The organism is Escherichia sp. E2661 (genome assembly GCF_004745185.1).
Taxonomy (GTDB): domain Bacteria; phylum Pseudomonadota; class Gammaproteobacteria; order Enterobacterales; family Enterobacteriaceae; genus Escherichia.
This window is the reverse complement of the sequence record NZ_PDIG01000019.1, coordinates 344991-390103: the sequence shown is the minus strand read 5'-3', so window position 1 is coordinate 390103 and position 45113 is coordinate 344991. Positions and strand designations below refer to the sequence as shown.

At 49.9% G+C, this 45113-nt stretch carries 33 protein-coding genes, 2 rRNA genes and 10 pseudogenes (1 of these 45 only partly in view); 29 read left to right on the top strand and 16 right to left on the bottom strand.

The genetic code is table 11. From position 1 onward, the window contains the following. Window positions 1–127 (top strand): 23S ribosomal RNA (locus CRI63_RS11465); the annotation flags it as partial. A 96-nt stretch (window positions 128–223) separates the two neighbouring features. Continuing rightward, window positions 224–339 (top strand): 5S ribosomal RNA (rrf, locus tag CRI63_RS11460). 103 nt (window positions 340–442) lie between these two features. Here rrf and mobB read toward each other — a convergent pair. Both mobB and mobA read right to left on the bottom strand, forming a co-directional pair. Further along, window positions 443–970 carry a molybdopterin-guanine dinucleotide biosynthesis protein MobB gene (mobB, locus tag CRI63_RS11455; RefSeq protein WP_135519590.1) on the bottom strand — a complete coding sequence of 176 codons (528 nt, stop codon included), beginning with the start codon at window positions 968–970 and terminating at the stop codon, window positions 443–445. Continuing rightward, the gene (gene mobA / locus CRI63_RS11450; protein WP_135486870.1) at window positions 952–1536 is read right to left on the bottom strand and encodes a molybdenum cofactor guanylyltransferase MobA; all 585 of its coding nucleotides are present in this window, start codon (window positions 1534–1536) and stop codon (window positions 952–954) included. The genes mobB and mobA overlap by 19 nt, the downstream gene beginning before the upstream one ends. A gap of 69 nt (window positions 1537–1605) precedes the next feature. Between mobA and CRI63_RS11445 the strand changes: the two genes are divergently transcribed. The 4 genes and pseudogenes from CRI63_RS11445 to CRI63_RS11430 all read left to right on the top strand — a co-directional run bounded on the left by CRI63_RS11445 (window position 1606) and on the right by CRI63_RS11430 (window position 5168). Then, on the top strand, window positions 1606–1875 hold the full coding sequence (locus tag CRI63_RS11445) for a YihD family protein (protein ID WP_001295263.1): 270 nt from the start codon (window positions 1606–1608) through the stop codon (window positions 1873–1875). Window positions 1876–1951: 76 nt separating this feature from the next. Then, entirely contained in the window at window positions 1952–2938 is a 987-nt protein-coding gene (srkA, locus tag CRI63_RS11440) for a stress response kinase SrkA (protein ID WP_135519588.1), read from the top strand. A gap of 16 nt (window positions 2939–2954) precedes the next feature. Beyond that, window positions 2955–3582, top strand: a pseudogene (gene dsbA / locus CRI63_RS11435) (thiol:disulfide interchange protein DsbA). Window positions 3583–3737: 155 nt separating this feature from the next. Continuing rightward, entirely contained in the window at window positions 3738–5168 is a 1431-nt protein-coding gene (locus tag CRI63_RS11430) for a DUF945 family protein (protein ID WP_135519586.1), read from the top strand. A 40-nt stretch (window positions 5169–5208) separates the two neighbouring features. Here the strand turns inward: CRI63_RS11430 and CRI63_RS11425 are convergent, their stop codons facing one another. Continuing rightward, window positions 5209–6141 carry an acyltransferase gene (locus CRI63_RS11425; protein ID WP_130216165.1) on the bottom strand — a complete coding sequence of 311 codons (933 nt, stop codon included), beginning with the start codon at window positions 6139–6141 and terminating at the stop codon, window positions 5209–5211. Window positions 6142–6504: 363 nt separating this feature from the next. Here CRI63_RS11425 and polA point away from each other — a divergent pair, with 363 nt between their 5' ends. Beyond that, the gene (gene polA / locus CRI63_RS11415; RefSeq protein WP_130209966.1) at window positions 6505–9291 is read left to right on the top strand and encodes a DNA polymerase I; all 2787 of its coding nucleotides are present in this window, start codon (window positions 6505–6507) and stop codon (window positions 9289–9291) included. A 393-nt stretch (window positions 9292–9684) separates the two neighbouring features. Here polA and yihA read toward each other — a convergent pair whose 3' ends face one another. Continuing rightward, a complete protein-coding gene (yihA, locus tag CRI63_RS11410; RefSeq protein WP_130258776.1) occupies window positions 9685–10317 on the bottom strand; it encodes a ribosome biogenesis GTP-binding protein YihA/YsxC in 633 nt (210 codons plus the stop codon). Window positions 10318–10613: 296 nt separating this feature from the next. On the opposite strand from yihA, the pseudogene CRI63_RS11405 reads away from it, so the two are divergent. The 3 genes and pseudogenes from CRI63_RS11405 to hemN all read left to right on the top strand — a co-directional run bounded on the left by CRI63_RS11405 (window position 10614) and on the right by hemN (window position 12971). Continuing rightward, window positions 10614–10780, top strand: a pseudogene (locus tag CRI63_RS11405) (hypothetical protein). A 118-nt stretch (window positions 10781–10898) separates the two neighbouring features. Further along, window positions 10899–11409: pseudogene (gene yihI / locus CRI63_RS11395) on the top strand (Der GTPase-activating protein YihI). A gap of 188 nt (window positions 11410–11597) precedes the next feature. Continuing rightward, on the top strand, window positions 11598–12971 hold the full coding sequence (gene hemN, locus CRI63_RS11390; RefSeq protein ID WP_135519582.1) for an oxygen-independent coproporphyrinogen III oxidase: 1374 nt from the start codon (window positions 11598–11600) through the stop codon (window positions 12969–12971). 178 nt (window positions 12972–13149) lie between these two features. Here the strand turns inward: hemN and CRI63_RS11385 are convergent, their stop codons facing one another. The 4 genes and pseudogenes from CRI63_RS11385 to glnA form a co-directional block, all read right to left on the bottom strand. After that, window positions 13150–13260 (bottom strand): YshB family small membrane protein, encoded by a 111-nt coding sequence (locus tag CRI63_RS11385; protein WP_064527982.1) that lies wholly within the window; start codon window positions 13258–13260, stop codon window positions 13150–13152. Between the two features lie 113 nt (window positions 13261–13373). Further along, window positions 13374–14783 (bottom strand): nitrogen regulation protein NR(I), encoded by a 1410-nt coding sequence (gene glnG / locus CRI63_RS11380; protein WP_088563506.1) that lies wholly within the window; start codon window positions 14781–14783, stop codon window positions 13374–13376. Window positions 14784–14794: 11 nt separating this feature from the next. Next, the gene (glnL, locus tag CRI63_RS11375) at window positions 14795–15844 is read right to left on the bottom strand and encodes a nitrogen regulation protein NR(II) (protein ID WP_000190577.1); all 1050 of its coding nucleotides are present in this window, start codon (window positions 15842–15844) and stop codon (window positions 14795–14797) included. A 173-nt stretch (window positions 15845–16017) separates the two neighbouring features. Then, window positions 16018–17428 (bottom strand): annotated as a pseudogene (gene glnA / locus CRI63_RS11370) (glutamate--ammonia ligase). 385 nt (window positions 17429–17813) lie between these two features. Between glnA and typA the strand changes: the two are divergent. The 4 genes from typA (at window position 17814) to CRI63_RS11350 (ending at window position 22907) form a co-directional block, all read left to right on the top strand. Continuing rightward, window positions 17814–19625, top strand: coding sequence for a ribosome-dependent GTPase TypA (gene typA / locus CRI63_RS11365; RefSeq protein WP_135386915.1), 1812 nt, complete (start codon window positions 17814–17816; stop codon window positions 19623–19625). Between the two features lie 216 nt (window positions 19626–19841). Further along, window positions 19842–20552: a GntR family transcriptional regulator gene (locus CRI63_RS11360; protein ID WP_000147434.1), complete on the top strand. Its 711-nt coding sequence runs from the start codon at window positions 19842–19844 to the stop codon at window positions 20550–20552. Window positions 20553–20559: 7 nt separating this feature from the next. Beyond that, a complete protein-coding gene (locus CRI63_RS11355; protein WP_135519580.1) occupies window positions 20560–21540 on the top strand; it encodes a TIM barrel protein in 981 nt (326 codons plus the stop codon). Window positions 21541–21641: 101 nt separating this feature from the next. Further along, window positions 21642–22907, top strand: a complete 1266-nt coding sequence (locus CRI63_RS11350) for an MFS transporter (protein ID WP_000956318.1) — start codon at window positions 21642–21644, stop codon at window positions 22905–22907. Between the two features lie 110 nt (window positions 22908–23017). Here CRI63_RS11350 and CRI63_RS11345 read toward each other — a convergent pair whose 3' ends face one another. Both CRI63_RS11345 and CRI63_RS11340 read right to left on the bottom strand, forming a co-directional pair. Further along, the gene (locus CRI63_RS11345; protein WP_000022286.1) at window positions 23018–23806 is read right to left on the bottom strand and encodes a DeoR/GlpR family DNA-binding transcription regulator; all 789 of its coding nucleotides are present in this window, start codon (window positions 23804–23806) and stop codon (window positions 23018–23020) included. Window positions 23807–23845: 39 nt separating this feature from the next. Beyond that, window positions 23846–24742 (bottom strand): sugar kinase, encoded by an 897-nt coding sequence (locus CRI63_RS11340; protein WP_135519578.1) that lies wholly within the window; start codon window positions 24740–24742, stop codon window positions 23846–23848. Between the two features lie 172 nt (window positions 24743–24914). Between CRI63_RS11340 and yihU the strand changes: the two genes are divergently transcribed. The 10 genes and pseudogenes from yihU to fabY all read left to right on the top strand — a co-directional run bounded on the left by yihU (window position 24915) and on the right by fabY (window position 34604). Beyond that, window positions 24915–25793, top strand: a complete 879-nt coding sequence (gene yihU, locus CRI63_RS11335) for a sulfolactaldehyde 3-reductase (RefSeq protein ID WP_135519576.1) — start codon at window positions 24915–24917, stop codon at window positions 25791–25793. 24 nt (window positions 25794–25817) lie between these two features. After that, window positions 25818–26706: pseudogene (locus tag CRI63_RS11330) on the top strand (aldolase). A 31-nt stretch (window positions 26707–26737) separates the two neighbouring features. Then, window positions 26738–27747 (top strand): annotated as a pseudogene (locus tag CRI63_RS11325) (alcohol dehydrogenase catalytic domain-containing protein). Between the two features lie 69 nt (window positions 27748–27816). Continuing rightward, window positions 27817–29250 carry an MFS transporter gene (locus CRI63_RS11320; protein ID WP_135519574.1) on the top strand — a complete coding sequence of 478 codons (1434 nt, stop codon included), beginning with the start codon at window positions 27817–27819 and terminating at the stop codon, window positions 29248–29250. Between the two features lie 101 nt (window positions 29251–29351). After that, window positions 29352–30702: pseudogene (locus CRI63_RS11315) on the top strand (MFS transporter). Next, a complete protein-coding gene (locus CRI63_RS11310; RefSeq protein ID WP_135519572.1) occupies window positions 30692–31579 on the top strand; it encodes an aldose 1-epimerase in 888 nt (295 codons plus the stop codon). Before CRI63_RS11315 ends, CRI63_RS11310 begins: the two are co-directional and overlap by 11 nt. 140 nt (window positions 31580–31719) lie before the next feature. Then, a complete protein-coding gene (yihX, locus tag CRI63_RS11305) occupies window positions 31720–32319 on the top strand; it encodes a glucose-1-phosphatase (RefSeq protein WP_135519570.1) in 600 nt (199 codons plus the stop codon). Continuing rightward, window positions 32313–33184 (top strand): annotated as a pseudogene (locus CRI63_RS11300) (virulence factor BrkB family protein). The gene yihX and the pseudogene CRI63_RS11300 overlap by 7 nt, the downstream one beginning before the upstream one ends. Beyond that, window positions 33181–33618, top strand: coding sequence for a D-aminoacyl-tRNA deacylase (gene dtd / locus CRI63_RS11295; protein WP_000560983.1), 438 nt, complete (start codon window positions 33181–33183; stop codon window positions 33616–33618). The pseudogene CRI63_RS11300 and the gene dtd overlap by 4 nt, the downstream one beginning before the upstream one ends. Before the next feature lie 44 nt (window positions 33619–33662). Continuing rightward, complete coding sequence (gene fabY / locus CRI63_RS11290) at window positions 33663–34604, top strand: fatty acid biosynthesis protein FabY (RefSeq protein WP_001297068.1); 942 nt, start codon at window positions 33663–33665, stop codon at window positions 34602–34604. 10 nt (window positions 34605–34614) lie between these two features. On the opposite strand, the gene CRI63_RS11285 is transcribed toward fabY, so the two are convergent. After that, window positions 34615–35070: a helix-turn-helix domain-containing protein gene (locus CRI63_RS11285; protein WP_130216184.1), complete on the bottom strand. Its 456-nt coding sequence runs from the start codon at window positions 35068–35070 to the stop codon at window positions 34615–34617. Then, window positions 35027–35377: a type II toxin-antitoxin system HigB family toxin gene (locus tag CRI63_RS11280; protein ID WP_135519602.1), complete on the bottom strand. Its 351-nt coding sequence runs from the start codon at window positions 35375–35377 to the stop codon at window positions 35027–35029. The genes CRI63_RS11285 and CRI63_RS11280 overlap by 44 nt, the downstream gene beginning before the upstream one ends. Before the next feature lie 398 nt (window positions 35378–35775). Between CRI63_RS11280 and CRI63_RS11270 the strand changes: the two genes are divergently transcribed. The 3 genes and pseudogenes from CRI63_RS11270 to CRI63_RS24685 form a co-directional block, all read left to right on the top strand. Then, window positions 35776–35994 (top strand): CopG family transcriptional regulator, encoded by a 219-nt coding sequence (locus CRI63_RS11270; protein WP_135519566.1) that lies wholly within the window; start codon window positions 35776–35778, stop codon window positions 35992–35994. Between the two features lie 219 nt (window positions 35995–36213). Further along, a complete protein-coding gene (locus CRI63_RS11265; protein ID WP_135519564.1) occupies window positions 36214–36456 on the top strand; it encodes a CopG family transcriptional regulator in 243 nt (80 codons plus the stop codon). 49 nt (window positions 36457–36505) lie between these two features. Then, window positions 36506–36604: pseudogene (locus tag CRI63_RS24685) on the top strand (hypothetical protein); the annotation flags it as partial. Window positions 36605–36785: 181 nt separating this feature from the next. Here the strand turns inward: CRI63_RS24685 and fdhE are convergent. The 4 genes and pseudogenes from fdhE to fdnG all read right to left on the bottom strand — a co-directional run bounded on the left by fdhE (window position 36786) and on the right by fdnG (window position 42309). Further along, window positions 36786–37715, bottom strand: coding sequence for a formate dehydrogenase accessory protein FdhE (gene fdhE / locus CRI63_RS11255; protein ID WP_000027708.1), 930 nt, complete (start codon window positions 37713–37715; stop codon window positions 36786–36788). Next, window positions 37712–38347, bottom strand: a complete 636-nt coding sequence (fdoI, locus tag CRI63_RS11250) for a formate dehydrogenase cytochrome b556 subunit (RefSeq protein WP_130209996.1) — start codon at window positions 38345–38347, stop codon at window positions 37712–37714. Before fdoI ends, fdhE begins: the two co-directional genes overlap by 4 nt. Then, complete coding sequence (gene fdoH, locus CRI63_RS11245) at window positions 38344–39246, bottom strand: formate dehydrogenase O subunit beta (protein WP_000331377.1); 903 nt, start codon at window positions 39244–39246, stop codon at window positions 38344–38346. The genes fdoI and fdoH overlap by 4 nt, the downstream gene beginning before the upstream one ends. Before the next feature lie 12 nt (window positions 39247–39258). Beyond that, window positions 39259–42309, bottom strand: a pseudogene (gene fdnG / locus CRI63_RS23935) (formate dehydrogenase-N subunit alpha). A 193-nt stretch (window positions 42310–42502) separates the two neighbouring features. Here fdnG and fdhD point away from each other — a divergent pair. Continuing rightward, a complete protein-coding gene (gene fdhD / locus CRI63_RS11225) occupies window positions 42503–43339 on the top strand; it encodes a formate dehydrogenase accessory sulfurtransferase FdhD (protein WP_130258789.1) in 837 nt (278 codons plus the stop codon). 310 nt (window positions 43340–43649) lie between these two features. After that, on the top strand, window positions 43650–45113 hold the 5' portion of the coding sequence (locus CRI63_RS11220; protein WP_130223042.1) for an ATP-binding protein. Its footprint extends 372 nt past the window's final position; the window shows 1464 of its 1836 coding nt (coding positions 1–1464); its start codon is at window positions 43650–43652; its stop codon lies beyond the right edge, outside the window.

Sequence of the window (45113 nt, the reverse complement as noted above, 5' to 3'; positions counted from 1 at the left end):
GATGAGNCTCCCTGAGACTTTAAGTCTCCTGAAGGAACGTTGAAGACGACGACGTTGATAGGCCGGGTGTGTAAGCGCAGCGATGCGTTGAGCTAACCGGTACTAATGAACCGTGAGGCTTAACCTTACAACGCCGAAGATGTTTGGCGGATGAGACATCGATAAGTAAGCTTGATAACAGATTAGATTAACCGGCGTAAGCGGGTTAATAAAACAGAATTTGCCTGGCGGCCGTAGCGCGGTGGTCCCACCTGACCCCATGCCGAACTCAGAAGTGAAACGCCGTAGCGCCGATGGTAGTGTGGGGTCTCCCCATGCGAGAGTAGGGAACTGCCAGGCATCAGATAAAGCAGAAGGCCATCCGTCAGGATGGCCTTTTTGCGTTGATGCAGAAAAAAATGCCGGATGCGACGCTGGCGCGTCTTCTCCAGCCTACTCTTGCTTATCCGGCCTGCTTTTGCATCCACTCCACCACAAAATCAGCCAGCCCCTCAATATCATTGATATCCAGTAACGCGACATCAAGATTAAGCGGCACATCACTGGCTACAGCAATAACATGCCTGTCTATCACTAATTCTTCCGGTCGATGTCCAACTCCATCGCGAAACAGCACAATCTTCGCGATCTCTTCATGCTTGAACCCTTCAACCAGAATCAGATCCAGCTTTGAGGTATCCATTCGACTTGCGAGAAAATTCAGATCCAGCGCTTCTTCGTCTGGCGTCTCCGTTATTAGCGCCCAACGCTGCTGGCTGGCAACGATGGTTTGTGCCGCGCCAGCCTTGCGCAGCTCATAGCTATCTTTGCCCGGTTTATCGACATCCATATCATGATGCGTATGTTTAATCAGCCCCGGGCGGATCCCTCTGGCGCATAATACCGGGATAAGTTTTTTCAACAGCGTCGTTTTTCCGGTGCCGCTCCACGCGGCAAAGGCGAGTAGCGGTATCATTGTTTTTCCTGCCATCGGGCAAGCTCCTCTGGCGTATTCACGTTCACAAATGCTTCTTTACGGTCGCTAAAATCAACCGCGTGACCGCCAGCAAGATTCATAAATGCCATTACCCGGCGTTCTCCTGCTTGCAGATATTCCTGCAACAACGGCTCAATAGCGCGATTTACCAGAGCAATAGTTGGATGATCGCGTTCACCGTCATGGACCCACACAACAGGTGCATCTTTGCGCTGATGATTAAGCCGGGAGACTAAATCGTGGGGAATATAAGGCGTATCGCACGGACAAAACAGAAACCACTCACCTGCTTCCTGCTGCATTACCGAAAGCATTCCCGCCAGCGGGCCAGGATAATCCGCCAGTGAATCCGCTATTACTTTCAGACCACTGGCCTGATAGATTTCCTGATGACGATTGGCATTAACCACGACGTGAGACAGCTGCGCCATAAGCGCGTCAGCGACATGTTGCCACAACGGTTTGCCGTTTAATTCAAGCAATCCTTTATCTACGCCGCCCATTCGTCTGGCTTTACCGCCTGCCAGCACAACGCCTGTTATCGTCGTCATCAGATTCACCGATATCGCCTCTTTTATTGTGGGATTGACCCTGCTAACGTGTCTGTCTCAAGAGTAAGGAGCATTACTATGAAATGTAAACGTCTGAATGAAGTTATTGAACTCCTCCAGCCAGCCTGGCAAAAAGAGCCAGACCTTAACCTGCTGCAATTTTTGCAGAAACTGGCGAAAGAGTCAGGTTTTGACGGCGAACTGGCGGATTTGACGGATGACATTCTGATCTATCACCTGAAAATGCGCGATTCCGCGAAAGATGCGGTGATCCCTGGGTTGCAGAAAGATTATGAAGAAGACTTCAAAACGGCGCTATTACGCGCGCGTGGCGTAATTAAAGAGTAAAAGCTTGTAAGCGCTACCAACAAAATCATTGTGAAATGATATCCTTCATCATTCGTAATGTTTTCCGGATGATGGGATGAACAACAGCGCTTTTACTTTCCAGACACTACACCCGGATACCATCATGGATGCTCTGTTTGAGCATGGGATCCGGGTGGATTCCGGTCTTACCCCGCTTAACAGCTATGAAAACCGTGTCTATCAATTTCAGGACGAAGATCGTCGACGTTTTGTCGTCAAATTTTATCGCCCTGAACGTTGGACAGCCGATCAAATCCTCGAAGAACATCAATTTGCGTTGCAGCTGGTAAGCGATGAAGTTCCGGTCGCAGCACCTGTGGCCTTTAACGGTCAGACTTTATTGATTCATCAGGGATTTTATTTTGCCGTTTTCCCAAGCGTCGGTGGTCGTCAGTTCGAAGCCGATAATATTGATCAGATGGAAGCGGTTGGGCGTTATTTAGGGCGCATGCACCAGACGGGGCGCAAACAGCTTTTTATCCATCGCCCAACCATCGGTCTGAATGAATATCTCATTGAACCACGCAAGCTGTTTGAAAATGCTACGCTGATACCTTCTGGGCTGAAAGCGGCCTTCCTTAAGGCAACGGATGAGCTTATTACCGCCGTTACAGCACACTGGCGGGAGGACTTCACCGTTCTGCGATTACATGGTGACTGCCATGCCGGAAATATTCTCTGGCGCGATGGCCCAATGTTTGTCGATCTGGATGATGCGCGTAATGGCCCTGCAATTCAGGACCTGTGGATGTTGCTGAATGGCGATAAAGCTGAGCAGCGGATGCAGTTAGAAACTATTATTGAAGCTTATGAAGAATTTAGCGAGTTCGACACCGCTGAAATCGGACTGATTGAACCTTTACGCGCCATGCGTTTGGTTTATTATCTTGCCTGGCTAATGCGGCGTTGGGCTGATCCCGCGTTCCCGAAAAATTTCCCGTGGTTAACCGGGGAAGATTACTGGCTGCGACAGACGGCGACTTTTATAGAACAGGCAAAAGTTCTACAAGAACCCCCTTTGCAATTAACACCTATGTATTAATCGGAGAGAGTAGATCATGAAAAAGATTTGGCTGGCGCTGGCTGGTTTGGTTTTAGCGTTTAGCGCATCGGCGGCGCAGTATGAAGATGGTAAACAATACACCACGCTGGAAAAGCCGGTTGCTGGCGCACCGCAAGTGCTGGAGTTTTTCTCTTTCTTCTGCCCACACTGCTATCAGTTTGAAGAAGTTCTGCATATTTCTGAGAATGTGAAGAAAAAAACTGCCGGAAGGTGTGAAGATGACTAAATACCACGTCAACTTCATGGGCGGGGAGCTGGGGCAATCTCTGACACAAGCGTGGGCTGTGGCGATGGCGCTGGGCGTAGAAGATAAAGTGACTGTACCACTGTTTGAAGGCGTACAGAAAACACAGACCATTCGCTCTACGGCCGACATTCGTGATGTCTTCATCAACGCAGGTATCAAAGGTGAAGAGTATGATGCAGCATGGAACAGCTTTGTTGTTAAATCTCTGGTCGCACAGCAAGAAAAAGCGGCTGCAGATGTACAATTGCGTGGCGTTCCAGCGATGTTTGTTAACGGTAAATATCAGCTGAATCCGCAGGGTATGGATACCAGCAATATGGATGTTTTTGTTCAGCAGTATGCTGATACAGTGAAATATCTGTCTGAGAAAAAATAATTTATTGTAATTCACATAAAGCCCGTGAATATTCACGGGCTTTTTTTGTTGTTTAATCAATATAAATACTTTCTGATAATTCACCTCGTTTCTGGACATTTTAATATCAAGCGCGGATATTAAAAGTTTTGCTGTTTTATCAGGGAATAATAGAAATGATACGTAAGTCAGCCACAGGTGTTATTGTTGCATTAGCCATTATTTGGGGCGGTGGAACATGGTATGAAGGGACTCAAATCCAGTCTGGCGTCGAAAAATTTATTAAAGATTTTAACGACAGTAAAAAGAAGGGAGAGCATGCCTATGATATGACCGCCAGCTATAAAAACTTTGACAAAGGTTTTTTTAGCTCTCATTTTCAAATGCTTATTACCTTTGATAAAGGTGCGCCAGATCTCAATATCAAGCCAGGACAAGGTATTGCATTTGATGTGGATGTCGATCATGGTCCCTTGCCGCTATCAATGTTAAAAAGCGGCAATATCTTACCTGCTATGGCGGCAGCAAAAGTTAAATTAGTCAATAATGAACTGACACAGTCGCTATTTATTGCTGCAAAAGATAGAGCGCCCGTCGAAGCGACATTGCGATTCGCCTTTGGCGGTTCTTTCTCTACAACTCTGGACGTTGCCCCTGCAGAGTATGGAAAACTCTCCTTTGGTGAAGGTCAGTTTACTTTTAATGGTGATGACAGTTCATTGTCTAATCTGGATGTTGAAGGCAAAGTCGAAGATATTGTTCTGGAATTATCGCCAATGAACAAAGTCACGGCGAAAAGTTTTACCATTAATTCTCTGACGCGATTAGAAGAAAAGAAATTTCCGGTTGGTGAAAGCGAGTCGAAATTTAATCAGATTAGCATTGTCAATCACGGTAACGAAGTTGCCAAACTCGACGCTTTTGTCGCGAAAACCACACTAGAACGCGTAAAAGATAAAGATTATATCAATGTCAATCTGACTTACGAAATTGATAAGTTAACAAAAGGGAATCAACAACTCGGTAGCGGTCAGTGGTCATTGATTGCTGAATCTATTGATCCCTTAGCAGTTCGCCAGTTTATCATCCAGTACAACATTGCGACGCAGAAGCAACTTGCTGCACACCCCGAGTTAGTAAATGATGAAGATGCACTGGAAGCAATGAATACTGCATTGTTCAAAGAGTATTTACCGTTATTACAAAAAAGTGAGCCGATCATTAAACTACCTGTAAGCTGGAAGAACGCTGTCGGTGAACTAAATGCTAATCTGGATATTAGTATTGTCGATCCAGCCAAATCTTCATCATCCACAAACAAAGATATTAAATCGTTCAATCTGGATATGAATGTACCGATTAATGTCGTCACTGAAATAGCTAAACAGCTTAATTTATCTGAAGGAATGGATGCTGAAAAAGCTCAAAAGCTGGCTGATAAACAAATCGGCGGAATGGCAACATTAGGTAAGATGTTTCAGTTAATCACAATTGACAACAATATTGCCTCGCTGCAACTGCATTATTTGCCAGGTAAAGTTGTTTTTAACGGTCAGGAGATGAGCGAAGAAGAATTTATGTCTCGTGCCGGACGTTTAGTGCATTAAAATGATAACTCGCCTCTGCTAATACGGAGGCGAGTTATAACTACTTATCCTGATGCCGTGATGACATCAGTGAAGTCAGAAGTCGGTCTTTTTCCTGCCACAGTGTGTTCAGCCACTGCTGAAAATGACGTTTGAAGCTTTTGTCATTGATATAGTCGCCATGCAACTCTTCAGCAATAGGTTGTAAATCCACATGCACGACAATCCGCGTCAGTTTGCCACTTAACATATCGAAGAATGGCTGACGGTTATTGTCCGGATAACACAGCGTAACATTGAGTAGTTTATCGAATTGTTTACCCAGCACATTCAGCGCCATCGCGATACCGGCGGCTTTGGGAGGCAGGAGATTTTTAAATGTCGAGTGGGTTTGCTGGTGTTTCTGTTCAGTAAAACGGGAGCCTTCAACAAAATTCACAATCGTGGTGGGATGCAGGCGAAACTTTTCGCAAGATCGGCGAGTGGTTTCAACATCTTTACCGCGCCGTTCCGGATGACGTATCAAATAAGCGCGGGAATAGCGCTTCATAAATGGCATATCCAGCGCCCAGCATGCCAGGCCAAGGAAAGGCACCCAGGCCAGTTGCTGCTTGAGAAAATATTTGTTCATTGGAATATGCTTACGAAACAACACGCACAGTACAACAATATCAGCCCAACTGCGGTGGTTACAAATAAGCAGATACCAGTTCTTTTTACTTAGCTCTTCCAGTCCGCGAACTTCCCATTGCAGGTGCGGGTTAAGGTGCAGTAATAGCGCTAATCCTTCACACCAGCAATACATCATAAAATCACAAAAAAGCGATACCTTTCGCCAAATCACTGGCACAGGTAACAATAGTTTTACGATCCCGGCAATGATGATCGGGACAGAACAAAAAATGGTGACCAAAATGGTCAATACGATACTCACCAAAAGTGTTATCGCAGCGAGTATTCTCGTCATAATTAAATTATTCAAAAGGTTAGCCATAGACAGTGCGCTAAAGAAGCGCAAGGCGCAGATTTTAGCAGAAAACGGCCCAAATAACGGATGATCCTTAGATAGAAAAATAATTCATATCTATCCACATTAGAAAAAATCCCTATTACTCAATCACCAGCAATGATTTTATTTTTAACTTTATGAAAAACAACAACAAATATAATGCTGTAACAAGCATGATAATAAATTAAAAGTGATGTAAATAATTTATACACAAAGTTATCCACATGACGATTTGCGAGCGATCCACAAGATCTACAAAAGATTTTCACGAAAAGCGGTGAAAAACTCATGTTTTCATCCTGTCTGTGGCATCCTTTACGCATAATCTGATAAACAGGCACGGACATTATGGTTCAGATCCCCCAAAACCCACTAATCCTTGTAGATGGTTCATCTTATCTTTATCGCGCATATCACGCGTTTCCGCCGCTGACTAACAGCGCAGGCGAGCCAACCGGTGCGATGTACGGTGTCCTCAACATGCTGCGTAGTCTGATCATGCAATACCAACCGACGCATGCAGCGGTGGTCTTTGACGCCAAGGGAAAAACCTTTCGTGATGAACTGTTTGAACATTACAAATCACATCGCCCGCCAATGCCGGACGATTTGCGCGCGCAGATCGAACCCCTGCACACTATGGTAAAAGCGATGGGGCTGCCTCTGCTGGCCGTTTCTGGCGTAGAAGCAGACGACGTTATCGGTACTCTGGCGCGCGAAGCCGAAAAAGCCGGGCGTCCGGTATTGATCAGCACCGGTGATAAAGATATGGCGCAGCTGGTGACGCCAAATATTACGCTTATCAACACCATGACAAATACTATCCTCGGCCCGGAAGAGGTGGTGAATAAGTACGGCGTACCGCCAGAACTGATCATCGACTTCCTCGCGCTGATGGGCGACTCTTCTGATAACATTCCTGGCGTACCGGGCGTCGGCGAAAAAACCGCGCAGGCGCTGCTACAAGGTCTTGGCGGCCTGGATACGCTGTATGCCGAGCCGGAAAAAATTGCTGGATTGAGCTTCCGTGGCGCGAAAACAATGGCGGCGAAGCTTGAGCAAAATAAAGAGGTGGCCTATCTCTCTTACCAGCTGGCGACGATTAAAACCGACGTTGAACTGGAACTGACCTGCGAACAACTGGAAGTACAACAACCGGCGGCTGAAGAGTTGTTGGGGCTGTTCAAAAAGTATGAGTTCAAGCGTTGGACTGCTGATGTCGAAGCGGGCAAATGGTTACAGGCCAAAGGGGCAAAACCAGCTGCGAAGCCGCAGGAAACCATTGTTGTCGACGAAACACCCGAAGTGACTGCAACAGCGATTTCTTACGATAACTACGTCACTATTCTGGACGAAGAAACTCTAAAAGCATGGATTACGAAGCTGGAAAAAGCGCCTGTATTTGCGTTTGATACCGAAACTGACAGCCTCGATAACATCTCTGCCAACCTGGTCGGGCTTTCTTTTGCTATTGAGCCAGGCGTAGCGGCCTATATTCCGGTTGCTCATGATTATCTTGATGCGCCCGATCAGATCTCCCGCGAGCGTGCACTCGAGCTGCTAAAACCGCTGCTGGAAGATGAAAAGGCGCTGAAGGTCGGGCAAAACCTGAAATACGATCGCGGCATTCTGGCGAATTACGGCATTGAGCTGCGGGGGATTGCCTTTGATACCATGCTCGAGTCCTACATTCTCAACAGCGTTGCCGGTCGCCACGATATGGACAGCCTCGCGGAACGGTGGTTGAAACATAAAACTATCACTTTTGAAGAGATTGCCGGTAAAGGTAAAAACCAACTGACCTTTAACCAGATTGCCCTGGAAGAGGCCGGACGCTATGCTGCCGAAGATGCGGATGTCACCTTGCAGCTGCATCTGAAAATGTGGCCGGATCTGCAAAAACACAAAGGGCCACTGAACGTCTTCGAAAACATCGAAATGCCGCTGGTACCGGTGCTTTCGCGCATCGAACGCAACGGTGTGAAGATCGACCCGAAAGTGCTGCACAATCATTCTGAAGAACTCACCCTGCGTTTAGCAGAACTGGAAAAGAAAGCGCATGAAATTGCAGGTGAAGAATTTAACCTTTCTTCCACCAAGCAACTGCAAACTATTCTTTTTGAAAAACAGGGTATTAAGCCGCTGAAGAAAACGCCGGGTGGTGCGCCGTCAACGTCGGAAGAGGTACTGGAAGAACTGGCGCTGGACTATCCGTTGCCAAAAGTGATTCTGGAGTATCGTGGTCTGGCGAAGCTGAAATCGACTTACACCGACAAGCTGCCGCTGATGATCAACCCGAAAACCGGACGCGTGCATACCTCTTATCACCAGGCGGTAACTGCGACGGGGCGTTTATCCTCAACCGATCCTAACCTGCAAAACATTCCGGTGCGTAACGAAGAAGGCCGCCGTATCCGCCAGGCGTTTATTGCGCCACAGGATTATGTGATTGTCTCGGCGGACTACTCGCAGATTGAACTGCGCATTATGGCGCATCTTTCACGAGACAAAGGCTTGCTGACCGCATTTGCAGAAGGAAAAGATATCCACCGGGCAACGGCGGCAGAAGTGTTTGGTTTGCCACTGGAAACCGTCACCAGCGAACAACGCCGTAGCGCGAAAGCAATCAACTTTGGTCTGATTTATGGCATGAGTGCTTTCGGTCTGGCACGGCAATTGAACATTCCACGTAAAGAAGCACAGAAGTACATGGACCTTTACTTCGAACGCTACCCAGGCGTACTGGAGTATATGGAACGCACTCGTGCTCAGGCGAAAGAGCAGGGATACGTTGAAACCCTGGACGGACGTCGCCTTTATCTGCCGGATATCAAATCCAGCAACGGTGCACGCCGTGCTGCGGCTGAACGTGCAGCCATTAACGCACCAATGCAGGGAACCGCTGCGGATATCATCAAACGGGCTATGATTGCCGTTGATGCCTGGCTACAGGAAGAGCAACCGCGCGTGCGTATGATCATGCAGGTACACGATGAACTGGTGTTTGAAGTTCATAAAGATGATGTCGATGCGGTAGCGAAGAAGATCCATCAGTTGATGGAAAACTGTACCCGCCTGGATGTGCCGTTGCTGGTGGAAGTGGGTAGTGGCGAAAACTGGGATCAGGCGCACTAAGATTTGCCTTAACAAGCCTTTTTTTCGTAACTAAGCAACATAACCAGCCACGATTTGTGATGGGTACTAGAAATTCCTATGCAACAACTGAAAAAAAAATTACAAAAAGTGCTTTCTGAACTGAACAAAAAAGAGTAAAGTTAGTCGCGTAGGGTACAGAGGTAAGATGTTCTATCTTTCAGACCTTTTACTTCACGTAATCGGATTTGGCTGAATTTTTTAGCCGCCCCAGTCAGTAATGACTGGGGCGTTTTTTTATTGTGCGAAAGAAAAGATCCGTATTGCCGGATACGTTGTGCTTAACAGGCCTACGGTAGAAAAATAGCTCATTGAGTTTGCATGATTTTATGTGCCAGATACGCGATATCCGGCACATGCGTAAGGGCTAGAAAATTATTCGCCGCCCTGCGTTTCTTCTACAGGCTGCATCTCGCTGAACCAGGTATCCAGTTTCTGCCGCAGCTTATCCACACCTTGCTTCTTCAGAGAAGAGAATGTCTCTACCTGCACATCACCGTTAAACGCCAGCACTGCTTCACGCACCATATTCAATTGCGCTTTACGTGCACCGCTCGCCAGTTTATCCGCTTTGGTCAGCAACACCAGTACGGCGATATTGCTGTCCACCGCCCACTCAATCATCTGCTGGTCGAGATCTTTCAGCGGATGGCGAATATCCATCAGCACGACCAGGCCTTGTAGACTCTGACGTTTTTCGAGGTACTCACCGAGCGCGCGCTGCCATTTGCGCTTCATCTCTTCAGGAACTTCCGCGTAGCCATAGCCAGGCAAGTCGACCAGACGTTTGCCCTCAGCCACTTCAAACAGGTTGATAAGCTGGGTACGTCCTGGTGTTTTCGAGGTACGCGCCAGGCTTTTCTGGTTAGTCAGCGTGTTCAGCGCGCTGGATTTACCTGCGTTGGAACGGCCTGCAAAAGCCACTTCGATCCCGGTATCGGAAGGTAAGTGGCGAATATCAGGCGCACTCATCACAAAATGCGTCTGTTGATAATTCAAATTAGTCAAAGCGGTCGTCTCCGTCAGTCAAAGCTTTGCGGCGATTATACCTGAACCACAATAAAAGACGGATTTTTCGGCGTGAACGGTGTAAGTAAATACCATGTACTTTGTGAGACATTGCCGATTGTTTTTATGAGAAATCGAAGAGAAATTTCTGCGACGCATGTCAAATAGGCTAAATAAATCATGTGATTAGTTTTATACAATAATCTGAAAATGAGTAAATACTGATGATAGTTTATTGTTTGTTTAACACAGAAGCGTAAAGTAGCACCCATAGAGCGAGGACGCTAACAGGAACGATGACTCAGGATGAGGGTCAGGAGCGCCAGGAGGCGAAGACAGAGGATTGTCAGGAAGACAAACGTCCGGAGACGTCACTAAAGGGAAATGGAATCAACACGGAATGTTCCGGCTAATGGAAAAACAGGGTGTGTTGGCGGCCTGCAAGGATTGTAAGACCCGTTAAGGGTTGTGAGTCAGGAAAAAAGGCGACAGAGTAATCTGTCGCCTTTTTTCTTTGCTTGCTTTCTGTTAGATTCCGCCGCAAATCTATACTAAATAAAACGGCTAAAAGACGAATTGATATGAAACCATCATCTTCAAACTCACGCAGCAAAGGTCATGCAAAAGCGCGTCGTAAAACCCGCGAAGAGCTGAATCAGGAAGCTCGTGATCGCAAGCGCCAAGAAAAAACGTCGTGGTCATGCACCAGGCAGCCGCGCAGCGGGCGGTAGCGCTACTTCGGGTAGCAAAGGCCAGAATGCACCGAAAGATCCACGTATTGGCAGTAAAACCCCTATTCCATTGGGCGTGACTGAAAAAGTCACCAAACAGCACAAACCGAAGAGTGAGAAACCTATGCTTTCACCGCAGGCGGAGTTGGAGTTACTGGAGACGGATGAGCGTCTGGATGCGCTGCTGGAACGTCTGGAAGCAGGCGAAACCCTGAGTGCCGAAGAACAATCCTGGGTAGATGCCAAGCTGGATCGTATTGATGAGCTGATGCAGAAACTCGGCCTCTCTTATGACGACGACGAAGAAGAGGAAGAAGACGAGAAGCAAGAAGACATGATGCGTCTACTGCGGGGCAACTAACGGATTGCCGCCGTGGGCCTTCCCGTTCTGCTGATAACCCTTCCGGTTATATGTTATCTGGTGTGGTTATTCGTTAAACTACAGCGGTTGTCGCGGCGACAAAAGTGGCTGCGCAACCGGCTGATGACCCGAAACGGGCATCCGTCGGTACGCCGTAGCCGCCAGAGACGCCATCGGAAGGAGTGAGCATGTCTGTACAGCAAATCGACTGGGACCTGGCCCTGATCCAGAAATATAACTATTCCGGGCCACGATACACCTCGTACCCGACCGCGCTGGAGTTTTCAGAAGACTTCGGCGAACAGGCGTTTTTACAAGCCGTGGCGCGCTACCCTGAGCGTCCCTTATCTCTCTACGTACATATCCCGTTCTGCCACAAACTTTGCTACTTCTGCGGTTGCAACAAGATTGTGACTCGTCAGCAGCACAAGGCCGACCAGTATCTGGACGTGCTTGAGCAAGAAATCGTTCATCGTGCACCGCTTTTTGCCGGGCGCAAGGTGAGCCAGCTGCACTGGGGCGGTGGAACGCCAACATACCTGAATAAAGCGCAAATCAGCCGCCTGATGAAGCTGTTGCGCGAAAACTTCCAGTTCAATGCCGATGCGGAAATCTCAATCGAAGTCGATCCGCGCGAAATCGAACTGGATGTACTGGATCATTTACGCGCGGAAGGCTTTAATCGCCTGAGCATGGGCGTGCAGGACTTCAACAAAGAAGTACAGCGTCTGGTTAACCGCGAGCAGGATGAAGAGTTCATCTTTGCGCTGCTTAACCATGCGCGTGAGATTGGCTTTACCTCCACCAACATTGACCTGATTTACGGCCTGCCGAAACAGACGCCGGAGAGTTTCGCCTTTACCCTGAAACGCGTGGCGGAGCTGAACCCTGATCGTCTGAGCGTCTTTAACTACGCGCATCTGCCAACTATTTTTGCCGCCCAGCGCAAAATCAAAGATGCTGACTTGCCGAGTCCGCAACAAAAACTCGATATTCTGCAGGAAACCATCGCCTTCCTGACACAATCGGGCTATCAGTTTATCGGTATGGATCACTTTGCTCGCCCGGATGACGAGCTGGCAGTGGCCCAGCGTGAAGGCGTGCTGCATCGTAACTTCCAGGGCTACACCACCCAGGGCGATACCGACCTGCTTGGGATGGGCGTTTCCGCCATCAGCATGATTGGCGACTGCTACGCGCAGAACCAGAAAGAGTTGAAGCAGTACTATCAGCAGGTGGATGAACAAGGTGATGCGTTGTGGCGTGGTATTGCGCTAACGCGCGATGACTGTATTCGCCGCGATGTGATTAAGTCGCTCATCTGCAACTTCTGTCTGGATTACGCCCCCATTGAGCAACAGTGGGATTTGCACTTCGCTGATTACTTTGCGGAAGATCTCAAGCTGCTGGCCCCATTAGCAAAAGACGGGCTGGTGGATGTGGATGAGAAGGGGATTCAGGTGACGGCGAAAGGTCGCTTGCTGATCCGCAACATTTGCATGTGCTTTGATACGTATCTGCGCCAGAAAGCGCGAATGCAGCAGTTCTCACGGGTGATTTAAATAGTGAATGGCGCTTCGTTTACAACGGTGATAAACGAAAGCGCCATCAATGTGCTGAGAACAAGGTTGCCTGGTGCGCTACGCTTATCAGGTCTACAAAATCTGTTTTTGTAGGCCGGAGAAGGCGTTCACGCCGCATCCGGCATGAACAAAGAGCACTTCATCAGCAATCTGAAACTCAGCTAAACAGCCCAATCATTGCGGCACACAGCACGGCAGCAACGGCAGTTTGCGGCGTGTGGCTGTTAACTGCGCCACTTGATAGCAGATTAATTATTGATTCCAGCATAATGACACTCCCCCCGTTTTTCGGGCATGATCATACTGAACTTACCGGAACAGTAAAGCGCAAAATAACAGCAAGTTGCGCTCAATAATCAATCTTTACATGGCGAGCCTGAATCACTCCATCCCCAGCTCTTTTAACTTACGCGTCAGGGTGTTACGCCCCCAGCCAAGTAAGCGTGCTGCTTCCTGTTTATGCCCCTGCGTATGTCGCAACGCGGTAGTCAGTAACGTCCGCTCCAGCTCTGGTTGCGCTTCAGACAGCAAGTTTTGATGACCGGAACGTAGCGCCCGATCTGCCCACTGTGCTAACAGCGTTGCCCAACTGTCCGGCTGCATTTGTGAAGTGCTTTCCGGTACGGTTGATTCAAACAGTTCGCCAGGCAAATCCTGAATCAACACTTCCTGTCCGGCAGCCATTACCGTTAGCCAGCGGCAGGTGTTTTCCAGCTGGCGCACGTTGCCTGGCCACGCCAGACGCGTCAGAGCGGCTTCAGTTTCCGGATGCAGCAACTTTGCTTCTACGCCCAGCTCGCGAGCGGCAACTTGTAAAAAATGGCGTGCCAGACGGGGAATATCTTCCCGACGCTCACGCAGCGGCGGCAGATGAACACGGATAACGTTCAGGCGGTGGAACAAATCCTCACGGAACTTGCCTTCCTGCACCCGCTGTTCGAGATTCTGGTGAGTGGCAGCGATAATCCGCACATCCACTTTCACCGGCGCATAGCCGCCAACGCGATAAAACTGACCGTCTGCCAGCACGCGCAGCAAACGCGTCTGCACATCCAGTGGCATATCGCCAATTTCATCGAGAAATAACGTGCCGCCATCGGCCTGTTCAAAACGCCCCTGACGAATGGTATTCGCGCCGGTAAACGCGCCTTTCTCGTGACCGAACAGTTCTGATTCGATCAAATCCTTCGGGATAGCAGCCATATTGAGCGCGATAAACGGCGCTTTGGCTCGCGGGCTGTGGCGATGCAGGGCATGAGCAACCAGTTCTTTACCAGTGCCGGATTCGCCGTTGATCAGCACGCTAATGGAAGAGCGCGAAAGCCGACCGATAATACGGAACACGTCCTGCATGGCTGGCGCTTCGCCGATGATATCGGTCGTTGGGCCGTTAAGCTGAACATTACGCGGCTGCTGCTGTTCCTGGTAATGACTGATGGCGCGCTCAACCAGCGCCACGGCTTCGTCGATATCAAACGGTTTAGGCAGATAATCAAACGCCCCTTGTTGATAGGCGCTGACGGCAGCATCCAGATCGGAATGTGCGGTCATAATGATGACCGGAAGCATCGGATGGCGCTGTTTAATCTGCTTGAGCAGCGCCAGCCCGTCCATTCCCGGCATACGGATATCTGAAAGCAGCACATCCGGCGTTTTGCTCGCCAGCGCCTCCAGTACCTCCGCACCGTTCTCAAACGTCGTACAGGTTAAACCTGCCCCAGCGAGCGCACGTTCAAGCACCCAACGGATGGAACTATCGTCATCGACTACCCAGACTATCCCTCGTTGCATAAACGTCACCTTTATTTCCTGATAGGCAGGTAAACCGAGAACTCGGTATGACCTGGCCAACTGGTAAATTCAATTTTGCCTGAATGCTGATCAATCAAATTACGGGCGATGGATAAGCCAAGCCCGGTGCCACCTTCGCGGCCGCTGACCATCGGGTAAAACAGCGTATCCTGCAAATGAGGCGGAATGCCTGGCCCGTTATCTTCCACATCAATCCGCGCCGCCAGCCGATATCGTTCGCCGTGTAAGGTCAGTTGAAACGCGGTGCGGGTACGCAGAATGATTTCACCACCTTCCGGCCCCAGCGCCTGTAGCGCATTGCGCACAATATTCAGCAGCACTTGCTCAATTTGATCCGGGTCGTGCGCCAGTTCCGGCAGGCTGGGGTCGTAATCACGAATCAACCGCACGTTGTCCGGCAGTTCCATCGACACCAGCGTCACCACGCGTTCAGCCACTTTGTGAATACTTTCGGTGACACGCGTACCGGGCAGCTGCGGCCCCAACAGACGGTCGACCAAATTTCGCAGCCGGTCCGCCTGTTCGATAATCACTTTGGTATATTCCAGCAGCGACGGGTCAGGTAACGCTTTGCTGAGCAGCTGCGCCGCGCCACGTAAACCGCCAAGCGGATTTTTAATCTCATGCGCCAGGCCGCGCACTAAATCACGGGCGGCAACCTGTTGAGCATGTTGTAGCTGTTCCTGACTTAAGCGGCGCTGGTTATCCATCGGCGCCATCTCCAGCAGGATCATGCCGTCCGGCATACGCTGAGCCGTCACAGAAAGAATATGCGAGCGACCGTCGATGACCAGCGTCACTTCGTTATCGGTAAAACCTTGCCCCGCCTCCAGACTTTCTTGCATCAGCTCGATATTTAATGAGAAGTAGCTCAATAGTTCCGGTAACGGTGTACCAAACAATTTGCGGGAGCTTTGGGCGAGCAGTTGTTGCGCGGCGGGGTTGGCGTAATGGATCGCCAGATTGTCATCAATTAACAAAATACTGTTAATCAGCGAGTTGAGGATCTGCCCAGCATCGGGCTGCGTGCCTGTTGCCATAAAGCAGTCTCCTGAACAGGTTGCACCATTTTAGTGCATTATAGCTTTTTACGGATAAAAAGCGCGAAGCATCTGAGAATTGACGGAGAAAAAAGCCCATGCAGAGATGGGCTGAAAGTTTCCACGGCAACTAAATCCCGGCGTTGTTGCGCCGGGTAGTACAACTTCAACTATTAGACGCTGTAGTACAGCTCAAACTCTACCGGATGCGGAGTCATACGCACGCGGTCATCTTCTTCGCGACGCAGAGCGATGTACGCATCGATCGCTTCATCCGTGAACACGCCACCGGCTTTCAGGAACTCGCGGTCCAGATCCAGTTCGTTCAGTGCTTCTTCCAGAGAGCCTGCAACTTGTGGGATCTCTTTCGCTTCTTCTGGCGGCAGGTCATACAGGTTTTTGTCCATGGCTTCGCCCGGATGGATCTTGTTCTTGATACCATCAAGACCGGCCATCAGCAGGGCAGCAAAGCACAGGTACGGGTTAGCCGCCGGGTCCGGGAAACGTACTTCGATACGACGTGCTTTCGGAGAAGAAACCACCGGAATACGGATAGACGCAGAACGGTTACGCGCAGAGTAAGCCAGCATTACCGGTGCTTCGTAGCCCGGGACCAGACGCTTATAAGAGTTGGTGGTCGGGTTTGCCAGGGCGTTAATCGCTTTAGCGTGTTTGATTACGCCGCCAATGTAGTACAGCGCCTGCTCAGACAGACCTGCGTATTTGTCGCCTGCGAACAGGTTAACGCCGTTTTTAGACAGCGACATGTGGCAGTGCATACCGGAGCCGTTATCACCGAACNGTCGGTTTTGGCATAAAGGTCGCGGTTTTGCCGAAGCGGTGCGCTACGTTGTGCACAACATATTTGTAGATCTGAATTTCGTCAGCTTTTTTGGTCATGGTATTGAAGCGGGTAGCCACTTCGTTCTGACCCGCAGTCGCTACTTCGTGGTGATGGGCTTCAACCACCAGACCCATCTGTTCCATCACCAGACACATTTCAGAACGGATATCCTGAGCAGAATCTACCGGAGGCACCGGGAAGTAACCGCCTTTCACTGCCGGACGGTGACCTTTGTTACCACCTTCGTATTGGGTGGAGGAGTTCCATGCGCCTTCGATATCGTCGATAGCAACGTGAGAACCGGAGATAGATGATCCGAAACGGATGTCATCGAACAGGAAGAATTCAGGTTCTGGCCCGAACAGTACGGTGTCGGCAATGCCAGTGGAACGCAGGTAATCTTCGGCGCGCTTCGCAATAGAGCGCGGGTCACGGTCATAGCCTTGCAGGGTGCCAGGTTCAAGGATGTCGCAACGGATAATCAGGGTGGAGTCGGCGAAGAACGGGTCAATCACTGCAGTGGATGCGTCTGGCATCAGCACCATGTCGGATTCGTTAATGCCTTTCCAGCCGCCAATCGAGGAGCCGTCAAACATTTTGCCTTCTTCGAAGAATTCAGCATTCACCTGATGAGCAGGGATAGTGACGTGCTGTTCTTTACCTTTGGTATCGGTGAAGCGCAAATCAACAAACTTCACTTCGTGCTCGTTCAGCATCGTCAGTACGTGTTCAGCGGACATACTTTAACTCTCCTGGATTGGTCATTGTCGTCGTGGTAACGAAATCTGCAATTATTTTGGCCGTGTCGCCGTAAAAAAGATAAAGCGAAAACTGTGCCAACTTTTAAATTGCCCCTAAAAGGCGTTATCATGCTTAACATCGTGCAAAAGGGCTGCACCATGATGTGAATGTTGCACCAATATAGTGCTTCAATGGAAACATTAAGCACCATGTTGGTGCAATGACCTTTGGATAACCCTTTTTATGCTCCGTGAAAGCGATCACAAAGGGACTCTGCAATACTTGTTTGCGGAGGATGTTTGTGATCCTGTTTTGTAGTGCGATTAATCCGTGTACAATAACGCGCTATTTCTAATGCCTGAGGCAAAGTTGTGATCGAAAAAATTGCGTAATATCGCCATCATCGCGCACGTCGACCATGGTAAAACCACCCTGGTAGACAAGCTGCTCCAACAATCCGGTACGTTCGACTCTCGTGCCGAAACCCAAGAGCGCGTGATGGACTCCAACGATTTGGAGAAAGAGCGTGGGATTACCATCCTCGCGAAAAACACCGCTATCAAATGGAATGATTACCGTATCAATATCGTTGATACCCCGGGGCACGCCGACTTCGGTGGTGAAGTTGAACGTGTAATGTCCATGGTAGACTCAGTGCTGCTGGTGGTTGACGCATTTGACGGCCCGATGCCGCAAACGCGCTTCGTAACCAAAAAAGCGTTTGCTTACGGCCTGAAGCCGATTGTTGTTATCAACAAAGTTGACCGCCCTGGCGCGCGTCCTGACTGGGTTGTGGATCAGGTATTCGACCTGTTCGTAAACCTCGACGCGACCGACGAGCAGCTGGACTTCCCGATCGTTTACGCTTCTGCGCTGAACGGTATCGCGGGTCTGGACCACGAAGATATGGCGGAAGACATGACCCCGCTGTATCAGGCGATTATTGACCACGTTCCTGCGCCGGACGTTGACCTTGACGGTCCGTTCCAGATGCAGATTTCTCAGCTCGATTACAACAGCTATGTTGGTGTTATCGGCATTGGCCGCATCAAGCGCGGTAAAGTGAAGCCGAACCAGCAAGTTACTATCATCGATAGCGAAGGCAAAACCCGCAACGCGAAAGTCGGTAAAGTGCTGGGCCACCTCGGTCTGGAACGTATCGAAACCGATCTGGCGGAAGCTGGCGATATCGTGGCGATCACGGGCCTGGGCGAACTGAACATTTCTGACACCGTTTGCGACACGCAAAACGTTGAAGCGCTGCCGGCACTCTCCGTTGATGAGCCGACCGTTTCTATGTTCTTCTGCGTTAACACCTCGCCGTTCTGCGGTAAAGAAGGTAAGTTCGTAACGTCTCGTCAGATCCTGGACCGTCTGAACAAAGAACTGGTACACAACGTTGCGCTGCGCGTAGAAGAAACCGAAGACGCCGATGCGTTCCGCGTTTCTGGTCGTGGCGAACTGCACCTGTCTGTTCTGATCGAAAACATGCGTCGTGAAGGTTTCGAACTGGCGGTATCCCGTCCGAAAGTTATCTTCCGTGAAATCGACGGTCGTAAACAAGAGCCGTATGAAAACGTGACTCTGGACGTTGAAGAACAGCATCAGGGTTCTGTGATGCAGGCGCTGGGCGAACGTAAAGGCGACCTGAAAAACATGAATCCAGACGGTAAAGGCCGCGTACGTCTCGACTACGTGATCCCAAGCCGTGGTCTGATCGGCTTCCGTTCTGAGTTCATGACCATGACTTCCGGTACAGGTCTGCTGTACTCCACCTTCAGCCACTACGACGACGTTCGTCCGGGTGAAGTAGGTCAGCGTCAGAACGGCGTACTGATCTCTAACGGTCAGGGTAAAGCGGTAGCGTTCGCGCTGTTCGGTCTGCAGGATCGCGGTAAGCTGTTCCTCGGTCACGGTGCAGAAGTTTACGAAGGTCAGATTATCGGTATTCACAGCCGCTCTAACGACCTGACTGTAAACTGCCTGACCGGTAAGAAACTGACCAACATGCGTGCTTCCGGTACTGACGAAGCCGTTGTTCTGGTTCCGCCTATCCGCATGACTCTGGAACAAGCTCTGGAGTTCATCGATGATGACGAACTGGTAGAAGTGACTCCGACCTCTATCCGTATTCGTAAACGTCACCTGACGGAAAACGATCGTCGTCGCGCTAACCGCGCACCGAAAGACGATTAATTTCGTTTTTTAGTCATAAAAAACCTGCCAGCGATGGCAGGTTTTTTTTTGCCTGTCGTGAGCGCTCACCAATGCGAGTATCTCCCTTATAAGTTTGTGGTTACGTCAATAGAGAGCTTTGTCACAATTATCTGCAAAGTCATACGCCGTTAATTGCTTTCTTTTTTGGCGTAAGCGTAAGATGCCTCATCTGGTTTAAACCAAAAGGATTAAACAATGACGGGAAATCAATCCACCGTAGAAAATGCAAAAGAGAAACTGGATCGGTGGTTAAAAGATGGCATCACTACGCCGGGTGGAAAACTCCCTTCAGAAAGAGAGCTGGGAGAGTTGCTGGGCATTAAACGTATGACGCTGCGCCAGGCGTTGCTGAACCTCGAGGCAGAATCCAAAATCTTCCGTAAGGATCGTAAAGGGTGGTTCGTGACTCAGCCGAGATTTAATTACAGCCCGGAGCTGTCGGCGAGCTTTCAGCGGGCCGCAATTGAGCAAGGGCGGGAACCTTCCTGGGGGTTTACCGAGAAAAGCCGTACCAGCGACATTCCCCAGACGCTTGCGCCACTGATTGCAGTGACGCCATCAACCGAACTCTATCGTATTACCGGCTGGGGGGCGCTGGAAGGACATAAAGTTTTCTATCACGAAACATATATTAATCCTGAAGTTGCCCCAGGTTTTATTGAACAACTTGAAAACCACTCATTTTCTTCAGTCTGGGAAAAGTGCTACCAAAAAGAGACGGTAGTAAAAAAATTGATTTTCAAACCCGTCAGAATGCCGGGCGATATCAGCAAGTATCTTGGCGGTTCTGCGGGTATGCCTGCGATCTTAATTGAAAAGCATCGCGCCGACCAGCAAGGCAATATTGTCCAGATAGATATTGAATATTGGCGATTTGAGGCCGTAGACCTCATCATTAATCTGTAGGTGTTTTATGGTGACAACAAATAACGCAAGAAAGATTCTACAACGTGTCGATACTCTTCCTCTTTATTTACATGCTTATGCCTTTCATTTAAATATGCGGCTGGAAAGAGTATTGCCTGCTGATTTACTTGATATCGCGAGTGAAAATAATCTGCGGGGCGTCAAAATTCATGTTCTGGATGGAGAGCGTTTTTCTCTTGGCAATATGGACGATAAAGAACTCACTGCCTTTGGTGATAAAGCCCGCCGTCTGAACCTTGATATTCATATTGAAACCAGCGCCTCAGATAAGGCATCTATTGACGAAGCCGTCGCCATCGCGTTGAAAACTGGGGCATCCTCCGTACGTTTTTATCCACGTTATGAAGGTAATTTGCGCGACGTATTATCGATCATCGCTAACGACATTGCCTATGTACGGGAAACGTATCAGGACAGCGGCCTGACTTTTACGATCGAGCAGCATGAAGATTTAAAAAGCCATGAGCTGGTGTCGCTGGTCAAAGAAAGTGAGATGGAGTCTCTTTCCTTACTGTTTGATTTTGCGAACATGATCAATGCAAATGAGCATCCCATCGACGCTTTAAAAACGATGGCGCCGCATATTACCCAGGTGCATATCAAAGATGCATTGATTGTTAAAGAACAGGGTGGTCTGGGCCATAAAGCCTGTATTTCAGGTCAGGGAGATATGCCCTTCAAAGCGTTATTAACGCACCTTATCTGCCTGGGCGATGATGAGCCGCAGGTGACGGCATATGGCCTGGAAGAAGAGGTTGATTATTATGCTCCGGCGTTCCGCTTTGAAGACGAAGATGATAATCCGTGGATCCCTTATCGCCAGATGAGTGAAACACCACTACCAGAAAATCATTTACTGGATGCGCGGTTACGTAAAGAAAAAGAAGATGCGATTAATCAGATAAATCATGTGCGTAACGTACTACAACAAATAAAACAAGAGGCAAGCCATCTTCTGAACCACTAATAAGTTTTAACGCATACGCAGTTAATAAAACCATTCCATAAGAATGGTCGATATCTTATTGCCTTTAAAACAGTGATTTTAAAAATCGCTTAGGGGATGTTATGCTCACGAAAAAGAAATGGGCGTTATTTAGTCTATTAACACTGTGTGGCGGTACAATTTATAAATTACCGTCGCTGAAAGATGCGTTTTATATCCCGATGCAGGAATATTTCCATTTGACTAATGGTCAAATTGGTAATGCTATGTCGGTAAACTCATTTGTCACCACAGTGGGCTTTTTTCTGTCTATTTATTTTGCCGATAAACTACCGCGCAGATACACCATGTCATTCTCCCTCATTGCGACGGGATTACTGGGTGTTTATTTGACGACAATGCCGGGGTATTGGGGCATCCTCTTTGTCTGGGCGCTATTTGGCGTTACCTGCGACATGATGAACTGGCCTGTCTTGCTCAAGTCGGTAAGTCGATTGGGCAATAGCGAACAACAAGGTCGTTTGTTTGGCTTCTTCGAAACAGGGCGTGGCATTGTCGATACTGTGGTGGCATTTTCTGCGTTGGCAGTATTTACCTGGTTTGGCAGTGGCTTATTGGGCTTTAAAGCGGGTATCTGGTTCTATTCCCTTATTGTGATTGCCGTAGGCATTATTATTTTCTTTGTCCTGAATGACAAAGAAGAGGCACCGTCCGTTGAGGTGAAAAAAGAAGACGGAGCATCGCAAAACACCAGTATGACCTCGGTGCTGAAAGACAAAACTATCTGGCTTATCGCTTTCAACGTCTTCTTCGTTTACGCGGTTTACTGTGGCCTGACATTCTTCATTCCATTCCTGAAAAACATCTATCTATTGCCCGTTGCGCTGGTGGGGGCTTACGGCATCATTAACCAATACTGTCTGAAAATGATTGGTGGACCGATTGGTGGCATGATTTCAGATAAGATCCTGAAATCGCCGAGTAAATATCTATGCTACACCTTTATCATCAGTACCGCTGCGCTCGTACTGTTGATTATGCTGCCGCACGAAAGTATGCCGGTCTATTTAGGGATGGCATGTACGCTGGGCTTTGGCGCGATAGTCTTTACACAGCGAGCCGTATTTTTTGCACCTATCGGCGAAGCAAAAATTGCTGAAAATAAAACAGGCGCGGCGATGGCGTTGGGTAGCTTTATTGGTTACGCCCCGGCGATGTTCTGCTTCAGTCTGTATGGCTACATTCTGGATTTAAATCCGGGGATTATTGGCTACAAAATCGTGTTTGGCATTATGGCCTGCTTCGCATTCTGTGGTGCGGTGGTTTCCGTAATGCTGGTTAAGCGAATTAGCCAACGTAAGAAAGAGATGCTGGCGGCTGAAGCTTAATTAATGGCCGGATGTGCTTAATCCGGCCAACGAAAACCGTATCAACCGTAGGCCGCATCCGGCAAAATAAAATCCGCTGAATCCCCAGCGGATTTTTCGAAGTTTCAATTTCAGGATACTTCTTGCTCGGCAACCACCAGTTCAACATTCTCTTCACTTAACAACTGGCAGAAAGAATTGGGAGGCGGGGCATCAGTAAAAAAAGCCCTGACATTCCGCGCATTGCCAATTGAAACCGCAGCCGAAGCGGCAAACTTAGTATGGTCTGCCACTAGCAATGTATTCCTCGCATGTTTAATCATCGTTCTCGCGACTAACGCTTCATTGACATCAAATTCCAGCAGGGTGCCGTCATGTTCAATGGCACCTATACTGGTGATTAAATAATCTGCGCGAAAACCTTCAATAAAATCCACGGCTCCTGGGCCGATAATCCCACCGTTATGGGCGCGTAAAGTGCCTCCCGGCACCATCACTTCAATATCCTGATTCTTATAAAGAATCTGTGCCACACGCAGGCTGTTAGTGATAATGCGTAAATCACGACGGTTGAGTAATGCCCTGGCAACGGCTTCTACGGTTGTACCGATGGTGATAAAGACGGTACAGCGTTCGGGAAGGTAATCGGCGACAGCCTCAGCGATCGCCCGTTTCTCGGCGGTGAGCGAAAGTTCCCGTTGCTCAAAAGCGGTATTCATGACGCTGGAGACGCGCCCGGCCCCTCCATGATGACGGGTGATCAACCCCTGCTCACTGAGTTTTCGGATATCCCGGCGCACGGTTTGCGTTGAAACATCCAGCAGTTGTGCCAGTTCTTCAATATTCATATAACCGCGTTCTGCGATTAGATGAACGAGTTGGTCATGGCGTGGATTACCTGTCACTTCGATGATACTCATGAATACTCCCTTGCCCCTCCTCGGTAGATGTTTACCATTTTACGCATAAAGTGACAAAAATGATTCGGTTTGCTCACGATTAGGAATGCCAGCCCGACCGCCAGGCTGGGTACATTTCATCGCAGCAACCGCACTGGCAAAACGAATAGCCTCTTTTGTTGGCATTTTTTCTGCCAACGCTACCGCGAGTGCACCGTGAAAAACATCGCCTGCTCCAGTGGTATCAACCACATTGACAGAAAATGCCTCCTGTTGACACAAATGATCATCTTCAATCCACAACGAACCTTCAGAACCCAGCGTGACATACACTTTACCTGCTGTTTGTGTCGTTGCCTGGTACAAGCTTTCTTCAGGTGACTGAAGGCCAGTCATACGTTTCAGCCCTGGCGTAGAGAACACAGCATGATCGGCAAGCGCGACAAGTGGAGAAATATCCTGCGGTGTCATATCGGCGTCTAAAAGCGTTGTCACCCCCGCAAGGCGCGCTAGCGAGAATGCTTTTTCAGTACCGCTATGCCAGCGAACATCGGCCAGAATCAGATCATAACGAGAGAAATCGATCGCTTCTAACCATTCGGCATCAGTACCGAGATCGGGACTTGGATAATTAACGATAATCCGTTCGCCATGCTGATCAACGAGGATCGCTGATTGCGACGAACGGGCGTTAGGATATCGGCGGCAAAATGCGGTATTGACGCCCCAACCCTCAAGTTCTGCAAGTAAGGTATTTCCACAACTGTCATCGCCGACGCGACCGATGAAATCAACCTCCACGCCAAGTTTTGCGATTGCAACAGCGGCTGTTGCTGCCGGGCCGCCACCAATCTCAAGATAATGATTTGCCTGATATTTCCCGCCGCTCTCCGGCAGAGTGGGCAAAGAATAAATCCTGTCCTGAACTGTGATACCCACGCATGCAATTCTGGTCATATTTGTCTTGTCCTGTTTAATTTTGTCGTCTTTGGTCAATTTAAATGACACAAATGATCAAATTAGTGATGTGTGTCGTGTTTTTGAACATAAATTACAAATATGCTCAAAAACAGACGAAAACGAATTTTCAATTGTCATTATTTTGTCAATGTCAGACAGGAGAGCATTCATGGCAACCATTGCATTTCTCGGGCTGGGGCAGATGGGTAGCCCAATGGCTAACAATCTATTGCAAAAAGGGCATTCATTGCAGGTATTTGATGTCAATGCACAGGCCGTCGATGCGCTAGTTACGCAGGGGGCCACTGCGGCACAAACCCCAGCGGAAGCGGCAGCAGGCGCTGAATTTATCATCACTATGCTTCCCAATGGTGACATTGTTCGACAGGTTCTGTTGGGGGAAAAAGGCGTCTGTGAGGCTGTTTCATCTGACGCGTTATTGATGGATATGTCGACTATTCATCCCTTACAGACCGATGCATTAATACGGGAGTTACAAGAAAAAGGCATCAGTATGATGGACGCTCCCGTGGGCAGAACGTCCGTGAATGCGATTGATGGCACATTGCTGATTTTAGCGGGTGGCACTGATGAGCAGATTGCACGTGCACGCCCGATTCTCATGTGCATGGGTAATGAGCTGGTCGAGGCTGGCGGCCCAGGAATGGGGATCCGCGTGAAGCTAATTAACAACTATATGAGCATTGCGCTTAATGCGCTGTCCTCCGAGGCCGCTGTGTTATGTGAGTCACTGGGATTAAATCTTGATGTCGCAATTAAGGTGATGAGTGGTACGGCAGCAGGGAAAGGACATTTTACGACCACCTGGCCTGGCAAAGTGCTGAAAGGCGATCTTTCTCCCGCCTTCATGGTGGACCTGGCATTGAAAGATCTGCGTATTGCAGTTGACGTCGCTCGGGAAACGGGGGCGCCGCTCAATATGGGGATTGCAGCAGAAAGTTATTACGCCGCAGCAAGCCAAGACGGCAAAGGGCGGCAGGACTGGAGCGCCCTGCTAAATCAGGTTCGCCAGCAGGCTGGTCTTTAATTTTATCTATTAACAGGAGTTTCTATGTCATCCCACTTCACCCCATACACGCTGAAAGATATCTCCCGCCCAGGTGGTGGATTCGCCATGTTAGCTGTCGATCAGCGTGAAGCCATGCGCCTGATGTTTGCGGCAGCAGGGCAGCCAAAACCCATCGCCGACAGTGTACTCACCGATTTTAAAGTTGCCGCGACCCGAATCCTTTCTCCTTATGCTTCTGCCGTTCTGGCGGATAAACAATTTTGTCTTGAGCAAATAGTCGAGCAGGGCGCTGTTGCTAATTCTTGCGGCCTGATTGTCGCTGCCGATCTTTTTTATCCCAGGTAATGGCATCCCGGTTGATAGCGTTGAAATAGATATGTCCGTCGACCCGCATAAAGCCCGTGAAATGGGGGCTAAGGCAATGAAATTACTTGTACTCTGGCGTGAAGATGAACCCGCAGAGGAACGTCTGGCAATGGTTGATAAATTTGTTCGTCGCTGCCGTAGTGCCGGGCTGGTTAGCATTATTGAACCTGTGGTGCGTCCACCTCGTCGCGGTTGGGACTTTGATCGTGAAAGCGCCATTGTTGCCGCCGCCGCAGAGCTTGGTGGAACAGAGGCTGATCTTTACAAAGCCGAAATGCCATTAGGGGGCAAAGGCGATGAAAAAACCTTACTTGCCGCCTGTCAGAAACTTAACGATCAGATGAAGATGCCGTGGGTAATTCTTTCTTCTGGCGTTGATGCCGATATTTTTGGCCGCGCAGTCAGTATTGCCATGAAAGGTGGTGCGTCGGGCTTCCTGGCTGGACGAGCGGTTTGGGCGTCGGTTGTTGGTGCACAAGATCCACAAACTATGCTGCGCGATGTCTCCGTTCCACGCTTGCAACGGCTGGCTGAAATTGTCGATGAAGGTATCGCGCAACGCTAATCCCTATGGATAACGATTCTGGAGAATAACAATGGATAAAATTACCCAGGTTTTATTTTCAGATATTGGGAAAGTCACCACTCAATATGTTGAAGTACCACACCAGGAACTTAAACCGCACGAAGTACGGATTGCGCCCGTGTTCTACGGGATATGCGGTTCGGATCTGCATGTTCTGAAGGGCGGTCATCCGTTTGCCAAACCGCCTGTCGTCCCCGGTCATGAAATTGCAGCGTGCGTTACGGAAATTGGCAGCGATGTTAAAAATGTACAGCCGGGCGATCATGTTGTGGTCGATCCCATCATGGCTTGCATGGAATGCCGAGCCTGCAAAGCAGGACGTTTTAATCTTTGTGAACCACCGCAGGTTGCTGGTTTCGCGCGCCGGGCTTTGCTCGCTCACAGCACATTGTTCCTGCGCGTAATTGCCATGTTGCACCAGCCTCTTTACCGCTAAAAGTGTTGGCCTTTGCCGAACCGGCGGCTTGTGCTCGCCATTGTGTTAACCGGATGCCGAAGGCTTCTCTGGAAAGCGTACTGGTTATTGGCGCCGGAACGATTGGCTTATCCATCGTGCAGGCAGTGCGCATTATGGGAGCAGGGAAGATCACCGTGATTGAACCTGACGCTGCCAAACGCGCCCTGGCGTTAAAGCTGGGCGCAGCAGAAGTTTGGGCTCCAGGGGAACTGGCCGCAGATGTGCGATTTACGGGGGCGATTGATGTTGTTGCAGCGCAGGCCACGCTTAATGATGCCTGTACCCGTGTGTATGCCGGAGGCACCGTCGTGTGCATGGGCGTACCGAGTGGGCCGCGTGAAATACCGCTACCGATGATGCAACGTTTCGAGCGTGACTTGCTCAACTCTGGCATGTACATCCCTGAAGATTTCGATGCCGTTATCGAATGGCTGGCGGATGGGCGGTTTGATACCAGTGAACTGGTTACCGATTTATTTGCCATTGAGGATGCAGCGGCAGCGTTCGAACGTGCGCAGCAAAATGATTCCATAAAAGTCATGCTGCAATTTGCGCCGGAATGATTTTCTAAATCTCTGTCTGGCGCTGCGCCACGCTAGCGCCACCCTACAACAATTAAAAAGGACACTGCGATGAGTCAAATCACCAGTCCTGCAACTTATTCAATTAGTCGGCCACAGGACGTAATTGATATTGTTAATAAGAACTCTGCAATCAACACCAGCATCGGCGTTATTTTTATCGCTTTAGGCGGCATATTGATTGATGCCTACCAGGCGGCGATGGTGGGGTTTGGTAATAAATACATTGCCGCTCAATTTGGCATTTCGCCGGGCCTTGCCGCAACCGTTAATGCGTCAGTATTAATCGCCGCGTTAATTGGCGGTTTATTAGCGAACCGAGTAATAAACCGCTTTGGGCAAAAGCGGGCATTTATTATTGGCATGGGGCTGTGCACCATCGGGGCTGCTGCGGTAGCTATTGCGCCCAGTATCTGGTGGGTGCTGGTGTGCCGCGTCATCATGGGCTTTGGCTTAGGCATCGACTTCCCTTTGGCAACCAATGCCGTGGCAGAGCTTCGTGGTTCAACGTCGAAGAAAACCGGAACGTCGGTCAACCTCTGGCAAATGGCCTGGTATGTTTCGACAACCGTTGTTTATTTGGTGCTTTTGCCACTGCTTCTGTCGGGTATCGCTGAAGAACAGTTGTGGCGTTACGGAATATTCATCGGAGCTATTTTCGCAGTCATCTTCATGATTTTGCGTTACTTCTTTATTGGTGAATCCGCAATGTGGGCCGCACGCGTCGGGCGTTACCAGGAAGCCTGCGACATTCTGGGAAAACGTTATGGTGTTCAGGCTCGCGTTGCGGCACCGGGTACAGCAGAAGCCAGATCTTCGCAAAAAGCAGAGAGTAAATACAGTGGTGGATATGGCATCTTATTTAATGATCGTTACCGCAAACGCACCATTCTTGGCTGTGTCGTGGCAACCATGCAGGCGTGGCAATATAACGCCGTAGGTGTTTATCTTCCTCTTACGTTGGCGGGAATAATAAGTGGCGGGCTTACTGGTGCGTTGACGGGGTCTGCCGTCGTGAATGCCCTTTGTGGGGTGACTGGCGGGATGATCGGCTCGTTTATTCTCCAACGACTGGGTACTCGCCGACAATCGATGTATGGATTTGCCGTTGTGACCTTAGCATTACTGTCGTTAGGTGCGCTGGCAACGACTAACCCCTGGCTGTCTTTAGGGTTATTGGGATCAATTATTTTCTTCCATTCAGCGGGTCCTGGTGGGCTGGGTATGACCATTGCCACACTCTCTTATCCTCCTGCTATTCGCCCTACAGGGGTCGGATTTGCCCGCGCGATTATGCGCACCGGTGCGATTGCCGGGCTTATTTTCTGGCCGATGCTGTGGGGTGCGTTGAAAACTGAAGCGTTTTACTGGTTGGCAATTGTGCCATTCCTGGGATTCCTGACCTGCGTATTGATTAATTGGGAACCTTTGGGGGCGAATGTGGATGCCGAAGACGCGGAAGTTCTGGCGGAATTGAACAAATAAACATAACGCGTATCGACATCAGGCCGATGCGCGTATTTATCAGACTGCCCACTTTGTAGTGGGTTATTCCCCAATTTCTCGCCGACCAGGAGAGGAAAATGATGTCTGAAACGTTACCCACACCGCGAGAAGGACTTTCCGGTAAAGCCATGAGACGTGTCGTAATGGGCAGTTTCGCGGGCGCGTTGATGGAATGGTATGACTTCTTTATTTTTGGCACGGCAGCAGGGCTGGTATTTGCTCCGCTTTTTTTCCCGAACAGCGATCCTTTTATAGGTCTTATAGCCTCCTTTGCGACCTTTGGCGTTGGTTTTTTGACTCGTCCCTTAGGTGGCATCGTCTTTGGCCATTTTGGCGATAAAATTGGGCGAAAAATAACACTTATCTGGACACTGGCTATTGTCGGTTGCTCCACATTTTTGATTGGTTTTATTCCGACGTATCAGGAAATTGGGATCTGGGCACCGCTCATATTAATGGCGCTGCGTTTAATTCAGGGCTTTGGCCTTGGTGGCGAGTATGGCGGGGCGGCATTGATGACCATTGAATCTGCGCCCGAATCCCGGCGCGGTTTTTTAGGTTCGCTTCCACAAACGGCTGCATCAGTGGGGATTATGCTGGCAACCGGTGTTTTTGCGCTCTGTAACCATTTACTGACCCAGGAACAGTTTCTCTCCTGGGGATGGCGTATTCCGTTCTGGCTTTCTGCGGTGATGTTGATCGTTGGATTATTTATCCGCCTGCATACTGAGGAGACACTGGATTTTCAAAAGCAAAAAACGACGAATAATAAAGAAAAGTCTGTTCCTCCGTTGATTGAATTATTCAAAAAACATCCGCGAAATATTTTATTGGCACTGGGCGCGAGGCTGGCGGAGAGTGTCTCTTCCAATATTATTAACGCCTTTGGTATTGTTTATATTTCCAGCCAATTAGCATTATCGCGAGATATTCCCCTGACGGGTATGTTGATTGCCTCGGCGATCGGTATTTTCAGTTGCCCATTGGTTGGATGGTTATCAGATCGTATAGGTCAAAAAATGTCTGTATTTATCAGGCGCGGGATTTTGTGTCCTGTTCGCGTTTCCTTTCTTCTTATTGCTGGATAGTAAAAGTACGCTCATCATCTGGTGCAGTATGATCCTCGGCTATAACTTAGGCCCGACGATGATGTTCGCCGTGCAGCCGACACTCTTCACCCGCATGTTCGGCACCAAAGTACGATATACCGGCCTTTCTTTTGCCTATCAATTTTCCGCGATTCTTGGCGGATTAAGCCCTCTTATCGCCTCAAGTTTGCTGGCGCTAGGGGGAGGAAAGCCGTGGTATGTCGCTCTGTTTTTATTTGCTGTCTCAGTTCTTTCTTTTGTTTGCGTCTGGCTGATTGAGCCGACTGATGAACAAGAAACCGCTTCTTACCGCTACATCAGGGAACAATCTCATGAAAACTGAACGGAAAAACGAACATCACCAGGCGCTACAGCTCGCATTTGACGCGCCCTGGCCTGGGCCAGTAGGAGAGTTAGTTACGCTGGAAAAAGGCAATATTCGCCTGCAGATTTATCCGCATGATGGTGCCAGGATAACCTCGTTACAGGCATTTGGTTCTGAAGTATTACGCCAATGGCAGCCGCAACGCAGAGCTTTTCAGTACGGCTGTTTTCCAATGGTGCCGTGGGCAGGGCGACTGGGGAATGCGACGCTGAATGCTGGTGGGCAATGTTATTCTTTACCCGCCAATAAACCACCGCATGCATTGCATGGTATGGCTTGTTACTCAACGTGGGAAATCATCGACAAAACAACAGATTCCCTGACTTTACGTATGCCCCTGGCTTCACCGTGGCCCTGGCAAGGGGAAGTGGTTCAGACTTTTTTGCTGGAGAATGATGCGCTGGTTTTGCAACTGGAAATCCATTCACATACCGATACATTCCCGGCCTCTGCAGGCTGGCATCCGTGGTTTGCGAAAAAGCTGACTCCGCAAAGTACAGAATCGTTGCAGGTGCTTTTTGATGCGGACTGGCAAGAAGAAGCGGGTGGTGATGAGCTGCCAACAGGAAATCGCATCTCTCCTCAAGCCGGTCCCTGGGATGACTGTTTTGGTTTTTATGACGGGGTGAAGGTTAAGTTACTGTGGCCTGGTAAACTCGCGATGACCATGACCTCTTCTGCAAACAGTCTGGTGGTATTTGATAGACAGCCCGATGCTATCTGTGTTAATCCGCTTACCCAGGCACCTAACGCAATAAATTTAACGCCAGAATTGGTGATGCCAGAGAAGCCGCTGGTCATCGAAACTCGTTGGCAATTTACACCTGAATCTTAACCATTCATCTATTGCGAAAAAGCCAGTGAAATTACTCTGCTTTTTCGCAATCAGCATCACAAGATTACCCTTATTGCCACATAGCCAAACCCATCCTTTCCCGCTACAGTTAATTTCTTGTGGCGAGAAAGGAGGCAAAAATGCTCTATATCTTTGATTTAGGTAATGTGATTGTCGATATCGACTTTAACCGTGTGCTGGGAACCTGGAGCGATTTAACGCGTATTCCGCTGGCATCGCTTAAGAAGAGTTTTCATATGGGGGAGGCGTTTCATCAGCATGAGCGCGGGGAAATTAGCGATGAAGCGTTCGCAGAGGCGATGTGCCATGAGATGGCTCTACCGCTAAGCTACGAGCAGTTTTCCCACGGCTGGCAGGCGGTGTTTGTCGCGCTGCGCCCGGAAGTGATCGCCATCATGCATAAACTGCGTGAGCAGGGGAATCGCGTGGTGGTGCTTTCCAATACCAACCGCCTGCATACTACCTTCTGGCCGGAGGAATACCCGGAAATCCGTGATGCTGCTGACCATATCTATCTTTCGCAAGATCTGGGCATGCGCAAACCTGAAGCGCGAATTTACCAGCATGTTTTGCAGGCAGAAGGTTTTTCACCCAGCGATACGGTCTTTTTCGACGATAACGCCGATAATATAGAAGGAGCAAATCAGCTAGGCATTACCAGTATTCTGGTGAAAGATAAAACCACCATCCCGGACTATTTCGCGAAGGTGTTATGCTAAAAACCATCCATGAAAAAGCCAGGCATCGTACCCGTCCGCTATGGGCCTGGCTGAAACTACTCTGGCAACGCATTAATGAGGACAACATGACCACCCTGGCAGGTAATCTTGCCTATGTGTCGTTGCTCTCATTAGTGCCGCTGGTTGCCGTTGTTTTTGCGCTTTTCGCCGCTTTTCCCATGTTTTCCGACGTCAGCATTCAGTTGCGTCACTTTATTTTTGCCAACTTTCTGCCTGCCACTGGCGACGTTATCCAGCAATATATTGAACAGTTTGTTGCCAATTCCAACAAGATGACCGCCGTCGGGGCATGTGCCTGATCGTCACGGCGTTATTGTTGATGTATTCCATTGATAGTGCATTGAATGCCATCTGGCGAAGTAAACGGGTACGGCCAAAAATTTACTCATTTGCTGTGTACTGGATGATCCTGACGTTAGGGCCGCTGCTGGCAGGGGCCAGTCTGGCGATCAGTTCCTATCTGCTTTCCCTGCGTTGGGCGAGCGATCTCAATACTGTCATCGACAATGTGCTGCGTATTTTTCCGCTGCTGTTGTCGTGGATCTCCTTTTGGTTGCTTTACAGCATCGTTCCCACCATCCGCGTACCGAATCGTGATGCTATTGTCGGCGCGTTTGTCGCCGCACTCCTGTTCGAAGCAGGAAAGAAAGGTTTCGCGCTTTATATCACCATGTTCCCGTCATATCAGCTCATTTACGGCGTGCTGGCGGTGATCCCCATTCTCTTTGTCTGGGTGTACTGGACATGGTGTATCGTCTTGCTTGGCGCGGAAATTACTGTCACTCTCGGGGAATACCGCAAACTAAAACAAGCAGCTGAACAAGAAGAAGACGACGAACCATGATTGCATTAATTCAACGCGTAACCCGTGCCAGCGTCACCGTGGAGGGAGAAGTGACGGGCGAAATTGGCGCGGGACTTTTGGTGTTATTGGGTGTCGAAAAGGATGACGACGAACAGAAAGCAAACCGTCTGTGCGAGCGTGTGCTCGGCTATCGTATCTTCAGCGATGCCGAAGGCAAGATGAACCTCAACGTGCAACAGGCGGGCGGTAGTGTGCTGGTAGTTTCCCAGTTTACCCTCGCCGCAGATACCGAACGGGGGATGCGCCCAAGTTTCTCCAAAGGTGCATCACCGGATCGCGCAGAGGCGTTATATGACTATTTCGTCGAACGCTGCCGTCAGCAGGAGATGAACACGCAAACAGGACGCTTCGCTGCGGATATGCAGGTATCGCTGGTCAATGATGGTCCCGTGACATTCTGGTTGCAGGTATGAGTCAGCTTCCAGGTGTGTCACGGGAAACAAGAGAGAGTATCGCTATGTATCACCTTCGGGTTCCACAAACAGAAGAAGAATTAGAGCGCTACTATCAGTTCCGCTGGGAGATGTTGCGTAAACCCCTGCATCAACCAAAAGGTTCGGAACGCGACGCCTGGGATGCGATGGCGCATCACCAGATGGTCGTCGACGAGCAGGGTAATCTGGTGGCAGTAGGGCGGCTGTATATTAATGCCGATAACGAAGCGTCCATTCGCTTTATGGCCGTTCATCCCGACGTGCAGGACAAAGGGCTGGGAACGCTGATGGCGATGACCCTGGAGTCGGTAGCGCGCCAGGAAGGCGTTAAGCGCGTGACCTGCAGCGCCCGTGAAGACGCGGTGGAGTTTTTTGCCAAGCTGGGGTTTGTTAATCAGGGGGAGATCACCACGCCAACCACCACGCCAATTCGCCATTTTTTGATGATTAAACCCGTCGCCACTCTGGATGACATTCTGCATCGCGGCGACTGGTGCGCGCAGTTGCAACAAGCGTGGTATGAACACATCCCGCTTAGTGAAAAAATGGGCGTGCGCATTCAGCAATATACCGGGCAAAAATTTATCACCACCATGCCGGAAACCGGCAATCAGAATCCGCATCATACGCTGTTTGCCGGGAGTTTATTCTCGCTGGCAACGCTCACCGGTTGGGGGCTAATCTGGTTGATGCTGCGCGAACGCCATCTCGGCGGAACGATTATTCTTGCCGATGCGCATATCCGCTACAGCAAGCCGATTAGCGGCAAACCCCATGCGGTAGCCGACCTTGGTGCCTTAAGCGGCGATCTTGACCGTCTGGCGCGCGGACGAAAAGCGCGCGTGCAGATGCAGGTCGAAATCTTTGGCGATGAGACGCCGGGTGCAGTGTTTGAAGGCACGTATATCGTTCTGCCCGCGAAGCCATTTGGCCCGTATGAAGAGGGCGGGAACGAAGAAGAGTAGGGTGGATATTTTACTTATCAATAAACGCTTCAGCCGGGAGATTAAAACGCTCGCTTAACGCCTTGATATGGCGAACGGTGAGCGCCCGGCGCCCATTAAGAATATTACTCACATTGGATTTAGAGCCAAGTTCTTGTGCCAAATCAGCTGCTTTAAGCCCATGTTGATCCATGAGCATCCTTAACAGACTTACGCCACAAGGGGTTGCCGCTAACCGCTGATTGAAATGCTGAAATTCTGGAGCGTTATTTTCATAGTCGCGTATCCGTGCGCAGAGTAATTCAAACAAAGGGTTTTCCAGATCGTCACGATCAACTAAAAATTCGATCAGTTTCAGCGCCTTATGGTATTCCTCTTGATCCGCTTTAGGGCCACATAAAGGGATGTCTTTCACTGCGTGGGTGAAGGTCTTAACCAGCATTTCAAAATTGGCCGAGTCTTCTGCTGGAGTGTGATGGGTTCTCATTTTTATGGCTCCGGTACCAGGTTGTGAGTCGGTCGTATTCATTGTGGGTAACAATATGTTTGATAAAACACTTTTGGAGCCTGAAATCTATATAGGTGATAAGTCGTAAATGATTGCCTGCAATATTAATAACCCACCATTTATCTCTGTATTTAAAATTATCCAGTGAGGGAATATATCTCTTCATCTCACCCGGATCGCTAAACGCTGTTTTCTCAAGAAGATTTAATAAATCAATAAGTGCATCTTCGTAAGGTGGAAAGCGTTTTATCGCCTCGTTAAAAGGCTTGTGGCTGATAACATGCAGGGTGTAATTCCATTGCGAGTTTTCAACCTGAAAACACTGTAAGGCAGACCTGTGATATTTTCAAGTTGAAAACAATTTTTATCTGGATCCGGAGTTACCTACCTGCTCTCCAGGCCACATCCCGTAGCGCCGTACGCGCTGTCTCGCTGAAAAAATCCGTGGTGATAAACTCTGCAATTCCTTTTTCCGGTGCCATTGTAAAACTCATTTTGCTGTATGAATGCACAGCTTTATACGCCCGTTTTTGCTGGATGGAAACAGGGAAATTCACGGGCGTGAAAAATCCGGAAAGCGCCTCGCAAAAACAAAACAATATGCAAAAATCCGCTTTCGTTAATTAACTTTCCGGCGTAATTTTCGCACATACATTAATGAGTAATATATATAAGGTGGTGGCAATGGCGATGAATACGGTTTTTCTTCATTTATCAGAAGAGGCAATTAAACGGCTGAATAAACTCAGGGGCTGGCGTAAGGTTTCGCGCTCTGCAATTTTACGCGAAGCGGTAGAGCAATATCTGGAGCGTCAGCAATTTCCGGTGCGTAAGGCAAAATGCGGCAGGCAAAGGGACGAGACAGTAGGTGTTGATGATCAGTGTAAGGAGCATAAGGAATGACAAAAATTTTTTTATTCTTGAATATAAAAAAACCAGATGCCCTTATTCTGGTATTAATACAAGGTTGTTTTACTTGAACTTATAATAACTGCAACTGTTACATCATATCTGGAAAACGCCTCGCAAAAATAAAAGTGATACGTAAATGCACTTTCTTTAAGCATTCGACAAAGGTACTTTTCTCTCCATAGATTCAAAAATGATATTGGCGAGATATTTATGAACTCTCTGGCAGGTATGGATATGGGCAGAATTTTACTCGATTTATCGAATGAGGTGATTAAGCAACTTGATGATCTTGAGGTGCAGCGTAATCTTCCTCGTGCGGAGCTATTACGGGAAGCGGTAGATCAATACCTGGTAAATCAATCGCAAACAGCAATAACCAGTGCTTTTGGCATATGGCAAGGGCGTGAGGAAGATGGTGTCGAATACCAGCGTAAGCTGCGCGAGGAATGGTAATGGCAAAAATGATATCAATCAGATTGCTGACAACGTGCGCGTTGTTCATGCCGGATGCGGCGTGAACGCCTTATCCGGCCTACAAAGTCCTGCAAATTCAATGTGTTGTAGTTTATTGGTAGGCCTGATAAGCGTAGCGCATCAGGCAATCTTACGCTTGTCATCAGTCTCATACCCATAACCTTATTGATGTGTTGGTGGGTAAATTGAGGGCAAACAGACATTGGCGACATGGTCTTGAATGGATAACGCGGAATACGAGAGATGGTGTCGTCACACCCTATAAGCTGTAATCCGGGCGACCTGCGCCACCCGGAAAACGTCAGAGATTACTCCCCTTCACCCGGAAACAGGAACGGGTTGATGGAACTACGGGCGTAGCCTTCTTGCTCCATTCGCGCGTCCAGGACCAGAGAGGCGAGGTCATCTGCCACGGCTTCAACTTTCGGTTCTTTTTCCTGATAAAGAATCTTCAGGTAAGTGCCGCAGTCATCGCAGCTTTCGGCTTTAATCGCGGCCTGTTCGTCATCCAGCGACCAGTAATGCAGTTTGCCGCTCTGCTCGCAGTTGCTGCATTTTACGCGCACTACGTGCCATTCGGTTTCACACAGGTTGCAGTGCAGATAACGCAGCCCCTGAGTGGTACCAATTTGCACCATGCTGGACACCGGCATAGAACCACAAACCGGGCAATATTGACGTTGTTCGCCGTATTCAGCGCGGGCTTTGCCGGGGATCAGATTGGCCATCTGCGCCCAGTAGAGCGACAGTGCAGCCCAGATAAACGGCGCTTTATCGCTGCTGACGGACGAGAAATCAGAGGCAAACAGTGCGCTGGCCATATCTTCCAGCTCCTGGGTCGATGCCTTCTCCAGATTCTCAATCACTGCCAGCGCCGGGCCGCTCATTTCAGGTTTCAGCTCAGCAATCAGCGCCATCAGCAGCTTTTGCCAGTGCTTATCACGCGGCAGAACGTGAATATCCAGCGGGGGCTTGCCCTGTGCGCTGGCTTCTTTAATGCGTGCAGTCAGATCCATCTCCAGCGGATGGTCGTACAGCACCACTTCCTGGGCGTGGGCGATAAGCGCAGCAAAGCGCAGGTAATCACCCAGCGGATTATTTTCTGCCAGCTCGCGCAGACGCTCGGCGCGGCGGTTGTATAAATTCTTGAGCCGAGGGAACAATAACGGCGGAATCATATCCGCCGTACGTTTCTCGCTCGAACCCAGCTCATCTTGCGGGATTATGCGAATACTCATTCAGCTTTCTTTTCCGTTGTCTTGCGGACCTCACGGTACCAGCGCGGGTGATGTTTCTTCGCCCAGGCGCTGGTAACCCATCCTTCCACCATGGCGGTAATCGTGCCTTTCACCCAAAGGGCGGCGTAGATATGCACCATGATAACCACAATTAACGCCACTGCGGCAAATGAATGCAGCATTAACGCGAATCGGATCACCGGGATTGAGAAAGCAGGCGCAAAATAAGGACGCCAGATAATCACGCCGCTCACCAGCAGCAGAACCAGGAAAATAATCGCCGCCCAGAAAACGCATTTCTGACCGAAGTTATAACGCCCGGTGTCACCTACTTCCTCGTTGACGACGATCTTACGAATATTCTTCGCCCAAAAGATATCATCCCGATTGATTAGGTTGTGATGCCAGTAACGGAAAAACATGATGATGAACGAGGCAAACATAACCACGCCGACAAACGGGTGCAGAATGCGCGCCAGCTGCGGTGTGCCCATGATTTGCATCAACCAGTTGAAGGAGGGGAAGAAAAACCCCAGCCCGCTCACCGCCGCCAGGATGAAACAGAAGGCGGTGACCCAGTGGTTGATACGTTCCGGCGCGGTGTAGCGCACGATGGTGTCACGTCGTTTCATTTGCGCTCCTCGTCTTTCTCTTCGTGCAGATTATTCTCTTCCTCATCCGCACGGTTCGGACCGACACCCACGTAGTGGAAGATACTGGCCGCAAAGGTAGCCGCAAAGCCAACAGCCGCGAGCGGTTTCCAGATGCCTTTCCAGAATTTCACGGTTTCGCTGATTTCCGGGTTCTCCGGCAAGCCATGATACAGATTTGGCTTGTCAGCATGGTGCAGCACGTACATGACGTGTGTACCACCGACGCCTGCCGGATCGTACAGACCCGCATTGTCGTAACCGCGGGTTTTCAGCTCCGCCACGCGCTCGCTCGCCAGCGTTTTCATCGACTCTTTCGTACCGAAGTGAATCGCGCCCGTTGGGCAGGTCTTCACGCAGGCTGGTTCTTGCCCAACCACCACGCGGTCAACGCACAGCGTACATTTGTAGACGCGGTTGTCTTCCGGGTTGAGGCGCGGAATGTCGAACGGACAGCCCGCAATGCAATAACCGCAGCCAATGCACTGCTCGGACTGGAAGTCGACGATACCGTTGGCATACTGAATAATTGCACCTTCCGCCGGGCACGCTTTCAGGCAGCCTGGATCGGAACAGTGCATACAGCCGTCTTTGCGGATCAGCCATTCCAGTTTGTCGTTCTGCTCCACTTCCGAGAAGCGCATCACCGTCCACGATTTGGCACTTAAATCATTGGGGTTGTCGTACACCCCAATGTTATTGCCGACGGTATCGCGAATGTCGTTCCACTCTGAACACGCTACCTGACAGGCTTTACAGCCGATACAGGTGGTGACGTCGATGAGTTTCGCCACTTCTTCCTGGAAGTCCCGCGCCTGAGGCGCGGGGGTCAGACCGTTAGTCGCGGAACGACGAATGATATCTTGAGATTGATAAGCCATATGTCGTCTCCGTTACACCTTTTCCACATTCACAAGGAAGGACTTAAACTCCGGCGTCTGCGTGTTCGCATCACCAACGAATGGCGTTAACGTATTGGCAATAAAGCCTTTCTTAGCTACGCCTTCATAGCCCCAGTGAATCGGAATACCGATGGTATCGATATCTTTGCCGTTCGCTTTCAGCGTGCGAATACGTTTGGTCACCACCGCTTTGGCTTTGATATAGCCACGGTTGGAGGAGACTTTCACGGTATCGCCCTGGGCAATGCCAAGTTTATTCGCCAGCGACTCACCGATTTCCACAAACTGTTCTGGCTGCAAAATCGCGTTCAACAGCGCGTGTTTGGTCCAGTAGTGGAAGTGCTCGGTCAGACGATAGGTGGTTCCGACATACGGGAACTTATCGGCTTTACCCAATGCTTCGGCGTCGTCTTTAAAGATTCGCGCAGCCGGGTTCGAGATAACGTTTGGATGCAGCGGGTTAGTTCCCAGCGGCGTTTCAAACGGCTCGTAGTGTTCCGGGAACGGACCTTCCGCCATCTTATCGAGGGCAAACAGACGCCCCATGCCTTCCTGCTGCATGATAAACGGCCCGACGCCGCTGCCCGGAGGCGCTGCGCTGTAGTCCGGAATATCCCAGCCGGTCCACTTAGTGCCGTCCCATTTCAGCAACTGACGCTTCGGATCCCACGGGTTACCCTGCGGATCTGCGGAGGCGCGGTTATACAGAATGCGGCGGTTAAGCGGCCATGCCCATGCCCAGCCCAGCGTGTTACCGAGGCCAGACGGATCGGCGTTATCACGACGCGCCATCTGGTTGCCTTCCGGCGTCCAGCTACCGGCGAAAATCCAGCAGCCACAGGAGGTTGTACCGTCATCGCGCAGTTGGGCAAACGAGCTAAGTTGTTGGCCTTTCTTGACGATAACCGCACCGGTTGCCGGATCGGTAATATCGGCCAGCGCCTTACCGTTGCTCTCCATCGCCACTTCTTCTGAAGATGGCTCATGCGGAATGGCGTAGTTCCATGTCATGTTCAGCACCTGGTCCGGGTTCGCGCCACCCTGTTCGGCATACATCTTGCGCAAGCGCAGGAAGATACCGGAGAGGATCTCGCCGTCAGTCAGCGCAATACCCGGGGCGTCCGCACCTTTCCAGTGCCACTGTAACCAGCGACCTGAGTTAACGATAGAACCGTTCTCTTCCGCGAAGCAGGTCGATGGCAGACGGAACACTTCGGTCTGGATCTTCGACGAGTCAACTTCGTTCAGCTCACCGTGGTTCTGCCAGAAGTTGGAGGTTTCAGTATTCAGTGGGTCGATGGTCACGAGGAACTTCAGTTTCGACAGACAACCGATCACTTTGTTTTTGTTCGGGAATGAGGCAACCGGGTTAAAGCCCTGGCAGATATAGCCATTGACCTTGCCCTCTTTCATCATCTCGAAGTATTGCAGGACGTCGTAGCCTTTATCCCACTTCGGCAACCAGTCAAAGCCCCAGCTATTTTCCGCCGTTGCTTTATCACCAAAGAAGGCCTTCATCATGGAGACGAAGAATTTCGGGTAGTTGCTCCAGTAGTTAACCTGCCTTCCAGCAGCGGTTTCGGCGTGCTGGCGGCGAGGTAGGTTTGCAGATCGGTCTGCTTCTCGCTTGGCAGCGTCATGTAACCTGGCAGGCTCTGCGACAGCAGCCCCAGGTCCGTCAGCCCCTGAATGTTGGAGTGACCGCGCAGGGCGTTAACGCCGCCGCCTGCCATGCCCATATTGCCGAGTAGCAACTGGATCATCGCCATCGTACGAATGTTTTGCGCACCAACGGAGTGTTGCGTCCAGCCGAGCGCGTAGAGGAACGAGGCAGTTTTATCGTGAGCACTGGTTTCGGCGATATATTCGCAGACTTTCAGGAACGCGTCTTTTGGCGTACCACAGATGTTTTCAACCACATCTGGTGTGTAGCGGGAAACGTGCTGTTTCAGCAAGTTCCACACGCAGCGCGGATGTTGCAGCGTGGTATCGCGTTTGGCGAAGCCGTTTTCGTCCAGTTCGTAGGTCCAGCTGGATTTATCGTACTTGCGTTTTTCCGCGTCGTAGCCGGTGAACAGGCCATCTTCAAAGCCGTAATCCTCACGCACGATCAGGCTGGCGTTGGTATAGGCTTCGGTGTATTCGCGGTTGAATTTTTCATTGTTCAGCAGGTACAGCAATACGCCTGACAGGAAAGCAATGTCAGTACCGGAACGAATAGGGGCATAGTAGTCAGCCACCGCAGCCGTACGCGTAAAGCGAGGATCGATCACAATCAGCTTCGCGCCATTGTGAATTTTGGCTTCCATCGCCCAGCGGAACCCGACCGGGTGAGCTTCAGCGGCGTTACCGCCCATCACCACGACGAGGTTGGCGTTCTTGATGTCGACCCAGTGGTTGGTCATCGCACCGCGACCAAATGTTGGAGCAAGACTTGCTACCGTTGGTCCGTGTCAGACACGCGCCTGGTTGTCGACCGCGAGCATACCCAGCGCGCGGGAGAATTTTTGCGTTAAATAGCCGGTTTCGTTACTCGACGCGGAAGCACACAGCATCCCGGTGGAGAGCCAGCGGTTAACAGTCACGCCTTCGGCGTTTTGCGCAATGTAGTTAGCATCGCGGTCTTCTTTCATCAGTTTGGCGATGCGATCAAACGCCTCTTCCCAACTGATTTGCTGCCATTTATCAGAACCTGGCGCACGGTATTCCGGAAACTTCAGACGGCTTTCGGAGTGGATGAAATCCACCAGGCCAGCGCCTTTCGGACAAAGTGCACCGCGGTTGACCGGGGTGATCCGGATCGCCTTCGATATGGAAGATAGATGCTTTGGCGTTTTTTGCTCCGTCACCGAGGCTGTACATCAACAGCCCACAGCCTACGGAACAATAGGTGCAGGTATTACGGGTTTCGCGGGTGCGCAGCAGTTTATACTGCCGGGTTTCCGCGAGTGCTACGCTGGGTGCAAAACCCAGTGCCGCTGCCGTGGTGCCTGCCATACCGCCAGCGCAGATCTTAAAGAACTGCCTTCTGCTGACCTGCATGGATTGCTCCTTGTTTCGACATTGTCACGTCCCATTTACATTCGCTTGCTGAGTGTGCAGGGAGTGGGAGTTATTTTTCTTTGCGGAAGGGGCCGCAAAGGTCCAGAATTGGCTCAATTTCCCTCCATCCAGGAAGGGTTTGTAACAGAATACCATAATGTTGGTGTGTGTGTTCTTATCTGGTTAATATAAAGTGAAAAAAACACGGCAAAAAGAAGTCAAAAATGTGACAAATGTCACAGGCGTTAGCCAAATTGAGTTATGGCGTCGTGACGATTTACAACACCCACGGTTAGATGAGGTGGCGGAAGAAGTTCCCGTTGCGTTGGTCTACAACGGCATTTCGCACGTGGTGATGATGGCGTCGCCCAAAGACCTTGAACTGTTTGCGCTCGGTTTTTCGCTTTCCGAAGGAATTATCGAAAGCCCACGCGATATCTTCGGCATGGATGTTGTTCCTTCCTGTAACGGTCTGGAAGTGCAAATTGAGCTGTCCAGCCGCCGTTTTATGGGGCTTAAAGAGCGCCGCCGCGCGCTGGCCGGGCGCACGGGCTGTGGCGTATGCGGCGTGGAGCAACTTAATGACATCGGTAAACCGGTGCAGCCGCTGCCGTTCACTCAGACATTTGATCTCAACAAACTGGATGATGCGTTGCGCCAACTCACCGACTTCCAGCCAGTGGGGCAACTGACCGGTTGTACCCACGCCGCAGCCTGGATGTTGCCATCTGGCGAACTGGCAGGCGGGCATGAAGACGTGGGCCGCCATGTGGCGCTGGATAAACTGTTAGGCCGCCGGGCGCAAGAAGGTGAAAGCTGGCAGCAAGGTGCGGTGCTGGTTTCCAGCCGTGCCAGTTATGAAATGGTGCAAAAGTCGGCGATGTGCGGCGTAGAGATTTTGTTTGCGGTGTCTGCCGCGACCACGCTTGCTGTAGAAGTGGCTGAACGCTGTAATTTGACGCTGGTGGGCTTTTGTAAGCCGGGGCGGGCAACGGTTTATACCCATCCGCAGCGTTTGATTCATAATTAAAGAAATACCGCAATTCTGATTCTGGATTGCGGTTTTATTTTTCTATTAAATAATCCTCAATATATTATTCAGCATTCAAATAATAATTTCATCACAAGAAATTATCTCGTTAACTCCGATTTATATCGATATACTCCAGTCGCATTAATCCTTTAAGAATTAATCATTATTTATATAAGACATTTTGTTTTAATCATCGCATCAATAAATAAATGTTTCCGATGCGTGAATGAAAATAACAAACCTTGCACCGGTTGTAAAAACAGCAATGTATTTTCAATAGTAGGTGATGGATTATGAGTATTGAAAAATGAGTACATTACAGTTACCTGGCAGTTCATATTCTACAGAAGTTAATTTAAACGGCTTAATTGAGGTGCTCAGCAAGCATCTTTACTCCACTCCCGTGGTTGCCGTGCGCGAGCTGGTGCAGAACGGCCATGATGCGATTGTGCGCCGCAGGATTGAGCAGCCCGATGCGCCAAAGGATAACCAAATTCGTGTGGTGGCTGACGTGGCGAAGTCCACTATCACTATTACCGATACCGGTGCGGGACTGACAGAAAGCGAAATTCACGGCTTCCTGGCGACAGTGGGCGTGGGTTATACCCGAATGTTGCGTCAGCAGGATGACAACACCGGTTTAATTGGTATGTTCGGCCTCGGTTTTTTGTCGGCCTTTGTACTGGCAAAAGAGGTCACGGTGTTGACCACATCCTGGCAAACGCCGGATCAGAGCTGGAAATACCACTCTACCGACGGGCAAAAATATACCGTTACGCCGCATCAGTCCTCGGAAACGGGAACGCAGGTGATTCTGACGCTCAAGGAAGAGTACAGCCATCTGGCGAGTAATAATTTGTTGAACCGCGTTCTTTCCCGCTACTGCATATTGCTGCACGAACCGGTCTATGTCGGCGATGCCAGCGAGCCGGTAAATAAACTTCAACCACCGTGGCGTGACGTTGCCCCCGAAGGCGTAACCATGCACCGCGCGCTGGTACAGCGTAAAAATCTCGCCTTTGCCGCCCAGTTTGAATCCTCCTTCGAACCGATTTGCACCATTCCGGTGGTGCCAGCGGGAATGAGCGACGCGGTTGGGATTTTATGGATTCAGGATGGCGCGACCTACGGCACCAGCGATAACCGCAACCTGTCGTTGTTTTTGCGCGGCATGTTACTGGATGATGAAGCGCGTGAGTTGTTACCGCCCTGGGCCGGATTTATTGGCGGCGTGATTGAGTCATCGAAACTGACGCCGACGGCGAGCCGGGAAGATCTCCAGCGGGATGAAACCTGGGTTGCGGTACAAGAGGCGTTAAAAGAGGCGCTGATTTCTGGTTTGTCCGATCTCGCACAAAATCAGCCAGAAATCTGGCGGCGTGTATTAATGCGCCATAACGAAGCGTTGCTGGGCGCGGCATTGTGTGATGACCGCCTGTTTGATTTGCTCAAAGATCGCTTGCAGGTGCCAACGTCAAAAGGCGCGCTGCTGGCGAAGGATTTACGCGTGAATAACAGCATTCATATTCTGTTAAGCCGCGACGGCGGTTTTGAAGAGATGTTGTTCCACATTCTGCAACGACCGGTCGCCCGTGGCGATCGCTATGCGGTGGTGCCATTTTTACGCCGTTGGGCGCTGTTATATCACTGCCGGATTATCGAAGTCGGTACGCAAACAGGTAATGAGCAGTTGTTCAGCCTGGCAGAATTACCCGAAGAGCAGGTGGCTTATCTGGAAGAGCATCTCTGCGATGGCGAGCAATTAATTATC

Coding starts and splice junctions, on each gene's coding strand:
- fdoI (WP_130209996.1), bottom strand. CDS start 38,347: ATGAAACGACGTGACACCATCGTGCGCTACACCGCGCCGGAACGTATC.
- CRI63_RS11360 (WP_000147434.1), top strand. CDS start 19,842: ATGACGGGAAATCAATCCACCGTAGAAAATGCAAAAGAGAAACTGGAT.
- yihU (WP_135519576.1), top strand. CDS start 24,915: ATGGCAACCATTGCATTTCTCGGGCTGGGGCAGATGGGTAGCCCAATG.
- CRI63_RS11385 (WP_064527982.1), bottom strand. CDS start 13,260: ATGCTGGAATCAATAATTAATCTGCTATCAAGTGGCGCAGTTAACAGC.
- CRI63_RS11445 (WP_001295263.1), top strand. CDS start 1,606: ATGAAATGTAAACGTCTGAATGAAGTTATTGAACTCCTCCAGCCAGCC.
- glnG (WP_088563506.1), bottom strand. CDS start 14,783: ATGCAACGAGGGATAGTCTGGGTAGTCGATGACGATAGTTCCATCCGT.
- CRI63_RS11430 (WP_135519586.1), top strand. CDS start 3,738: ATGATACGTAAGTCAGCCACAGGTGTTATTGTTGCATTAGCCATTATT.
- hemN (WP_135519582.1), top strand. CDS start 11,598: ATGTCTGTACAGCAAATCGACTGGGACCTGGCCCTGATCCAGAAATAT.
- CRI63_RS11340 (WP_135519578.1), bottom strand. CDS start 24,742: ATGACCAGAATTGCATGCGTGGGTATCACAGTTCAGGACAGGATTTAT.
- srkA (WP_135519588.1), top strand. CDS start 1,952: ATGAACAACAGCGCTTTTACTTTCCAGACACTACACCCGGATACCATC.
- yihX (WP_135519570.1), top strand. CDS start 31,720: ATGCTCTATATCTTTGATTTAGGTAATGTGATTGTCGATATCGACTTT.
- CRI63_RS11310 (WP_135519572.1), top strand. CDS start 30,692: ATGAAAACTGAACGGAAAAACGAACATCACCAGGCGCTACAGCTCGCA.
- polA (WP_130209966.1), top strand. CDS start 6,505: ATGGTTCAGATCCCCCAAAACCCACTAATCCTTGTAGATGGTTCATCT.
- dtd (WP_000560983.1), top strand. CDS start 33,181: ATGATTGCATTAATTCAACGCGTAACCCGTGCCAGCGTCACCGTGGAG.
- fdoH (WP_000331377.1), bottom strand. CDS start 39,246: ATGGCTTATCAATCTCAAGATATCATTCGTCGTTCCGCGACTAACGGT.
- fdhE (WP_000027708.1), bottom strand. CDS start 37,715: ATGAGTATTCGCATAATCCCGCAAGATGAGCTGGGTTCGAGCGAGAAA.
- CRI63_RS11350 (WP_000956318.1), top strand. CDS start 21,642: ATGCTCACGAAAAAGAAATGGGCGTTATTTAGTCTATTAACACTGTGT.
- glnL (WP_000190577.1), bottom strand. CDS start 15,844: ATGGCAACAGGCACGCAGCCCGATGCTGGGCAGATCCTCAACTCGCTG.
- CRI63_RS11270 (WP_135519566.1), top strand. CDS start 35,776: ATGGCGATGAATACGGTTTTTCTTCATTTATCAGAAGAGGCAATTAAA.
- fabY (WP_001297068.1), top strand. CDS start 33,663: ATGTATCACCTTCGGGTTCCACAAACAGAAGAAGAATTAGAGCGCTAC.
- CRI63_RS11285 (WP_130216184.1), bottom strand. CDS start 35,070: ATGAGAACCCATCACACTCCAGCAGAAGACTCGGCCAATTTTGAAATG.
- CRI63_RS11265 (WP_135519564.1), top strand. CDS start 36,214: ATGAACTCTCTGGCAGGTATGGATATGGGCAGAATTTTACTCGATTTA.
- CRI63_RS11320 (WP_135519574.1), top strand. CDS start 27,817: ATGAGTCAAATCACCAGTCCTGCAACTTATTCAATTAGTCGGCCACAG.
- CRI63_RS11425 (WP_130216165.1), bottom strand. CDS start 6,141: ATGGCTAACCTTTTGAATAATTTAATTATGACGAGAATACTCGCTGCG.
- CRI63_RS11345 (WP_000022286.1), bottom strand. CDS start 23,806: ATGAGTATCATCGAAGTGACAGGTAATCCACGCCATGACCAACTCGTT.
- mobB (WP_135519590.1), bottom strand. CDS start 970: ATGGCAGGAAAAACAATGATACCGCTACTCGCCTTTGCCGCGTGGAGC.
- CRI63_RS11355 (WP_135519580.1), top strand. CDS start 20,560: ATGGTGACAACAAATAACGCAAGAAAGATTCTACAACGTGTCGATACT.